59 protein-coding genes are annotated in these 56656 nt (G+C 43.7%); 33 read left to right on the plus strand and 26 right to left on the minus strand.

Annotated features, from left to right (window positions below):
- Positions 1-307 precede the first annotated feature (307 nt).
- Together asnB and VKA52_RS08225 are read right to left on the minus strand one after the other, a co-directional pair.
- A complete protein-coding gene (gene asnB, locus VKA52_RS08220) occupies positions 308-2149 on the minus strand; it encodes an asparagine synthase (glutamine-hydrolyzing) (RefSeq protein WP_326315053.1) in 1842 nt (613 codons plus the stop codon).
- 477 nt (positions 2150-2626) lie between these two features.
- Complete coding sequence (locus tag VKA52_RS08225; protein WP_160911948.1) at positions 2627-2986, minus strand: YisL family protein; 360 nt, start codon at positions 2984-2986, stop codon at positions 2627-2629.
- Positions 2987-3147: 161 nt separating this feature from the next.
- Here VKA52_RS08225 and VKA52_RS08230 point away from each other — a divergent pair, with 161 nt between their 5' ends.
- Positions 3148-4344: an ornithine--oxo-acid transaminase gene (locus VKA52_RS08230; protein WP_160911947.1), complete on the plus strand. Its 1197-nt coding sequence runs from the start codon at positions 3148-3150 to the stop codon at positions 4342-4344.
- Between the two features lie 40 nt (positions 4345-4384).
- Here VKA52_RS08230 and VKA52_RS08235 read toward each other — a convergent pair whose 3' ends face one another.
- From VKA52_RS08235 to VKA52_RS08245, 3 genes are read right to left on the minus strand one after another with little or no spacing between them, the layout of a single operon-like run.
- On the minus strand, positions 4385-4888 hold the full coding sequence (locus VKA52_RS08235) for a GDYXXLXY domain-containing protein (RefSeq protein ID WP_160911945.1): 504 nt from the start codon (positions 4886-4888) through the stop codon (positions 4385-4387).
- Positions 4885-6084, minus strand: a complete 1200-nt coding sequence (locus tag VKA52_RS08240) for a DUF2157 domain-containing protein (RefSeq protein WP_326315056.1) — start codon at positions 6082-6084, stop codon at positions 4885-4887. The genes VKA52_RS08235 and VKA52_RS08240 overlap by 4 nt, the downstream gene beginning before the upstream one ends.
- An 18-nt stretch (positions 6085-6102) precedes the next feature.
- Positions 6103-7293: a DUF418 domain-containing protein gene (locus VKA52_RS08245; RefSeq protein ID WP_326315058.1), complete on the minus strand. Its 1191-nt coding sequence runs from the start codon at positions 7291-7293 to the stop codon at positions 6103-6105.
- A gap of 86 nt (positions 7294-7379) precedes the next feature.
- Between VKA52_RS08245 and VKA52_RS08250 the strand changes: the two genes are divergently transcribed.
- From VKA52_RS08250 to VKA52_RS08275, 6 genes are all read left to right on the plus strand, one after another.
- Positions 7380-7601, plus strand: a complete 222-nt coding sequence (locus tag VKA52_RS08250) for a spore germination protein (protein WP_206947966.1) — start codon at positions 7380-7382, stop codon at positions 7599-7601.
- Positions 7602-7612: 11 nt separating this feature from the next.
- On the plus strand, positions 7613-7840 hold the full coding sequence (locus tag VKA52_RS08255; protein WP_160911938.1) for a spore germination protein GerPB: 228 nt from the start codon (positions 7613-7615) through the stop codon (positions 7838-7840).
- A 44-nt stretch (positions 7841-7884) separates the two neighbouring features.
- Positions 7885-8439: a spore germination protein GerPC gene (gerPC, locus tag VKA52_RS08260; RefSeq protein WP_160911936.1), complete on the plus strand. Its 555-nt coding sequence runs from the start codon at positions 7885-7887 to the stop codon at positions 8437-8439.
- Positions 8436-8639 carry a spore gernimation protein GerPD gene (locus VKA52_RS08265; RefSeq protein ID WP_160911934.1) on the plus strand — a complete coding sequence of 68 codons (204 nt, stop codon included), beginning with the start codon at positions 8436-8438 and terminating at the stop codon, positions 8637-8639. The genes gerPC and VKA52_RS08265 overlap by 4 nt, the downstream gene beginning before the upstream one ends.
- A complete protein-coding gene (locus VKA52_RS08270; RefSeq protein ID WP_160911932.1) occupies positions 8632-9003 on the plus strand; it encodes a spore germination protein GerPE in 372 nt (123 codons plus the stop codon). Before VKA52_RS08265 ends, VKA52_RS08270 begins: the two co-directional genes overlap by 8 nt.
- 63 nt (positions 9004-9066) lie before the next feature.
- On the plus strand, positions 9067-9285 hold the full coding sequence (locus VKA52_RS08275) for a spore germination protein (RefSeq protein WP_160911930.1): 219 nt from the start codon (positions 9067-9069) through the stop codon (positions 9283-9285).
- A gap of 177 nt (positions 9286-9462) precedes the next feature.
- Here VKA52_RS08275 and VKA52_RS08280 read toward each other — a convergent pair whose 3' ends face one another.
- From VKA52_RS08280 to VKA52_RS08300, 5 genes are all read right to left on the minus strand, one after another.
- Positions 9463-9750, minus strand: coding sequence for an HNH endonuclease (locus VKA52_RS08280; RefSeq protein ID WP_146814212.1), 288 nt, complete (start codon positions 9748-9750; stop codon positions 9463-9465).
- On the minus strand, positions 9734-13453 hold the full coding sequence (gene addA / locus VKA52_RS08285) for a helicase-exonuclease AddAB subunit AddA (protein ID WP_326315063.1): 3720 nt from the start codon (positions 13451-13453) through the stop codon (positions 9734-9736). The genes VKA52_RS08280 and addA overlap by 17 nt, the downstream gene beginning before the upstream one ends.
- A complete protein-coding gene (addB, locus tag VKA52_RS08290; RefSeq protein ID WP_326315179.1) occupies positions 13453-16953 on the minus strand; it encodes a helicase-exonuclease AddAB subunit AddB in 3501 nt (1166 codons plus the stop codon). The genes addA and addB overlap by 1 nt, the downstream gene beginning before the upstream one ends.
- Positions 16954-17571: 618 nt before the next feature.
- A complete protein-coding gene (lepB, locus tag VKA52_RS08295; protein WP_326315065.1) occupies positions 17572-18108 on the minus strand; it encodes a signal peptidase I in 537 nt (178 codons plus the stop codon).
- A 54-nt stretch (positions 18109-18162) separates the two neighbouring features.
- Positions 18163-18810 carry a TVP38/TMEM64 family protein gene (locus VKA52_RS08300; RefSeq protein WP_160911922.1) on the minus strand — a complete coding sequence of 216 codons (648 nt, stop codon included), beginning with the start codon at positions 18808-18810 and terminating at the stop codon, positions 18163-18165.
- Between the two features lie 211 nt (positions 18811-19021).
- Between VKA52_RS08300 and VKA52_RS08305 the strand changes: the two genes are divergently transcribed.
- Complete coding sequence (locus VKA52_RS08305) at positions 19022-19438, plus strand: hypothetical protein (RefSeq protein ID WP_160911920.1); 417 nt, start codon at positions 19022-19024, stop codon at positions 19436-19438.
- Here VKA52_RS08305 and VKA52_RS08310 read toward each other — a convergent pair.
- Positions 19359-19886: a competence protein ComK gene (locus tag VKA52_RS08310; RefSeq protein WP_160911918.1), complete on the minus strand. Its 528-nt coding sequence runs from the start codon at positions 19884-19886 to the stop codon at positions 19359-19361. The two genes, VKA52_RS08305 and VKA52_RS08310, sit on opposite strands and share 80 nt — an antisense overlap.
- A gap of 305 nt (positions 19887-20191) precedes the next feature.
- Between VKA52_RS08310 and VKA52_RS08315 the strand changes: the two genes are divergently transcribed.
- Positions 20192-20638, plus strand: a complete 447-nt coding sequence (locus VKA52_RS08315; protein WP_326315068.1) for a DUF3939 domain-containing protein — start codon at positions 20192-20194, stop codon at positions 20636-20638.
- Here VKA52_RS08315 and VKA52_RS08320 read toward each other — a convergent pair whose 3' ends face one another.
- The 4 genes from VKA52_RS08320 to VKA52_RS08335 form a co-directional block, all read right to left on the minus strand.
- Positions 20639-21385, minus strand: coding sequence for an SDR family NAD(P)-dependent oxidoreductase (locus VKA52_RS08320; RefSeq protein ID WP_326315071.1), 747 nt, complete (start codon positions 21383-21385; stop codon positions 20639-20641).
- Between the two features lie 594 nt (positions 21386-21979).
- Complete coding sequence (locus tag VKA52_RS08325; RefSeq protein ID WP_035510016.1) at positions 21980-22177, minus strand: cold-shock protein; 198 nt, start codon at positions 22175-22177, stop codon at positions 21980-21982.
- A 198-nt stretch (positions 22178-22375) separates the two neighbouring features.
- Complete coding sequence (locus tag VKA52_RS08330; RefSeq protein ID WP_160915264.1) at positions 22376-23227, minus strand: hypothetical protein; 852 nt, start codon at positions 23225-23227, stop codon at positions 22376-22378.
- A gap of 18 nt (positions 23228-23245) precedes the next feature.
- Positions 23246-24082, minus strand: a complete 837-nt coding sequence (locus VKA52_RS08335; RefSeq protein ID WP_326315075.1) for an alpha/beta fold hydrolase — start codon at positions 24080-24082, stop codon at positions 23246-23248.
- A gap of 91 nt (positions 24083-24173) precedes the next feature.
- On the opposite strand from VKA52_RS08335, the gene VKA52_RS08340 reads away from it, so the two are divergent.
- Positions 24174-24953, plus strand: a complete 780-nt coding sequence (locus tag VKA52_RS08340) for a cobalamin-binding protein (RefSeq protein WP_326315077.1) — start codon at positions 24174-24176, stop codon at positions 24951-24953.
- 16 nt (positions 24954-24969) lie between these two features.
- Here the strand turns inward: VKA52_RS08340 and VKA52_RS08345 are convergent, their stop codons facing one another.
- Both VKA52_RS08345 and nhaC read right to left on the minus strand, forming a co-directional pair.
- Positions 24970-25803 (minus strand): MBL fold metallo-hydrolase, encoded by an 834-nt coding sequence (locus VKA52_RS08345; protein ID WP_442788833.1) that lies wholly within the window; start codon positions 25801-25803, stop codon positions 24970-24972.
- 188 nt (positions 25804-25991) lie between these two features.
- A complete protein-coding gene (nhaC, locus tag VKA52_RS08350; RefSeq protein WP_160915258.1) occupies positions 25992-27398 on the minus strand; it encodes a Na+/H+ antiporter NhaC in 1407 nt (468 codons plus the stop codon).
- 425 nt (positions 27399-27823) lie between these two features.
- Between nhaC and VKA52_RS08355 the strand changes: the two genes are divergently transcribed.
- The 4 genes from VKA52_RS08355 (at position 27824) to VKA52_RS08370 (ending at position 29963) form a co-directional block, all read left to right on the plus strand.
- Positions 27824-28561 (plus strand): AzlC family ABC transporter permease, encoded by a 738-nt coding sequence (locus VKA52_RS08355; RefSeq protein ID WP_160915256.1) that lies wholly within the window; start codon positions 27824-27826, stop codon positions 28559-28561.
- Entirely contained in the window at positions 28558-28851 is a 294-nt protein-coding gene (locus tag VKA52_RS08360; protein WP_160915254.1) for an AzlD domain-containing protein, read from the plus strand. Before VKA52_RS08355 ends, VKA52_RS08360 begins: the two co-directional genes overlap by 4 nt.
- 61 nt (positions 28852-28912) lie before the next feature.
- A complete protein-coding gene (locus VKA52_RS08365) occupies positions 28913-29344 on the plus strand; it encodes a hypothetical protein (RefSeq protein WP_160915252.1) in 432 nt (143 codons plus the stop codon).
- A gap of 85 nt (positions 29345-29429) precedes the next feature.
- Positions 29430-29963, plus strand: coding sequence for a GNAT family N-acetyltransferase (locus VKA52_RS08370; protein ID WP_160915250.1), 534 nt, complete (start codon positions 29430-29432; stop codon positions 29961-29963).
- Between the two features lie 43 nt (positions 29964-30006).
- On the opposite strand, the gene VKA52_RS08375 is transcribed toward VKA52_RS08370, so the two are convergent.
- Entirely contained in the window at positions 30007-30885 is an 879-nt protein-coding gene (locus VKA52_RS08375) for a cation diffusion facilitator family transporter (RefSeq protein WP_326315083.1), read from the minus strand.
- A gap of 296 nt (positions 30886-31181) precedes the next feature.
- Between VKA52_RS08375 and wrbA the strand changes: the two genes are divergently transcribed.
- The 4 genes from wrbA (at position 31182) to VKA52_RS08395 (ending at position 35043) form a co-directional block, all read left to right on the plus strand.
- Complete coding sequence (gene wrbA / locus VKA52_RS08380) at positions 31182-31787, plus strand: NAD(P)H:quinone oxidoreductase (protein WP_160917194.1); 606 nt, start codon at positions 31182-31184, stop codon at positions 31785-31787.
- A gap of 442 nt (positions 31788-32229) precedes the next feature.
- Positions 32230-32472 (plus strand): IDEAL domain-containing protein, encoded by a 243-nt coding sequence (locus VKA52_RS08385; protein WP_160915244.1) that lies wholly within the window; start codon positions 32230-32232, stop codon positions 32470-32472.
- Between the two features lie 170 nt (positions 32473-32642).
- Entirely contained in the window at positions 32643-34124 is a 1482-nt protein-coding gene (locus VKA52_RS08390; protein WP_326315086.1) for a methyl-accepting chemotaxis protein, read from the plus strand.
- A gap of 76 nt (positions 34125-34200) precedes the next feature.
- Positions 34201-35043, plus strand: coding sequence for a M15 family metallopeptidase (locus VKA52_RS08395; protein WP_326315088.1), 843 nt, complete (start codon positions 34201-34203; stop codon positions 35041-35043).
- 38 nt (positions 35044-35081) lie between these two features.
- On the opposite strand, the gene VKA52_RS08400 is transcribed toward VKA52_RS08395, so the two are convergent.
- Positions 35082-35702: an NAD(P)-dependent oxidoreductase gene (locus tag VKA52_RS08400; protein ID WP_326315090.1), complete on the minus strand. Its 621-nt coding sequence runs from the start codon at positions 35700-35702 to the stop codon at positions 35082-35084.
- 102 nt (positions 35703-35804) lie between these two features.
- Here VKA52_RS08400 and VKA52_RS08405 point away from each other — a divergent pair, with 102 nt between their 5' ends.
- Positions 35805-37100 carry an MFS transporter gene (locus VKA52_RS08405; protein ID WP_326315092.1) on the plus strand — a complete coding sequence of 432 codons (1296 nt, stop codon included), beginning with the start codon at positions 35805-35807 and terminating at the stop codon, positions 37098-37100.
- Position 37101: 1 nt separating this feature from the next.
- On the opposite strand, the gene VKA52_RS08410 is transcribed toward VKA52_RS08405, so the two are convergent.
- Positions 37102-38016, minus strand: a complete 915-nt coding sequence (locus VKA52_RS08410; RefSeq protein ID WP_326315094.1) for a zinc dependent phospholipase C family protein — start codon at positions 38014-38016, stop codon at positions 37102-37104.
- Positions 38017-38488: 472 nt separating this feature from the next.
- On the opposite strand from VKA52_RS08410, the gene fumC reads away from it, so the two are divergent.
- From fumC to VKA52_RS08425, 3 genes are all read left to right on the plus strand, one after another.
- A complete protein-coding gene (fumC, locus tag VKA52_RS08415; RefSeq protein ID WP_326315096.1) occupies positions 38489-39880 on the plus strand; it encodes a class II fumarate hydratase in 1392 nt (463 codons plus the stop codon).
- Between the two features lie 124 nt (positions 39881-40004).
- Positions 40005-40211, plus strand: coding sequence for an alpha/beta-type small acid-soluble spore protein (locus tag VKA52_RS08420; RefSeq protein WP_089653219.1), 207 nt, complete (start codon positions 40005-40007; stop codon positions 40209-40211).
- A 53-nt stretch (positions 40212-40264) separates the two neighbouring features.
- Positions 40265-40432, plus strand: coding sequence for a hypothetical protein (locus VKA52_RS08425; protein WP_326315100.1), 168 nt, complete (start codon positions 40265-40267; stop codon positions 40430-40432).
- A gap of 176 nt (positions 40433-40608) precedes the next feature.
- On the opposite strand, the gene VKA52_RS08430 is transcribed toward VKA52_RS08425, so the two are convergent.
- Both VKA52_RS08430 and VKA52_RS08435 read right to left on the minus strand, forming a co-directional pair.
- Positions 40609-41706: an ABC transporter ATP-binding protein gene (locus VKA52_RS08430; RefSeq protein WP_326315102.1), complete on the minus strand. Its 1098-nt coding sequence runs from the start codon at positions 41704-41706 to the stop codon at positions 40609-40611.
- 128 nt (positions 41707-41834) lie between these two features.
- Complete coding sequence (locus VKA52_RS08435) at positions 41835-42728, minus strand: PucR family transcriptional regulator (protein ID WP_326315104.1); 894 nt, start codon at positions 42726-42728, stop codon at positions 41835-41837.
- 109 nt (positions 42729-42837) lie between these two features.
- On the opposite strand from VKA52_RS08435, the gene VKA52_RS08440 reads away from it, so the two are divergent.
- Positions 42838-43119, plus strand: a complete 282-nt coding sequence (locus VKA52_RS08440) for a metal-sensitive transcriptional regulator (RefSeq protein WP_174787809.1) — start codon at positions 42838-42840, stop codon at positions 43117-43119.
- Between the two features lie 68 nt (positions 43120-43187).
- Here VKA52_RS08440 and VKA52_RS08445 read toward each other — a convergent pair whose 3' ends face one another.
- Positions 43188-43355, minus strand: a complete 168-nt coding sequence (locus tag VKA52_RS08445; protein WP_202412517.1) for a hypothetical protein — start codon at positions 43353-43355, stop codon at positions 43188-43190.
- A 110-nt stretch (positions 43356-43465) separates the two neighbouring features.
- On the opposite strand from VKA52_RS08445, the gene VKA52_RS08450 reads away from it, so the two are divergent.
- The 4 genes from VKA52_RS08450 to VKA52_RS08465 all read left to right on the plus strand — a co-directional run bounded on the left by VKA52_RS08450 (position 43466) and on the right by VKA52_RS08465 (position 46572).
- Positions 43466-43876, plus strand: a complete 411-nt coding sequence (locus tag VKA52_RS08450; protein WP_326315109.1) for a ferritin-like domain-containing protein — start codon at positions 43466-43468, stop codon at positions 43874-43876.
- A gap of 115 nt (positions 43877-43991) precedes the next feature.
- Complete coding sequence (locus VKA52_RS08455) at positions 43992-45128, plus strand: DUF445 domain-containing protein (protein ID WP_326315111.1); 1137 nt, start codon at positions 43992-43994, stop codon at positions 45126-45128.
- An 84-nt stretch (positions 45129-45212) separates the two neighbouring features.
- A complete protein-coding gene (locus VKA52_RS08460; protein ID WP_089653229.1) occupies positions 45213-45572 on the plus strand; it encodes a YlbF family regulator in 360 nt (119 codons plus the stop codon).
- 229 nt (positions 45573-45801) lie between these two features.
- Positions 45802-46572 (plus strand): enoyl-CoA hydratase, encoded by a 771-nt coding sequence (locus VKA52_RS08465; protein WP_160915223.1) that lies wholly within the window; start codon positions 45802-45804, stop codon positions 46570-46572.
- Positions 46573-46631: 59 nt separating this feature from the next.
- Here the strand turns inward: VKA52_RS08465 and VKA52_RS08470 are convergent, their stop codons facing one another.
- Positions 46632-46817, minus strand: coding sequence for a YhzD family protein (locus VKA52_RS08470; protein ID WP_089653268.1), 186 nt, complete (start codon positions 46815-46817; stop codon positions 46632-46634).
- A gap of 686 nt (positions 46818-47503) precedes the next feature.
- Here VKA52_RS08470 and VKA52_RS08475 point away from each other — a divergent pair.
- The 6 genes from VKA52_RS08475 to VKA52_RS08500 all read left to right on the plus strand — a co-directional run bounded on the left by VKA52_RS08475 (position 47504) and on the right by VKA52_RS08500 (position 54919).
- Positions 47504-48403 (plus strand): ABC transporter ATP-binding protein, encoded by a 900-nt coding sequence (locus VKA52_RS08475; RefSeq protein WP_160915222.1) that lies wholly within the window; start codon positions 47504-47506, stop codon positions 48401-48403.
- The gene (locus VKA52_RS08480) at positions 48396-49649 is read left to right on the plus strand and encodes an ABC transporter permease (RefSeq protein ID WP_160915220.1); all 1254 of its coding nucleotides are present in this window, start codon (positions 48396-48398) and stop codon (positions 49647-49649) included. Before VKA52_RS08475 ends, VKA52_RS08480 begins: the two co-directional genes overlap by 8 nt.
- A gap of 171 nt (positions 49650-49820) precedes the next feature.
- Positions 49821-51059 (plus strand): metallophosphoesterase family protein, encoded by a 1239-nt coding sequence (locus tag VKA52_RS08485; protein ID WP_326315116.1) that lies wholly within the window; start codon positions 49821-49823, stop codon positions 51057-51059.
- Positions 51056-53938, plus strand: coding sequence for an ATP-binding protein (locus tag VKA52_RS08490; protein WP_326315118.1), 2883 nt, complete (start codon positions 51056-51058; stop codon positions 53936-53938). Before VKA52_RS08485 ends, VKA52_RS08490 begins: the two co-directional genes overlap by 4 nt.
- Positions 53939-54022: 84 nt before the next feature.
- Complete coding sequence (locus VKA52_RS08495) at positions 54023-54583, plus strand: GbsR/MarR family transcriptional regulator (protein WP_160915214.1); 561 nt, start codon at positions 54023-54025, stop codon at positions 54581-54583.
- 138 nt (positions 54584-54721) lie between these two features.
- A complete protein-coding gene (locus VKA52_RS08500) occupies positions 54722-54919 on the plus strand; it encodes a sporulation YhaL family protein (RefSeq protein WP_146814291.1) in 198 nt (65 codons plus the stop codon).
- A gap of 37 nt (positions 54920-54956) precedes the next feature.
- Here the strand turns inward: VKA52_RS08500 and VKA52_RS08505 are convergent, their stop codons facing one another.
- Both VKA52_RS08505 and VKA52_RS08510 read right to left on the minus strand, forming a co-directional pair.
- Positions 54957-55898, minus strand: coding sequence for a peptidylprolyl isomerase (locus VKA52_RS08505; RefSeq protein WP_326315121.1), 942 nt, complete (start codon positions 55896-55898; stop codon positions 54957-54959).
- A gap of 163 nt (positions 55899-56061) precedes the next feature.
- A complete protein-coding gene (locus VKA52_RS08510) occupies positions 56062-56244 on the minus strand; it encodes a hypothetical protein (protein WP_035510066.1) in 183 nt (60 codons plus the stop codon).
- Positions 56245-56656: the final 412 nt, after the last annotated feature.

Consider the following 56656-nt stretch of genomic DNA (forward strand, 5'->3'; position numbering starts at 1 on the left):
TACGCATTCTAAACGTCCATTGGATAGAGTACATATTATCCATTTCCTATAAACATATAAGCTAATTTTCTAAGTAGTGTTTTCGAGAATCTTCCTTGGCAAAGGGGCGGAGGGGAATGGCGAGACTCCTGCGGGAAAAAAGTGCTTGGTGAGACCCCACAGGACGCAGTCCGAGGAGGCTCACCAAGCACTTTTTTCCCGCAGCCCCCATCCACCTAACAAAAGTCTCGAAACTGAGTCTTCAACTAAAGGGAGCAATTGTGGGATTGGAGGAATTGAAAAAACCGCCCTGGATTGGGCGGTTTGGTTAGAAGGTGACTTTGTAGGTTCTGAGCCAGTGGTCAATCTGGCAAAGATGGGCAATTAACTGTGGACCTGTCATAAGCTGACCGAACCACGGGGTATCAATCGATTTCCCTTCTGTATCCTTAAGTTTCCTCACTTGGTTACGATCAAAAATATCAAAAAGTGGCGCATTCGGGTCCGCAAGCGTCTCTTCCATCCACATACAAACAGCCTTTGTATAATCAGGGTGGAAAGTTTTCGGATATGGATTTTTTTTCCGAAAGAGTACTTTATCCGGTAATATTCCGCGCAAAGCCTGACGCAGAAGACCTTTCTCCTGATCATTATGAAACTTCATGCTCCATGGCACATTCCACACATACTCCACAAGACGATGATCGCTGAATGGAACACGCACCTCAAGGCTCGCCCCCATACTCATACGGTCTTTACGCTCAAGTAAGGTCTGCATAAACCAGTTCATATTCAAATATGACATTTGTCTATGCTTCTTACTATCTTCATCCTCCCCTGCAAGCAGGGGTGTTTCTGCAATAGTTTCCTGGTACCGCTTCAACATGTACCATTCTATATCAATATCCCCTTTTAAATCTTGACGGACGAGCGTAACCCTCTCATTAAGAGAGCGAATCCAAGGAAATCCTTTTCTTTCTTTATCTTCTTTCCTGTAAAACCAAGGATATCCTCCAAAAATTTCATCCGCGCATTCTCCGGAAAGCGCAACGGTCACATGATTTTTAATTTCCTCACAAAACCAAAGTAAAGATGAATCCACATCGGCCATCCCGGGCAGATCCCGAAGTTCCACGGCCCGTTTCAAACGTGACACAAGATCCTCCGTTCTCGCTTCCATGACCGTGTGGTTCGTTTGATTTTGCGCACTGACAAGATTAATGAACGCTTCATCCCGGTCTGGTTGGAACGCATTCTTTTTGAAAAATTTCTCTTGATCTTTATAATCGATAGAAAATGTCTGGAGTGCACCTAACTGGTCTTGTTTATATTTTTCAGCAGCCACGGCCGTTATGGCACTTGAATCGACACCTCCAGATAAAAAGGTCCCCAGTTTCACATCTGATACGAGCTGTCTCTGCGAGGCCTCCATAAATAATTCGCGTACGCGGGCAACCGTCTCATCAAAAGAATCTCCGTGAGGAGCGCTTTCTACATTCCAATACCTGTCGATCTTCAATTTTCCATTTTCAAACACGGCTCGGTGACCAGGACGGATTTCATTAATTTCTTGAAAGATCCCCTCTCCCGGGGTCCTCGACGGTCCCAAAGACAATAATTCATGAAGACCGTTGCTGTCCACAGCGGATGTAACTTCCGGATGGGCTAACAAAGCTTTCATTTCAGAGGCGAACATCACTCCGTCCCCTCGGTCACTATAGAAAAGCGGCTTAACCCCCAGACGGTCACGAGCTAGAAAGAGGCGTTTCCGGTGTTTCTCCCAGACACTGAATGCAAAGATCCCATTCAAATAGTCAACACATGATCCTCCCCACTCCATGTAACTGACAAGAACTACTTCAGTATCTGAATGAGATTGGAACGTCCATCCTTTTGCCTTCAGTTGATCTCTGATATCCTCTGTATTGTAAAGTTCTCCGTTATAGCATAAAATGTATTCTTCATCCCTCGCCTTGCGGATCATCGGCTGTTTACCTCCGGCAGGGTCTACAACTATTAAACGTTGGTGACCGAACGCAGCCGGGCCCTCGATCCATTTTTGGTAATCATCCGGTCCGCGGTGCTGCAACGTGTTTGCCATTCGATCCAATATCGAAGCCTTTTCTTCTGTTTTATGGGCTGCATCGATCCATCCAACAATTCCACACATCTAGCCTCACCATCCTTTTCCAATACGAAATGCGCAAGTCACGCTTCAGCGCTGGATTTTCACATAAAAAAACCATCATGACTCACTATATGATGGCAACGTTTTTCTTATGAAACCCTCCTGCACTATTAAAGTAAAAGGTTTCTTGAAGACTCCGTTTTGAGACTTTTGTGTGGTTTTAGATCTCCGGGAAAAGGTTCGCTTTCCATGGGGCGGGCGGTGAGCGAGCCATTCCCCGCAGCCCCCATCCACCCAACAATAGTCTCGAAACGGAGTGCTCAACTAAAGGGAGCTTTTATGGAAGAGAGAAAAAGTTACATAAATGTGTTGACATATAAATTGAGAATGATTATCATTATAAATGATAATAGTTATCACCGTTACCCCCCAAATAACGGACGAACATCAGACACAGAAACACAGCCCCTTTTTTCGATATTAAAAAGCTGCATGCGATTAACGCATGCAGCTTTATTTTTATGCTGGCAATATTCCAGCTGGTAAGAAACCAAATCCAAGAATAATTGCAATGATTCCAGCAATGGCAAGTTGTGCCCACCAGATTCCTGTTGGTTTCTTCTTCTTGTATTTGACAGCAACCATTTCCATGGAAGCAATGGTCCAAAGACCAACGAGCAGTTTAATAATTACAAGAGGGCCGTATTCGGCATAACTTGCGAAAAGCGAACCACCGGAATAAAGAATAAGCAAGTAAAAAAGACGAAGAATCATGTGAGAAATCTTTGCCGCTTTTTCACTGCCTTTACGGGTGAACATGACTACTAGACCGACAAGCACGAATGCGATGACCCATGAAGTAATATGTAAGTGCGCCATATTTTATTATCCTCCTTTTCATATGAATCTACGGTTATGATACCACGACTCTTCGACATATTCCTATTATTTTGTTACAGACTTCATTTTCTAAATTATAAGAAAATAAGAAGCAAACCTGTTATAATGATGAAAGACTGAATTGAAAATGGAGGGATTGCATGTCTGTAATTAGTAGTCAAAACATTATTGATCAAACCCAGGAGTATGGTGCGAAAAACTACCATCCACTTCCAATCGTTATTTCTAAAGCGGAAGGTGTATGGGTGGAGGATCCTGAGGGCAATCGTTATATGGATATGTTAAGCGCTTACTCTGCCGTCAACCAAGGGCATCGTCACCCGAAAATCATTCAGGCGCTGACCGATCAGGCCAATCGTGTAACTCTTACTTCCCGTGCTTTTCATAATGATCAGCTCGGTCCTTGGTACGAGAAGATTTGCAAGCTGACGAATAAAGAGATGGCTCTTCCGATGAACACTGGGGCAGAGGCTGTGGAAACAGCCATTAAAGCAGCAAGGCGCTGGGCCTATGATGTTAAAAAAGTGGAAGAAGACCAAGCGGAAATCATCGCCTGTACAGGGAACTTCCATGGAAGGACGATGACGGCTGTTTCCCTTTCTTCTGAGAAGGAATACAAACGCGGGTTCGGACCAATGCTTCCAGGCATTAAACTGGTACCATACGGAGATATTGAAGCACTTAAGGAAGCCATTACAGAAAACACGGCCGGCTTTATGCTCGAGCCAATTCAAGGGGAAGCCGGCATCGTCATGCCACCGGAAGGCTTCCTAAAAGAAGCTTATGACGTTTGTAAAGAAAACAATGTATTGTTCATTGCTGATGAGATTCAGGCAGGTCTTGGGCGCAGCGGGAAAATGTTCGCTTGTGACTGGGAAAATGTCAGTCCAGACATGCTCATTCTTGGGAAAGCTTTAGGCGGTGGCGTCTTCCCAATCTCTTGTGTGGTTGCAAACAGGGAAGTCCTTGGTGTCTTCAATCCAGGTTCCCATGGTTCCACGTTCGGTGGTAACCCACTCGGGTGCGCTGTTTCAGTCGCCTCCCTCGAAGTGATTGAAGAAGAAAAACTGGCAGAACGTTCTCTTAAGCTTGGAAATTATATGATGCAGGAGCTAAGATCGATCGACAACCCGAAAATTAAAGAGGTACGTGGGAAAGGTCTCTTTATCGGTGTTGAAATGACAGAACCTGCCCGTAAATATTGCGAAGAATTAAAAGAAAAAGGATTACTATGTAAGGAAACTCATGAAAATGTCATTCGTTTTGCTCCTCCTCTAGTGATTGAGCAGGATGACCTGGACTGGGCCATCAGTCAAATTAAAGCAGTTTTAAGCTAAGCAAAAAAAATACGACAGCCCTTTGGGGCTGTCGTATTTTTTATTTAAGAGAAGCGATTTTCTTTTGTTTCCAGGGGGCAAGAATAACCTCCACCTCCCGCTCCTCCCTCTGCTCCCAAAACGCCCCTGTATTTTCTTCAATATAGTACCTTCCAAGACCGATATCCACTTGGTATTGTTGGAGCGAAGGATCAGACCATTGATACTTAGCGGTAAGCACCACTTGATTGTCCTCTGTTTCAGGCCACAGGGTAGAAGCTTCTACAAGCTCGTAGATTTTTTCATCATTTTCCTCGAGCAGCAAAAACACTTTTTCTCCTCGGTTCAATGATTCATCGACCGACCATTTCTCTTCTGGTACTCGTTCAATCGCATAGTCCAGTGTTACATAATCCCCATAAAAAGGATCACGCGGGTCCACGGGTGCCGTCTTTAGAGTAATAGTTTGGCCCCAGATGTCCATGACATAGTAAGAAGCGGACATGAGAAGAAGAAACAAGATTTGCAGAGTAACAAGTCCATAAAACCACGAGCGCTGCTTCATCTCTCTTCTCCTCCTTTATGAATGGTGCGTCGTTTTTTCTCAAGGAAGTAACTGAGTGCAAACAATAAAACCCCGCCGATCAGGAAAAACAACGAACGATCCATGAAATCCCAGGCGAGCTGAAAATAAGCTATAAAAGTAGTCAGGAGAAAAGCGACCGTCCCTTTATTGACCCACCTTGACACTTCCTGCTGATATCCTGAGATCAACCATAGCAGGGAATAAAGAAAGAGAATGAAGAGGGACAACATATCTCCAGATTCAAAGCGGAAAACCGGGACGAACAAAAGCAAGTCAATCCAGTAGTAGTTGGTCGAACTCATCGCAGACCTCACCACAGAAAAGAAGAATAGAATGGCCCAGGCTAAAAAGAAGTAAAGCGAGGACTCCGTTAGTTCACCGACATATTCGTTTCCGAGGAAAAATACCTGCAGGATCAGCATGGTGAAGACAGATACAATACTCAGGGTTTTGAATACATGCACCTTCCCTTTTTCGAGAAGGAAATCCTCCACAACATAAAGCAGTAAGAAAAACGCGATCAACCAATAGTAGGGCATGCCTTCACTAAATACCAGAATGACAGCTTTCAGCATGTAACTCGTTCCAAATGCGGCTAATTGAGTTACTTTCCTTGAACTCAATACGAACCACCCTAAACCAACAATGAACAGAAGGCCCAGCCATATGTGGAAGTGCTGAAAAACAAGACCACTGTAAAGCTGTCCCACCGTCATAATCACAAGTGTTGCGTAAAAAAATGAATCGTCTTTAAAAATCAAAAACAAACCAAAGGCGACGATAGCCCATAAGAAAAATGGAAAAGCACTGTAGGATGTATAGTGATACATTTGACCGGTAAGAAAAATACTGGATCCAAAGATCAGAAGAGCAATCAGGATGAGACTGATCCCGACCCGTTTGGATTTTTTCCTGTACACCCAATCTCCGCACAAATAAAAGACGGTTAGTGAAGTGAGAAGAATCACCATTCTCCCAAGATCCGTCAAATAAGACCAGTTTGATGCAACGAAAGTCAAAAACGCCAGCCCTATGAAAAGAGCCGCAAAAGTGAGCAGCACGGGTTTGTTCTGCTTTTTAGGATAGCGTTCCAACAATTGATCACGCTGGACTTCACTAATAATCGCATCTTCTACCCATTTTTTGCTTTCTTTAACGAGGTGATCACGATTCAAGACATCTGCCCCCTTCTCTTATGAAACTGCCTCTCTTTTTCTTTTCAATGGCTGCTTTTTCCCATACGTCAACGTCCGCCATAACCATTCTAACGGTCCATAACGGAACTTTTTCAACCACGCCTTGCTTATGAAGACTTGGCCGGTGAATATAACTATAACGAGAATCAAACTCCCAATCGGTGGGACGTCACCATATAACCCAAAGCCGACGGAATAAAAAAGAATGAAACTGATTATAGACTGCAGAATGTAATTGGATAAAGACATCCGGCCGACCCATGTTAAAGGATGAACGATACGGGCACCAATTGAGGTCTGGAACAATAGAGTAATAGATAAGACATAAAAGATAGCTGATGCTGAACCACCGATGCTATCCTGAGCCAGCTGAAACCATTCCGGACTTCCGAATAGATGCGGCCCTGCTTTGAAAATGAGGAACAATATACCCGTCAGCACCCATATATTTTTAATGGAATGCAAATGGTCGTTCGGTTTATGAAGCCATCGCTTCCGGCAAAAATACATCCCGAATAAAAACATCGGAATTAAACTTAAAGCGAGAAATGGGAGGTTCCCCCATTGATTTGCATATACCCAGTCGGCTAAGTTTTGCCGCCAGATATCAACGAGCGATCCGCTTCCATAGTTCCCCAGGGCTTCCTGAATGGCCGGACGGTTGACGATGCCCTGCATCTGATCCCTAATCATGTACAGCGCAAAAGTCAGTGGCAGCACAAGGAAGGTCAACATTCCGAACGCCCAGTACAGCAACGATTTTTCATGAACATTGAAAAAGGCCAACAAAACAAGTCCGAGGACTCCATAAGAAAGCAGAATATCCCCGTGCCAGATCAGGAAAGCATGAATGAGACCGAATCCTGTAAGTACAAGGAGACGCCTGAAAATCACCCGTTGGTATGGAAGTTGCTTTTCAACAAGACGGTCCTTCATCATCTGGATACCGAAGCCGAACATGAAGGAAAACAACGTATAAAAACTGGCTTGGAAGAAAATATCAATGAAATTTTGTACAGTATGACTGAGAGGCGATGGCCAATATTCCGCTGCCCCCCCATACAAAAAATATGGAGCGTTAAATGCAGGTACATTGACCATAAAGATTCCGAGAATCGCAAGCCCCCTGGCTGCATCTACCCAGTCGAGCCGTTCAGATTCGCGGAGAGGTGAACCTTTCCTTTTCATATGTATTCCCCCTATGATAGTTATTTTACTTTTCTTACGTCATTTAGACAATGAAGTTTCATAAACTGTAGAAAGGAGTTTTTGTTATGCCCGCAAAAGTCGGAGCCGTTAAAGTGATTTCCCTATCGTCTTCAAGTATTTTTAACATCGGTGACGTCTACAATATGGCTCCGGAAGCGACAGCAAAAACTTTTGCCGGTGGGGGTTCTTTCAATACGGGTGATGGCATCCGAATCCACATTAACCGATCGGATACGTTCATTAACGACTCCGAGCTTATTGATCAACCCATTGTGAATAATGCATAGGAGGTGCGTCTATGAATCTTACTGTCCACCAGTCCATCTACATTCACGTCCTAAGGATCGGCTCCGTAGCAAACTCTTCTGTTCTTCAAATCGGAAGCTCCGGGGTCATCCAGTCAAAAGCTGATCTGTTTAACACAGGCGGCTATACAGGACCTGGACCCAAAGCACAGCCGAAAGACGGAGAGGTCATCATCCCTGAAGCAGGAGGCGGCACGCTCGTTCCACTTTCCATAACATAGATGTCCCCCTCTCTTCATAAAGTTAGGTTAGGGGGTGAGCGCACTTGAACCAATACAATTCCTGGCAGTCATGGATCCAGCAAATGATGAACCAGATGGAACAACAACAGAAAATGATTGAGCAATTACAAAAAAAAATCGAGCAGATCCAGTCCATCGAACACCCACCAAGGACGGTTATCGAAAAAATCGAATATAAATTTGATCAGCTGAAAATCGAGACGCTCGAAGGAACCCTGCAAATCGGACTGACTCCAAATGGATCCGACCTCTCTGAGATCGGTGACTTATATAGCAACCAAGGGAATCAACTGCCACAAACAGATGATCAGGCGCTGCACTTTTTACAAGAATATATGGTGTCAGACATCCCCGTTTGGATGAATCAGTATTGTCGTGACCATGACATCCAAGTGAGTGAGGAGCATAAAGAACGGATGATTGCAGATGTTCGTAAACAGCTGCCACAGCGCATGGAGTATTACCGTAACCAAGAGCCAGAAGCTCCACCTGAAACCCTCTTCCATCAAATCCAAACCGAAATCCAACACTCCATCGCGCAGTACTTCGAGACTCTACAAGGAGATGATGATCGTTGAATCATATTGTACACAACTATGGCCTGCACGTAGGAAATATTCGCGTGACGGGCGTTTCTGGTTCATCCGTTTTTTTGATTGGAGATAATAAAACCATCCGTCTCCAATCTTTTTTTGACACCCCTCCCGAATCTCTAATCATCGGTCCTTTTGAGAATGTTGAAGAAAATTCAAATGTCGAGTTGGAACCAAATGATTAAGAGGATGGTTTACAGTCAGGACGTCGACATTACCTCAGTGCTCATCGGCTCCATCGTTGATATCGGAGATGTTTACCGTGCCGCCCCCTCTTCAAAAGTGCTGGCTGTACAAAAAGAGGGTTTAGAATTCAAAGCTGACATTTATGATTTCGAAGATTTCCCTATCTTTTCCCAAGAGAGCTCCCCTCCGTTATCCCCTGTTCAGATCGACTCTTTTTTTTATCAAAACCGCCCGATTGTAGTTGACCACGTACGTGTAATCGGGGTCTCTACCGCTGGAGTATTTCAAATTGGAGGCATTGATCATATTGATGCCATCAATTACACGAAACACTTCCGCATCCTCGAGAATGAAGAACAATAAAGGCCCGTTTTGCATACCTTGTAACTATAATGCTTGAATCGCACCAAAAAGGAGGCGATTGCGATGCCGGCTATTGTCGGACCCATCAGTATCAACAGCGTCGGTGGTGGAGTTGTTAACTTCGGAGATTCTTTTTATTTGTCCCCTAAATCTACAGGCAAAACAAATGCCGGATCGGGAGCTCTAAATACGGGAAACTGGATCATTACAAACAATGGACTCAGCTCGACGAACCCATTTGACCCAGACGTTGCCGATCAAAATATTACAGCAAATGCTTAGATACGGATGCGCCCTTGATTGTCAGGGCGCGTTTTGTTTTTCTTGTCAAGTTCAGTCACTTCCCCTCAGCGTTAGAGCACTTTCCTACGAGATGTCATTCCTCTTCATGTGTTTAGAAAGCTAGACTGGACCTCTCCTTTTATCAAAAAAAAGACACCGGACGCGTGTCCGATGTCTTCACTTTCTCTTTCTTCGATTCGATTTTCTTGTCGTTATTTTCTTCTCCGGGTCCTGCTTTTTCACCCAGCGTAAGTATTTCTGCATATCCGGGTGGTCTTTCAAGCGCTCTACACTATGATAAAAAGCGGCCAGTTCTTCGTTTGTGAATAGCGCATGAATCTGACGGTGACAGGCACTGCAAAGCATGGCCGTCGGTCCTTCCACGCCTCCGTATTGTTTCGGAATCAAGTGATGCTCTGTCGTCTTGACCGGTGAACGGGAACATAGATCACAGGTCTCTCCCATGTGTATCGACCTCCACCATGAAGGATCCTTCAAAGAAATATAAACAGCTCTTACGGACGGGCTGTTTCCATATCTTTTCGAGAGCCTTTTGATACAAGCTCAATTGTGTTCGATATCTGTCCGCCAATTTCGGTGCAGCATCTTCTGTTCCGTCCGGAATCGCATCAGATTTATAATCCAGAATCATCCAGCCATCTTCATACGGAATCATAGCGTCAATAACACCCTGGATGAAAACTTGCTCATCTGTCGATTCTTCCCAGTGCGCATAAACTTCATGAGCAGGCAAAGTCAGACTGAATGGAACTTCACGTTCAATCTGATCCGTTTGCAATACATATGCTCCTATATCGGTCTTGAAAAAATCCGCAATGGCTTGGAAATCAATCACATCCGCCTCTTCGCGCCGGAGCACTTCTTTGAGAACGAGGTGCTCCACGTACTCTTCCACTTCGTCCCTCTTCCATTGCTTTGTAAAAGGCAAGTGTTGCATGACGGTATGCATAGCAGTTCCGCGTTCTGCTGCCGTCAGCTGTTTGTCCTCCTGCATGAAACGTGGACGCTTGACGATCGGGGCACGGTAAGGGACAAGCAGCTGATCGCTTGAGTATTCGTCCTTCGTCTCACGTTGACGTTTAATTTCCGTCACGGTCTGCTTGGCACGGGTATTTGCGGCTTTTTCATGTGGATACACAAAATCGAGACGCTTCACATAGGCTTCATCCACTGTTTCAGGAACGGCGACTGGTTTCCATTTCTCCACTGCCTGTTGCAGCTGTTCATCACGTTTTTCTTTCACTTCGTCAAGGACACTAAATTCGCTTCCATGAGCAATGCGGACCCGCCACTGAGATTCGTCATAGTGAATTTCTTCAGCGGTTATCACTTCCACATCTCCCCGGAGATCGGACGTGTGCTCGTGACGAATTAACGCAGGGCCCACCCAATCGAGGTAAGACTTTGCCTCCAGGCGATCGTGTGGTGGGAGCACCCAGTCACGGGCATCTACAAAACTCTGCCATTTCTCCTGTTTCTTTTCAAAAGAAGCGACATTTCCGACCATGACAAGCTTCTCTTTCGCTCTTGTCAACGCTACGTATAAGACTCTCATTTCCTCCGCTAAAAGTTCGCGACGTTTAGCTTCTTTCAACGCGTGATAAGCAAGCGTCGGGTACATGAGCCTTTTCTCAGGATTGATATAGCGGGAGCCGAACCCGTAATCTTTATGAAGTAAGTAGCGATTCTTTAAGTCCATCATATTGAATTGTTTGTCCATGGCTCCAAGAATGACAACCGGGAACTCAAGCCCCTTACTTTTGTGAATCGTCATGATTCGGACAACATCTTCCTGCTCACCGAGGGCACGAGCCGCTCCGAGATCATCTCCGCGTTCTTCCATCCGCTCGATAAACCGAAGAAAGCGGAACAATCCACGGAAGGAGGTAGCTTCATAGGAGCGCGCACGGTCGTACAAAGCTCTTAAGTTCGCCTGACGCTGACGCCCTCCCGGCATCCCGCCGACGAAATCATAGTAACCCGTTTCTCGGAAAATGTCCCAAATGAGTTCAGACAAAGCCCCTTGGCGCGCCTGTTCCCGAAAGCTTTTCAACAATTCCAGAAACTCGTCCACTTTCCGCCCCAGATCATCCTTGGCTGCATAATTCTGCATCGCTTCATAATAGGTCGCGCGCTTCTTCACGAGACGAATTCGGGCAAGCTCATCTTCATCAAGACCAACAACCGGCGACTTGAGTACAGAGGCGAGCGGGATATCCTGCATCGGGTTATCAATGACCTTGAGCAGGCTGAGCATCACTTTAATTTCAATCGCTTCAAAGTACCCGGTAGAGAGCTCTGCATAAATCGGGATGCCTTGCTGCTTCAGTTCGTCCACGATGGTCGAAGCCCACGTCATCGAACGCATCAGGATGACGATATCCCTGTATTGTAATGGACGCTTTGCTCCGGTTTCTTTATCCACGACTTGAAGCGGTTCTCCGCCTTCATACCCAAGCCATTTGCGAATCATTTTTCCATAAGCGCGCGCTTCTAGCTGGGCTTTTTCCAAATCTTTATAAGCCTCATCCTCATCGCTGTCGCTTTCCTGGGATTCCCGGTCGATAAGGAAAAGCTCCGCATCCGCATCATCCGCAGTTAATTCATCATATATTTTGTTGCTGTAAATGAGCTCCGCTTCCTTTTCATATTCCATTTCACCGACTTCTTCATCAAGCACTTGACGGAAGATATAATTCGTCGCGTCCAGTACTTGTTTACGACTCCGGAAGTTGCGCGCCAAGTCTATCCGCTCTCCAGCATTTTCTTCATTTCCGTAAAGTTTGTACTTGTTTAGAAATAAGGAAGGTTCGGCATGCCGGAACCTGTAGATGCTCTGTTTCACATCTCCAACCATAAATAAGTGGCCGGCATCATTCCCTTCTGTCAACAGACGAAGCAACGTTTCCTGTACAAGGTTCGTATCTTGATATTCATCAATCAACACCTCTGAAAACTGCTTTTGGAAACTTTCCGCAACTTGGGAGGGGACAAGATCCACTGGAGTCGCTGTTTCATCGAGTAAAATATGCAGGCAGTAGTGTTCCAGGTCGGAAAAATCCACGATTGCTTTTTCTTTTTTCAACTGCTCATAGCGTCCTTTAAAATCTTTCACGACAACGGCAAGCTGTTCCATGACGGGGTGCAGGTCCTGCATATCCTTCAAATAGCTTTCCAGCGAACGGGAGAACCATTCATCACGGACCTCATTCCAACGTTTTTTATAACGGTCCCGGATCTTTTTCGCCTGTTCTTTTTTATCCGCATCACAGTCCATTTTCTTACGGGATAACGTGGCAAACTTCTGCCCACCCATAAAGCTTTGCATCTCTGACCAGGAATGAGTAAGTGCTCCTTTTGCCTGCTGAATCAATTCAAGATCCGACTCTGCGGTTTCTGCATACGCATAGGGTCCATCCGGTTCTCTAGTAAGGTCCAACACTTGCCTGGCTTCTGTTTCCATGGCTTTCAACTGGCTTTTCACTTCCTGCTTCAGAAGGTTGAGCCATGGCAGGTCCATCTCACTTTCGACCTGTCCTACATTGTACATTTCTACCATTTGATCGATCCAGGCGTCCGGCCATGGATTTTGCGTAGCGAACGTGTACAAATCAAGCACTAATTTCTCTACATCCAAGTCACTTCGGTCGCTTGAAAAGCGTTCAACCACATCAAAAAAGCGCTGCTGTTCTTCTCCTTCTTTTCCGTACCAGTCCTCAAACAGCTCCTCAAGCACCTCCTGCTGAATCAAATCCGATTCAACCGTATCGGCAATCCGGAAGCCAGGGTCAAGATCAAGCAAGTAGGCATAGCGACGCACCACTTCCATACAGAACGAGTGGAGCGTGGAGATGGAAGCGTTTTGCAGCAAGGATAACTGTTTTTTCAAATGATGGGATCCTGGGTTTTCTTCTAACGCTTTCGCCAGTGCGTGTCCTACACGGTTCCTCATCTCCTGTGCCGCGGCATTGGTGAACGTCACTACAAGCAGGGAATCGATATCGACAGGGTCATCTTTATGAAGGAGTTTTTGAATAATCCGCTCTACCAGTACCGCTGTCTTCCCTGATCCTGCAGCAGCAGCCACGAGGATATTCGATCCATGAGAATAAATCGCCCTCTCCTGTTCTTTTGTCCAACTGACCATTACGCATCCTCCTTCCCTTTCGTCAGTCTTTCCAGAACATCTTCATCCTTTAAGTCCTGAAGTTTCCGATAATTGTGTTCTTCCAGTGTGGGATCGAACTGACACACAGAGCGGTACGAGCAAAATTCGCAGGCGACCTGCTGGTTTTTCTGAAATGGATCAAGATCAACCGCTCCATCCGTAATTCTCGTTCCTGCTTCTGTCATCAACCCCCGGATATACTGTTTCAATTGTTCGAAACGTTCCTCATCCGCTGTTTTTGAGCTCTTATAAAATCCGCCCTTCGCCTTCAAAGCGGCAGGGACGATTTGACTGTATCCTTTTTCAAGACCTGTATCCATCATCTGAACCACACGTTCATTTTCTAAAAGCAGGCCCTGCATTTTAAATTTCTTGAAAATCTCTTCTTCAATCTGCTCATCTTTAAGAAGCTGTTTCCCTGTAATCATCGGGTTATGCACATGGAAATAGAGTACGCCCCCAGGGGTTGCATTCTTTCCAAGCCATTGCTCAGCGTTCGTCAGTACAACATCTAAATAAGCAAGCATCTGCAGCGACAAACCATAAAACACATCCACGAGACTCAAGCCTTTGCTGCTTGATTTGTAATCAATGATTCTTAAAAACAGTTCTTCTTCCGAAAGAGCTTTATCTACACGGTCGATACGCCCGCGAAGCATGAGTTCATATCCATTCGGCAAGTCGAAAGATAATGGCGGAAGTTTCGCATCTCCTCCAGTCCCGAAGCCAAGTTCCAGACCTACAGGAGAAAATTGACTACTCCTGGCCTGCTCACTGAGAACGAACGCCGCTCGTGCAATGACCTGCTGCAGCTTCTTCTGAATATATTGATAGCGATTCGAGCTCTTTAAGATTTGATTTTGCAAAATCGGCGCCAGGGAATTGGTCGCTTTTTCTGCGTAGAGGTCTGTATCCTGACGACCTAATTGAGAAAAGTCACGCCCTTCCGCCTGGACCCATTCCGTAATCTGCTTGAGGGCTTCGTGGAAGAGTTGACCGATATCCGGCGCATCCAACTTGTATGTCCTTCGTTCTTCAAGTCCAAGACTGTGCTGGGCAAAATACTGATACGAACAACGATGGTATGTTTCCAGTCTTGAAACACTCGTTTTCACTTGTTTATCAAACAGCTTCCCTGTCGTTTCTTTGGAAAGAGGCACCGGTTTGTTCTTATAAAAAAGACTTTGTAATACACGATTCGTCAACCCATGGGAAGGCTCGTGCTCAATATACCAATTCAGCAGGTCCCACCAGACCGGCTGCATCATATATCCTTTCAGATAACGGGCAAACTGCGAGGTGAGTGCTGACCTCGTCTTTTGAGGATTCGTAATGAACCGCTCCGCCTCGTACAAATCATCAGGATCCTGCAAAAGTACATGTTCCTTCGTATTCGGAAACAATTCCTCCATACGTTGAATGAGGGTCGCCGGAACCTTAGACTTCCCTTCCTCATTACTAAGGGGATAGCTGATCCACAATTGGTCTGCGGGCATCGTCAAAGCCAAGTACACATAAAAGCGATCATCCAGCAGCTGGCGGTTGCTCCCATCAGCAAGCTGGATACCATTCTCCGCAAGCAATGAACGCTCCTGTTCAGAAATCATGCCATCACTTGGTGGCTTCATCGGCCACATTCCATCGGTAACACCAAGAAGGAACGACGCTTTAATGCCCGTCATTCTTGAACGATCGACACTTCCGACGATGACATGGTCCATGCTTGGCGGAACGTGGGCAAACGTTAAGGATTCCAAACCACTGTCGATGGTACTGCGGAAGACTTGGAGCGACATTTTTTCATCACCGGCCATTTCCACCATCTCATCGAGCAGCTGCAGGAAATCATCCCATACCTGTGCCTGTTCACGGCCGCGTTCGATCTCCCCTTTGTCATCATAAAATGCACGCCAGGACTCGAGTTGATCCGGTACGCGCAAACCTTCCAGCCATAAGTAGATCACCCGGGCACGGTCTTCAATCGTCTTGGCTGCTCTTAGATTCTCGTCAAATGGCTGCAACGCTTGGCGCACTTGGTTACGGTACGCATTGATCCGCGTTTGTTTAGCTTTCTCTTCATCCGTCTGTGCGGACTGTTCAAATCCACGAAAGCGCTGGTAAATCCATGGCTCATCTGAAAACCATTGACTGCGCGCCCGTATCCCGTACTCAAGCACGTAATTCTCAAGCTCATCTATTGCATCTTCATTCAATGGATGCATGCGGTCTGTCTCTGGGATAAACCCGGTTTTTAACAAGCGGAAAACAGAATCATAACGGAAGTTCCCCTCTACAACATCCAAGCCAGAGCGAATGAGCTCAATCATCGGATGGTTAAGCATCGTCCTTTTTTCATCAATGAACACCGGGATGTCATAATCATCAAAGAGGGTTTCAATTAAACTATGGTAAACGTCCGGCTCACGCATCAAAATGGCCATATCCTTATAGCGATAGCCTTGATCACGAACGAGATGAAGAATTTCCTGTGCCACCCCTTCGACTTCTGCCCGGGGATGAACCGCTTCTGCAATCTGAATCGGCACTTCTCCTTCAAACGGGGACGCCGGTCGTACATCGTAATACTTTTCTAAATGCATGAATGCCGGCTGATCTTTCATTCGGCCTGACGTATGGTCGAGCACTTCCACATCTTCCAAACGGGCCCCAGCTTCCTCGGCAACCTTTTTCAGATCAAGATACGTTTGTTTCGTTTCATGGAAAAGATCCAGCTCAGGGTTCTCTTCTCCTGACGGTTCCTCTGTGGTCAAAGTAACATGAACCGTCTTCACCTTTCTCAAAAGAGTTTCAATGACCTGATACTCCTGAGGTGTAAAGCTGTGGAAACCGTCGATGTACACTTCTGCTCCTTCTAAAAAAGAAGCTTCAGGAATTTTGCTGGCAAGAAGCTGGAGCTGATCTTCACTATCTATGTATTGATCTTTCAGCGCATCAACAAGACGATCATAAATATAGGTCATATCGTCCAGCTTCTCCTTCAACCCCTGTTCCTGACTCGTCGTGTGAACAAACTGATCAAGGGCGTCCATCTGGGCTTGAAGATCTTCCGGCGTAATGCGGTAACGCTTGAATTCCGTAATCATTCCCTCCAGCTGTTCAATGAACCCCTGCTTCTCCACCGCTTTTTGAAAAACACGCCAGTCGGACGTCCGTTCTTCTACGATTTTACGCAGCATCATTTGAACCCCTGTAGATGTGATGAACTTCTTCGTCCCCCCTCCCGTTTCCTGAAGGACTCTCCAGGCGAGTCGTGAAAAACTGAAGACTTGGGCACGAATGGACCCTTCCACTCCTTCTCTTTTCAGGAGGCCATATTCCTGCTGAAAGGTCATCTGATCCGGAACGATGTAAATAATCGCCGGACCTCGTGGGTCATCTTTTAATTTTGCTTCTATTTCATTTAAGCAACGCGTACTTTTTCCTGCTCCTGAACGACCGAGCAAAAACCGCAGCCCCATACCGACCGCTCCTTTCTTTCTCATTCTGTATATATTTTATCATTTTTCCACCGTTTATGATGCTCTCCCGCTCTTCCACAATCGCTCCCTTTAGTGGAAAACTCAGTTTCGAGACTTTTGTTGGGTGGATGGGGGCGGAGGGGAATAGATCGCTTTCCGCGGGAGCGCCATTCCCCTCCGCCCCTTTGCTATATAACTATCCCGAAACCACTTTCCAATCTTCAGCTTTTCAGTTTAATGGGAGTATAAGCATGAAACTCCCATGCCGGGGTGATTGAACCCTAAAGGCTTGATACAGAGCGTTTTATGCTTACAACAATCGGGATAGAGGAAGACCTTCCAACTTGGCAAAGGGGTTCGTTATCCCTTTTATCGAATGGGGTGGTTGGGAAGCTGCGAGACTCCCGTGGGAGAAAGGAGATTGGCGAGATCCCGCAGGGCTTAGCCCGAGGAAGCTCGCCACTCCCCCACAGGAAAGCGAGTAGCTTCCCAGCCACCCCTGGCGTTCAACCCGGGCAACGAACCCCGGAAAGTCTCGAAACTGAATCTTCAACAATCCTGCCATATAGTTGAATAACGGTAGACATAAAAAAACCGCCCGTTAAGGACGGTTGCGTTTTAGAACTGTACGCCGAGTTGGTTCATGGGCCAATAGCGTACATCCACTTTTCCGACGACGGTATCAGCAGGTACAAACCCGAAATACCTACTATCCAGACTGTCCCGTCTGTTGTCCCCCATGACGAACAAATGACCTTCTGGGACCGTCTGATGCCCCGTCACCTCTTCCAACGTGAAATCTTCCGTAAAAGGCAGACCGTCATTCGGACGGAGTGAATCGAGGTAACTTTCGTCGACACGTTTACCATTGATGTATAACTGATCATCTCGAACGGCAATCTCATCCCCGCCGACTCCTATGACGCGCTTCACATAATCCTCTTCTTCATTTGCATGGAAAACGATCACCTGCTGTCTTCCGATATCCTGCCAATCATAAACCGCTTTGTTGACCATTAGTAAATTCCCGTCATAGAGCGTAGGCTCCATCGATTCGCCGTCTACAATGTAGCTTGCGAATAAATAAGAGCGGAACACAAAAGCCAGCAACAGGGCGAGTAATACTGTTCTGATCGCTCTTTTATATTTTTTCATTGTTTGCGCCTCCACGTGGTATGCTACAAACATTTTACCCTCGCGGAGACAAACTTAATCCCCGCTGTACGCTTTCTGTTCCGCCTTTATTTGTATTCTTTTCTCGATATACTTCCCAAGCACCCAGAAAAGCAGAATGCAAACACCGACAACAATCGATTTCACTGGATTCTGCGCAAACGATGCGATGCTTGAACCTACATAGGCGATTGTAAAAATCATGACGGCTTTGCCCAAAAGGACGGCTAGGATAAATTGCTGACGACTGACATTGGATAATCCAGAAACCACATTAATGATCGATGAGGGGGAAAAGGGAAAACACATGAGCAAGAACAATGGACCAAACCCATGCTCCTCCACCCACTTCGTCACTTTCTTCACTTGCTTTTGCTTCGTAATCTTCCTGAATAAACGCTTGTCCCCTAATCGGCGAATAATAAAAAATACACACAACGATCCAAAAACAGCCCCGAGCCATGAATAAAGAAATCCTTTGAACAACCCATACACGACAGCATTGGCTAAAACAAAGGCGACAAGTGGCAAAATCGGCAAAAACGCTTCAATAAGAGGGAATAGGATGCCCGGGATTGGTCCAAACCGTTCCAATCCTTCAAGCTGTCTTATGATGTAATCAAATAGTTGATCATTCTCCGCTAAATGGCGCCATTGGTTAATTTTTTCAAACACTGAATCCATGATGCTGCTCCTTATGTACACTAGTGACCAGTGTATGCTTTTCTCCATTTTATCTGAAATCCCGCTCCATGCCTACCAGTATGTGCGTCCTTATCTAGCTTTTCCCCTTCCTGCCATTTTCAACCTTTTTGTAAAACAATCTTGCATACATTGGACCTTTCCGTGGTATAATACAAACAAGAACACTTGTTCGTATTCGGAGGAGAATGACATGAGGTATCTAAAACAAAAAGAATTGGATCTCGCTTCCCGTTATTTGTTTTTATCTATGGCCATCACTGTTATCAGGCAGGATCGGAAACACATGGAACATGGGAAATTCAAAATCAAGGAGCCGTACATGGAGATGCTCGGAAAAATGGAGTTGGAAGCGCGAAAGGAACGGAGAGAACTAAGAAGACAAATGGATCATATGAAATTGCAGGTCGTTGAATCCGGGAGGAACGATTCATTTACCTCTTTCCTTTTTTTAGCTCATGGATATGAGGAGAAGCGCAACTATTTCAATCCAGCCATTCGAAAAAAAGTGGAAAATATTCTGTTTGAGCTTATGAGAAGGTCTCAGCAATCCGTTCAGCACGATGATCAGCAACCACAGGTGTCGAATGGAAACGGTCTTCAAGAATGACGCGCAAATGAGCGGTGCGTTGAACTTGATTGGCGAACATGCCATCAGAAACGGGAAGGTTGACAGACATCCCGTTCGTGAATTGAACAGTCGTTGTTTTATTAGGTTCTCCACGGTAGGAGCGAATATATTTGTGGGCGATCCAGGAACAGTCTTTTCGTTTCGGGGAGATAATCGGGAAGAAATAAATACCCATCGCTTCTGATATGACAATCGGGGGTTTGTGCGTGTAACCGGTCAGCTGCTTTGTGCCAGCAATCCGACCATCGAGGCTGCTTGCAAAGTAACGGCAGGAACGATCGATAAGACCACTTGGACATTTTGAAATGACAAAGCGCTCATCCGTCTCCATAACTTCCGTAAAAGCTTGTCCACCCTCTGGGTTTTTGGCGATAAGAGCAATCGTCTGAGGGTTAATCTCGTATTCTTTTCCATGAACATATGTCATCCACTACAACACCTCTTCCATTTCAAGTGGCGGCAGCTCTACACTCAGGTCGAACCTACCGCTCATCTTCTTTAATTTACCAAATTGCCCGACAAAAGTCTAAACATTTTAAAAAATGTTTCATTTCAACGATTCTGCTATACTACAATTACACCTTTTCTTCTTTCTGCCCTTTGTTTCCTCTCTGCTCTTCACCACGACCAAAGTCAGGATTGAGTAATGTGAAGAAATCGAGTTCAGGCTGAACCGGTTGATCTTTCATTTGAAACACCTCTCAAGCAAAATTCATTTTAGGAGGAATATACATGTGGAGTCGAAAAAACAAGAAGTCGAAACTGGAGAAGAAGGATTTATCCATACACGATGTCCGAAAAGCCGTCCATGCCTACGCGGATGCCAAGCCCAGCGATGTCCCTCTTAGTGTAATCATCAAAGAGGACCTCACACTGGATTATGAACTTTTATCCCCCTACTTAAAAGCTGTGCCCATTCAAAACTTCTACATGTCCCGGGAAACCTATGAATTGTTTGAAGAACAGGATCAGGATCTCGCATTGGATATCGATCTCGTTCAACATGCCGTCGACCAATATATGAAACAGACACAGGAACTGCCAATCATAGATGATGACCCATACAAACGGATAAGTTATTATAAGCTTGAAAATCATCATTTGTTACAACGAAGACCAGAACGTGACTTTTATCTTACAAAAGAAGAATTTATGATTACCTACAAAAAGCCTGAATGATCACCGATCTGCCGTCCCTAATGTCATCCCACCATCTACAACGATTTCTGTTCCCGTGCAATAGGAACTGTCGTCAGAAGCAAGGAAAGCAATAGCTTTAGCTATTTCCAGGGGCTGCCCGATTCTACCGAGCGGGATAGAATGATAAAATTCCGGTACCCCTTTCCCCTCTGTCGCCATCTCGGTTTCAACTCCCCCTGGATGAACCATATTGATACGAATTCCATACGGTCCGAGTTCTATAGCTGCAGCTTTCGACATGGCCACCACAGATGCTTTCGTTGCCGCGTAGGCGGATGACTGGCTAATCGGAGCAAAAGAAGAAATGGATAAGTTGTTCACGATAGAACCCTCGCCCTGTTCGATCATATAAGGGACAGCTGCCTGCATTCCGTAAAAGACCCCCAGCTGATTTACTTGGATCAATTGCTCGTATTCCTCTGATGTCATCTCTATAAAAGGCTTGCGGATTAAAAGACCAGCATTGTTAACAAGTACATCCAACCGCCCGTACCTACGGACGATCTCAGCTGTTGCAGCCGTCCACTCCTCATTCTTAGTTACATCCAACTGTACCGCCAATGCTTCCGAAGACCCTAACGCTGCCACCACCTCTTCAGCAAGGTGGATATTTCGCGCTCCAAACGCCACCGATGCTCCAAGAGACAATAAATATTCCGCAATGGCCTTTCCCTGTCCACGATTTGCACCAGTCACCAACACCACTTGACCCTTTAATTTTTTCACCACTTTACGCTCCCTTCCATCCATCGTTCCGTTATTTTAAACACAATCAGCAAAACTCATACTTTCAAATCCAAAACTCTGCCCACTATTAAAGTAAATGGCAGGTTTCTTGAAGACTCAGTTTCGAGACTTATGCTGAGTGGATGGGGCTGCGGGGAATAGCTCGCTTTCCGCGGGAGTCTCGCCATTCCCCTCCGCCCCTTAACCAAGTATGGTTCTCGAAACCACTTCTTAAAAATCAGCTTGTATGGATATGAGAAGTGAATGATTTAAACTCTATCTCATTGACGTTTAGCATACGCAAATGCTTGATAGAACGCACTATATGCCCGCATAGGGGAGAAGATTTGGAACCTTATTTATGAATACAGGTGTTCGAATCATCCACTTCCCTCAACCATTCAAGCTGACCCTTTCAGAAGTGGTTTCGAGACACTTATAAGGTCAAGGGGCGGAGCGAATCGTTTCCCGGAGCCCCTAGAATTACACAAAAGTCTCGAAACTGAGTCTTCCACTAAAGGGAGCTTTAGTGAAGGAAGTTTCATTTTGGGCATAAAAAAACTCCCCTACGAAAGGGGAGTTTTTCATACGTTCTTATTTTTGAACGTTAGCTGCTTGTGGTCCACGCTGACCTTCTTCAATTTCGAAAGTTACAACTTGTCCTTCTTCAAGAGACTTGAAACCTTCTTCTTGAATAGCGGAGAAGTGTACGAAGACGTCGTCTTGACCTTCTACTTCGATAAATCCAAAACCTTTTTCTGCGTTAAACCATTTTACTGTACCTTCAACCATGTACGTTACCTCCTGCGTGGAAAAATTCCACATTGTATTACTATTCTTGCTCTTCAAGTTCCATCAAGACGACATCTTACGAAACATCTTCTCTTGCATGAATCTGATCGAACAACGAATAATTAACCTTAGTATAACAGATGACCAAAAGGAATGAAAGCCCTGTAAGGAAAAAGTTTTCCCAACTAATGGGAATGTTTATTCCTGCGTCTGGGTGAGATAAGCTTGATTCATTAATGAGAATAGAGACTTCTCTACAATGGCATCGACCTCAGTATTCTGAATGCGGGCGAGGTCATAGAGTGGGCGTCCTTGCTCCAATAAATGTTCAACGATCAAATAGCCAGTGTAATTGGCTTCTTTTTCAAAACCCGAGGCCCCCGTTCCTTTGGTGAATGAATAAAGGGCTTCATAATCGGTTCTGTGCAGGTGGGGTTGGATGTTCATCATGACACGGTTCGGTTCGCGACTGCATTTTTCCTGTTCCCAGCATAATGGGAAGTCGATCATTCCACTCTCTTCTAAAACTTCTTCGGTTGTATGGGCTGCCATCCCTTCCTGGAAGATCAACTGCCCTAATGTTCGTGTATGGCTTGGAGCAAGTCCGGATTGGCTGCAGTGGACAACGCGTGTTAATTCTTGAATCAACCGGGTCCGGCTGGATGTTAGTTCGACAGGAAAGCATAGCGTATAATGCTGGTCTTTTTCCATAATGAATGGATCTGTTTCAAATGTACCAACAAAAAACATGACGGTCATTCTAACAGGTGATGTACAATGAAGAATTTGTTTAATGGATTCTACATAACCATTCACTTCTAAAGGGCCAATATCAAAATATTGAATTTTGTCATAAACTTGTTCGTATCTGTTCCATGCATATTCAATCATTTCTTTGGCTAGCTGTCCCTGTTGATAGCCGGGCGGGGTATAAGGAAAAGCGTATTGATCGGTCCATAATTCGTAACGTCTGTGCATCGGTGTTTGGGAGGCTTGGTCATAAAACGTAAGGAAACGATCCAACATTTGTTTGCATCTGACATCATCCATGATGATCCCTCCGAATATTTAAGTATTAGTTAAAAATTCCAGGCGTTTTTTCCAAACGGTGTGAGCATCTTTACCTATCCAAATTAAATGACTATCGGAGTCAACTTCAAAAATTTCACATTCAGGTACGGAAGACTTAAGTAATAAAGCGTTCGTGTACGGCACACTTCGATCTTTTTGTGAGTACATGCCGAGAACTGGCACTTGAATGCCGCTTATATCCGGGGTTTCGTGTCCAAGATCAGTGATGAACCCTCTGCCGGATTGCGAAGTAGCCAGCATATCCACTATGAAACGGCGGTCGTTAGGAGTAAGGTTTTCCAGGTAATCTTCAACGTTCTCTGTGGTTAAATCAGCAAGCAACTGTTTTAATACCAAATCCGGGAATAATTTAAGCATGGTTCGGAGGCTGCTCCAAACGAATTTCTCTGCTGGTCCAAAAAGGAGCGAAGCCTTTTTCTTAACATCATTTTCCCATGAAGTGAGGAGAGCTGCTTCGAGCAATAGACGGTCCACCCGGTCAGGATGATGCACGGCTAGAGCGATCCCCGTAGGACCCGCCGCCGATATAGAGATGACATTCACTTTTTCGAGTTTGAGATGGTCGAGTACTTCAACGATTGTATTGGCAAAATCCTCAGGTGATCGGCCTGTGGAGAGCTCTGTGTAATCGTAGCCGGGACGAGAAATCGTTAGTAGAGAAAACCCTTCGTAGATCAGACTGCTGTGAGATAAGTCGGTATCCCTTGTGGAGTGACCGCCTTTCAATAACAGAACAGGAGGGCCGGACCCTTTATATGTAAACTCTACTATTCCTTTGGATGTATCGAGGAGCGTTGTCGTCAATGGGTTCATCCCTTTCTTTCTTTGTTTTTCCATACATTCAATATAAGCTATAATGAAAGAAAATGAAACATCAGACGATTCTGAAAAAAGGGGTTAAAAAATGAGAATTGTGTCGATTTGTCCCAGCAATACTGAAATTGTCGCTAATCTTGGGCAGACGCACCTGTTGGTTGGTGTCGATAATTATTCTGATTATCCCAAGGAAGTAGAACACCTTCCGAAGCTTGGTCCTGACTTATCCATAGATATAGAAAAGGTCGCTGCGTTGAACCCGGATCTTGTGTTAGCATCCTTGTCCGTTCCTGGAATGGAAAAGAACATTGAGGGATTGGAAGAATACGAACTGCCCTATATCATATTGAATCCGAACACGTTATATGAGATTTCTGAAGATATTCGTCGTGTAGGAAAGGCAATCGGAGTAGAGGAGAAAGGCCGCCAGCATGCGGAAGCGTTTATGAGTGAAATCGATGAATATAGACAACAGGCCCGGCAGATGGAGCAGAAGCCTACTTTGTATTGGGAGTGGTGGCCAAAACCGGTATTCACACCAGGGGAATTGAACTGGCTGAATGAAATCAGTGAACTATCCGGTGGGATTAACCTCTTCCATGATCAACAAGTCGCCAGCTTTCAAACCGATTGGGAAGAAGTGAAAAAACGCGATCCTGATCATATATGTATGGTTTGGGTAGGGGTGAAGGAAGAGAAAATGAACCCGGATCTTATTAGGAAGAGACCCGGGTGGTCCGAACTCAAGGCTGTGAAGCATGATCGTATTCATGTACTGGAAGAGTCACTCTTTTGCCGACCAAGTCCGCGTTTACTGGAAGGTCTTAGAAAGATTTATACTGTTGTTAAACATGAAAACAGCAAGTGATTGAATCACTTGCTGTTTAGTGAGTTTTCCCTTTATGTTTCGGAACAGCCAATTCTTTAAAGTTTGTGGCTAGATCGTTCAATTGTTTCGCTAGAAGTTCTCCTTCCATTGGCAGACCGTGGCCGGTGATAGCTACCGATGGCTGGAGGGATGCGAGTTTTTTAACTGATTTTTCCGCGTCCTCCCAGTTATGAGTGAAATATGCGGGCGGACCATGTACGTGCTGATGTTGAGTAAACACAGCCATACTGGATTCCTGTTTGACTGTAATGAATGCATCCCCGGCAATGAGTGTCTTGTCCTTATCTCGAAACAGAGCGATATGCCCTGGTGTATGTCCAGGGGTGTGGATGAAGCGCCACTCTTCAAGAAAAGGAATGGTCCCGTCGTTTGGTAGTGGATGGATGTATTTACTCAAATCTGCCTGGTGAGTAGGGAAGAAAGGTGATAAAAGCGAAAATAACCCACCTCCAACGGTTGCATCACCTACAGGGTAGTCTCGTTTATCAGTTACATAATCCATCTCCATTGGATGAATGTAGATAGGAACCTTCCATTCTTCTGCCAGCTGCTTTGCTGAACCAACATGATCGAAATGGCCATGGGTCAAAATAATGGCTTTCGGTTTTGTTTGTCCATATCTCTTCTCAGCGGCTTCCATTATCCGTTTACAATAATGTCCGATTCCACAATCAACGAGCACCCAATCGTCGGCTCCCTCTTTACCGATGAAAATAACATTGACAATTAACGTGCGGTAAAAGGCGAGATCATCCAACACTTGTTCAGCTTCTGCATGCCCCATATGATATTCTTCGTTCGACTGATCTTCATGTTCCATTTGGTCCATGTCCATCACCTCGCTCCCTCATCGTTTTTATTTAGTGTAAGTCAGAGAAGGGGAATTATTCACCATCCTTTTGTTTAGTCATGATACGCAGGAAGCGTGTCAGCCACTAGGCAGTCTGGACCGTTTTTAGGGAGCCAGTAAATAAAAAAGACCGTCCCCTTTACTTAAAGGGGACGGTCTTTCATCTGTTAGTTTGCTTTATCGAATGGCTGAACTTTCGTCTGCTTTGGGGTCAGTGTTTTACCTGTCATTCCAAATAAAATCGTGAGCAATGGGCTGAGCAAGCAGAAGAAGGCAAATGGTAAATAATCGAGAACGGGTACACCAAGGACGCCGGATAAAAAGACACCACATACACTCCAAGGTACAAGCGGGTTAATGACGGTCCCGGCATCTTCCAGTGTTCGTGACAAGTTCTTCCTTGCAAGACCAGCTTTTTCATAAATATCCTGGTAAGCTTCTCCCGTTAGCAGGATGGACAAATATTGTTCACCAATGGCAATGTTGATTCCAATCGCTGTAAACGCTGTAGCCAGCGTAGCGGATCGTGCCGATTTCAATGATTCCTGTACCCGCGTCAAAATAGAAGGGATGATCCCTGTAACAAAGAAGAGACCTCCAAGAGCAAGAGCGAGAATGACCAGAGCTACAGTGAAGAGCATGCCGTTCATACCGCCGCGTGTTAACAGCTCGTTAACAATTTCATTTCCGGAATTCCCTTGGAAACCATCAAACCATGTTCCAAAGAGAGCCCCCCATTCCATGACACCGCGTAAGCCTGCAATCATTGTGGCAATGATGCTGCTGATGGCAAGGGATAGGAAAGCCGGACGTTTGGTTATTGTCATAAGCACAAGTGAAGCTAATGGAATCCAGGAGGTCCAGTGCATCAATCCTGTATCACTAAGTCCGGCTTGAAAGGTGTTCAGTTGCTTAACATCCGGGCTTCCGTCCGGGGATAGAATCATGAACAGGATAAAGGTAATTATAAAGGCTGGAATCGTTGTCCATGCCATGTTTTTTATGTGGTCAAATAAATCAACTTTAACAACCGTGGATGCCAGATTGGTCGTATCGGAAAGCGGGGACATTTTGTCACCAAAGAATGCCCCGGATACAATGGCTCCGGCTGTCATAGCTAAGGATACGTCCATCGATTGAGCGACCCCGATGAGCGCGACGCCAACCGTCGCTGCTGTTGTGAATGAGCTTCCTAAGGCAACACCAACAATGGCTGTTACAGCAAACACGATCGCAAGGAACCATGGGCCTCCAGCCAGCAGGAAGCCTGCATTCATTAAGACAGGAATCGTTCCACTTGCCATCCAGCTTGAAATTAGGACACCAATGACAAAAAATAGCAGGACAGCTCCCATTCCTGTCTGTGCTCCTTGAGTCATCCCGTACTGCAGATCCTTAAAGCTCATTTTTCTATAAGACCCATAGGCGATCATAATGAGAATCCCAATTAAAATCGGAATGTGTGGGACGGTTTGAACGTCAATGATAAAATAACTGATGATTCCAATGGTTACGAGTAATAGTAATGTGGATTCGATTAAGCCTGGTAGCTTTTTTGGCTGCAGGTGAAGCATAGGAATTCCCCCTCAATTTTTCTTATTCTTTACTCCTTGGGCCACATTTAAAAAAATAAAAGCCCCGCCCCTGAAAAACAGGGACGAAGCTCGCACTCCGCGGTACCACCCTTGTTGGTAAAGAAAACCCTTTACCCACTCTGTTGGTGTATCATTTGGTATGGAATTCTGTAATTCGATGGAAGGATGCCCAAGTTCTCACCACCCACTTGGTCTCTGATCGGCTGCGAATCGAACCATCTACTTCGGAATTCATGATACGAACTATTCTTTTTTGCTTAAACGCTTTTAAGCAGTGAAGTGATGTGAATTCATAATAGAATATTTATTATTGTATGTCAACGATTATTTTAAAAGGGGAAGCTTCAAATTGTACCGTTAGTTGTGTATAATAGTGGAAATTTGATTGGAAAGGGGGAGGAAGGATGGAAACTCAAGTCATAAGCACCTCGGCTTCTTCTACTCGTTTACATATGATAAAAAGAGGAATTCTTGCAGGTTTTCCAATTATGCTGGGCTATTTACCCATCGCTCTCACATATGGTGTGTTAGCGAGCCGTACAGGCATGACGAATGTAGAGCTTACATTGATGAGCGTACTCGTTTTTGCCGGTGCTGCTCAATTTCTGGCAGTGGGTATGGTAGCAACGGGAACAGGGATGATTGAAATTATTATCGCTACATTTGTTCTCAATTTCAGGCATTTTGTCATGAGTCTATCTTTCGTCAACCGTTTGAAGGGGATAGCATTAAGAGCAAAACTTCCTCTCTCTTTAGGTTTAACAGATGAAACTTTCACGATGTCCGCCTTGTATAAAAACGAAGCAAAAGAAAAGCATGGCAGCTTGTTTTATGCTTCTCTAATTTTGACGGCTTATTTATCATGGGTGGGAGGATCTTACCTTGGTGGAGTTTTAGGTGATGTCATGCCCGCAAGGTTAAGTGACAGTATGGGTGTTGCCTTGTACGCTATGTTCATTGGACTTTTGATCCCGTCTGTGAAAAAGGATGTTAAAATCGCCTGCATCGCTGTACTCGCGATGTTGATCAATTTTATTTGTCAGTTCTGGGGGATGAGTCAAGGCTGGGCTATTGTGATGGGGACAGTCCTTGCAGGTTTCAGCGGAATTTGGATTCTTGAGGATGAGGAGGTGACAGAATGATCATTTGGATGATCATCGGTATGGCCGTTGTTACAGCTGTACCAAGGTTTTTACCTGCGTTGATTGTAGGGTTTGTCACTTTCCCGAAATGGGTGGACCGGTGGCTTAATGCTATTCCTTACGCTGCCCTGGGAGCATTGATTTTTCCGGGAATCATTTCAGTAAAACCTGATGCACCTCAAATCGGAATCATAGCAGGTTTGGTAGGAATCTTTCTTGCATGGTTGAATGTCCATATTATCTTCGTTGTCCTTGGGGCGATTGCGTCTGTATTCTTGATGACATTATAATCACACCTGCCCAGAAGGTGCATATCGTATAGGGATACTTCCGAGAAAGGAATTGATCGTTATGCACCGACAATTTGGTTTTCCTTTCGGGCAGATTTTCGGATCTCCGACGCCCGGCCAGGGAGGACAGTTCGGCCCTGGCCAACCGCCTGGACCTCCTCCGGGTGGACCGCCTTTTGGAGGCGGGCAGGGTCAGCCGCCATATGGAGGAGGACCTGGAGGACCAGGAGGGTCTGGCATCCAGCTTCCACCACCACCGGAACAGCCGCCTAGTCCACAAGGGGCATCTTTGTTTGCTGTTGACCCAGGGTCGTTATATGGCTGCCTCTATCGATACACTTGGATCACTCTTGTAAATGGTCGTTCGTTCTGGTTTTACCCGACATTCATCGGCCGTACATCTGTTGCCGGGTACCGTTGGCAGCGACGTCGTCGTCAATGGGTTTATACAGGCTTTGATACACGACAAATTTCTAGTTTCCAATGTAGATAAACCGCAAATAAAAGGTGATGTCACTCTTGGCATCATCTTTTTGTTACAATAAGAAGTAATTAGAGGAAGAAGGGACGATCTCCATATGCCTGAAGTAAGAGCTGCCCGCTTTGAGGATGCTGAAACGATTGCAGAAATTCATGTGAAGAGTTGGAAATCAACATATAAAGACCTGATTGATGAAAGGGATTTAAGCAATACCACGGTTGAACACCGGATTGCACTTTGGGAAACAGTTCTCAGAACTCCTGTGAATGGTCAGATTGCCTATGTTATTGAAAATGATGACGGGGAAGTTGTCGGTTTTGTTTCAGGTGGGAAAGAGCGGACGAAGAATTATGGGTTTGACGGGGAGATTTATGCCATCTACTTACTGGATGAGTATCAGGGAAAAGGGTATGGGAAAGAAATGCTCCGGGTATTCTCGAACGGGATGCTTGAAGCAGGGTACCAATCCCTTCTTGTATGGGTGCTGACCAATAATCCTTCCAGCCAATTTTACATAAAATATGGAGCGGATCCTGTAGAGGCTGAGAGGGTCACAATCGGACAAGGGACCTATGAAGAGACGGCTTATGGTTGGAATGAATTAAAGAGCTTAACTGAGCGACTAGCTTAAAACTGGAGTAAATATAAAAAGCCTGCCATTATTGGCAGGCTTTTTACGTCTCTTCTTCTTCATAGGGTTCGATATGGATATGGGCATAACCGATATTTTTTTCTTTTTCTAATCGTTCTTCCACTTCATCGGTAATGGTATGCCCTTCTTGCACCGTAATATCAGGGTTGACGTGAATGGTGGCTTCGACAAGTGTCTTATTTCCCTGCATCCGTGCTTTGACATCCTTAACTGCCCATACATCAGGATGATCGGATATACTTTCGCGGATGTGTTCAATGCCTTCTTCGTCATAACCGTCTGTAAGGCTGTGAGTGGCATCGACAAAAATATCCCAGGCGGTTTTACAAATGATCAGACCAACAATCAAACCTGCAAGAGGGTCCAACCAGGAGACACCGAATTGAGAGCCGAAGATCCCTATGCTTGCGCCGACACTTACTAAAGCATCTGATCGATTATCTTGTGCAGCCGCGTATAAAGCATTGCTGTCCACTTTTTTCGATAGATTCAGGTTGTACCGGTAAACACCATACATGACAACGGCAGCTGCTAAAGCCGTCCATGCTGTGAGCAAGGACGGTTCACTGGCTTTTTGCTGAATAATATCTTGAATTGTACCGATGATGACTTCTATGCCTACAGTCATCATAATAAAAGCGGCGATAAGAGAAGCGATCGTTTCAGCGCGAAAATGACCATAATGGTGATCCTCGTCTGGTGGCTTTCTTGAAATCTTGAGCCCTACTAAGACAGCCACAGAAGCAATGACATCAGTTGTATTGTTTAAACCATCTGCTCGGAGTGCTTCAGAGTTTCCAACGGAGGCGATAATCAATTTTGTTGTAGCGAGAACAAGGTAGGCTATAATGCTTACCCAGGCACCACGTTCCCCTTTTTTTAATTTTGCATAGTCATTCATGGACTTTTACCTCCAGATCGATCAATTAGGCTTGATATAGCTTACCAAATAGAAGTTCAGTGGGTCTAGAGAAAAAAAGCTTTCCATGTTCATGTTAATTGCCTTGACGCAAAACAACATCATTTGAACTATTATGAAGTGGTTGTAAAGGTTTTATAAAATATCTCGAATTTAAGAGTCTTGAGTTTGAGTTTAAATTTGTGCGGGTATATATTATTTGTGAATCCTGATCATTTCTTAGGAAACAATAAACAGGCATTCTTGGATTCCAAAAGTACGCAAAAGGAGAGATTTTAGTGGCAAACGTAAAATTAGCGATCATTTATTACAGTTCAACAGGTACGAACTACAAAATGGCGCAATGGGCGGAAGATGCAGCTAAACAAGAAGGGGCAGATGTGAAACTTGTTCGTGTTCCAGAGTTAGCTCCTATGGAAGCCATTGAACAAAATCCTGCATGGAAAGAGCATTACTTAGCTACCAAAGACGTCGTTCCAGAAGCGAAAATTGACGATCTTGATTGGGCTGACGCTGTAATTTTCAGTGTACCTACCCGTTTTGGTAACGTTCCAGGCCAAGTGAAGCAATTTATGGATCAGGCGGGCGGCCTTTGGTTCCAAGGAAAACTTGTGAACAAGGTTGTCAGCGCGATGACTTCTGCTCAAAACGTGCACGGTGGCCAAGAGGCAACGCTGTTGAATTTTTATACTACGATGTTCCACTGGGGAGCTATCATTGCAGCACCAGGTTACACAGATGATGCAGTGTTTGCTTCAGGAGGAAACCCATATGGTACAAGCGTGAGCGTAGATGGAGAAGGAAATATGAAAGAAGAAGTTGAAGGCGGCGTACGTCACCAAGTGAAACGTACCATAGATGTTGCAAGTAAATTTATCAATTAAATCATAGAAGAGAGTATGAAATCTTTAGGGTTTCATACTCTTTTTTGATTAAATGGTTTGATAAACATTTCCTTTAGTAAGGCAGTGTGGTAAAAGATCTTAATCAGAGATAACCAGATCTTTATATAGGAAGTTTAGGGAATGAGCGCTCTTTAGTGAGGATTGTGGAAGAAGGATGATCATCGCTATTCTTTCTTCTAAATGTGACAGGCAAAGGTGAGCGAATCCTATTTTTTTCGAGAAAATAGGGGTGTTTACAGTACTCTCTTAGGAATTTAGTAACTATTTTGCAATAGGAAATCTCGATGAATCCCTCTAGCAATAGGGTTGAGAGGTTTAAAATTTTTAAATATGGGAATCATAATACTAAATATTCAGAAAACTTGTTGCGAAATTCTATTATATCCTGCATAATGAAAAAAAGCATGAAGGGGGTAGTCTCATGAGAAAGCAAAAGATTGATTATGTTATCCGTCGCCACCCCGAGTACAAAGGGAAAGAGATTACGGCAAAGAGAGAGTTGTCCTTTGGAATACAGTTAGCCTCACGTCTGCTTTTAGATCAACTAAGTTATCAGTTTAATAAAGAACGTCTGGATAAGGAAATCAACCAGGCTATTGATAACGATGACCGCGTTGCATTTGAACGTTTAAGTTCTCAATATCAACCCTTTACATGGGAATAAGATAGAACCGTTGCTGATGCAGCGGTTTTTTTTTGTGAAGTTATTTGTCCTTATGTCATAGAAGTGCAAGTATAATGGTACATTTTTCAAATATAGAAAAATATTGTACGCACCTTTGTCGAATAATGGTACATTAGATATAAGGATAAATGACTAGGGGGAGAATAAAAATGAAAGCGCTTAATAAAAACAGTGATATTATGAATAAACAGAATGGAGTGCTTGTGAAAATTATGTTACTTTCAGTCATTCTTGGTTTGATGGCTGAGCTTGTGGTTGGTGCTCCTCTGAAGATTATGCTCTCATTCGGATTAGGTGGCGGGGTGACGGTTCTTCTTATGGTCGTCTTTCATTATCAGAAAGTATTCCAATGGGCTGTCCCGTACCTTGCAATCTTCGGGCAAGCCTTCGTTGCAGCTTTGATCATGTCTGCATCGGAGTATGTCACGAATATCTTGTTCAGCTTTTATTTATTGGGAGTGGCCGCTATTTCATTATCAATAACTGTGTTAACGACAGGAGGCGTCCTTGGCCTTGGACTGCTAGCTTATTTTGTTCTCACAAAAGGTGAAGTAATTGGTCTTGATACGCGAGCAATGCTAATGTCCTTGGTGTTCTTTTTGCTCGTCTATACTGTGTTGGCCATTCAGGTCCGGATATCACGACAACTTCTATCTGATGTCGATGAATCACTGGAGAAAAATGGGCGATTATCACAGTTAAGTGAGCAAAGAGCTATAAAGGTGGAGAAGACAGCAGCTGACATTCAGAAGCATATCCATGCCATCGATCTTACAAGTCAAAATCAAAAAGAAATGATGGCAACGATGAACCAATCATTTTATGAAGTGGCAATGGCTTCTCAATCCCAGATAACTTCTATACAAAACATTGTAGAAGCTTCTGAAGAGACAAATACCACTATTGATGATATGGATGCCAGCTTTACTTTATTGAAAGAAAAAGGAGTCATGTCTACCAGGATTGCCGGCAATGGTGAAGATCAGATGAAAGATTTAATCAGAGGCATGCATTCCTTTCATACCTCTTTTTCAAAAATGAAAAGCAACATGAAAGAATTTCTAGACCAAACGGAAGAGAACGCGGGATTTGTGGAAGAAATTAAAGGTATTGCCGATCAAACCAATTTATTAGCATTAAACGCAAGTATAGAAGCAGCGAGAGCAGGGGAGGCAGGAAAGGGATTCGCTGTTGTTGCCGAGGAAATCAGGAAGCTGGCGGATATCACAAAGAAAACAACGGAACATATGGGCGAAAACCTCTCAAGCATGAAAGAAAAGACGGCCTTAACAGAAGCTGATATGCAAAAAGGGGATCATGAACTTGAGAAAAGTGTGCTTTCGTTAGAGAGTACTGAAAATACATTCATGAAGCTTTTATCCTTTTTAGGGGAAATTCAAGCTGAAATGACCCGTTTTGAAACACAATCAAGTTCGGTGAAAAAATCCTCCGTAACGATTGATGATGCAGTGAATGAATTTGCTTCACTGGTGGAACAAACATCTGCGACCATACAACAACTGCAGGCAGCAGTTGAGGCCTTTTCTCATGATCAAATAGAACTCGTCAAAGAAATCTCTGAAACCAACCACAGAGTTAATGAACTGAGTTCTAAGAAAACAGCTTCATGAGAAGGGCTGAGATATACAACCTCTTCTTGTGAATGTTATAGTAAGGGTAACATCACAGACTAGGAAGGTAATACAATTGAAAAACGTATGGATTCTAACATTCTTAAGTATCAGCTTGACTGCTTGTTCCATCACCTCCTCAGGGGGCGAACAAGAGTCGAAGGAAGATATTCCTGCTTCTTCGCAAAAAGAATCGGAACAAGACCCTGCTGATAAGGAAGGTCAATCCTCTTCTTCTAAAGAAACAGAGCAGGCACCTGCTGAAGAAGAAAAGGATACGGCTTCTGACAAAACAGAAAAAGATAAAGTATTAGAGGACGGCACAGTCGAAGTAGGAGAACCTGAGAGCTTACAGGTCGTCGTCAACAAAACCAGGAAACTGCCAGGGGATTATGTTCCCGAAGATTTGACAGTCCCGGATGTTCCTTTTTATTTCACAGAAGACCACCCGAAAAAACAAATGAGAGAAGAAGCTGCTCGTCATTTAGAAGAGCTTTTCACAGCTGCTGAACAGGATGGGATTGATTTAGTAGCCGCTTCAGGCTATCGTTCCTACGACCGTCAAAAAAGGATTTACGAAAGAAATGTAGAAGTTTATGGTAAAGAGGAGACAGATACATTTTCAGCACAGCCTGGCACGAGTGAACACCAGACAGGTCTTGCCATGGATGTGACCTCTGCTCAGGTAGCATTTAAACTGGAGCAGTCCTTTGGTGAAACCAATGAGGGAGAATGGCTTGCCGACCATGCGCATGAATACGGGTTTATCATCCGGTATAGAGAAGGTACCAAAGATATCACTGGTTACATGTACGAACCCTGGCATTTAAGGTATGTAGGCAAAGAGTTTTCTACAGATGTTCATGAACAGGCTGTAACCTTAGAGGAATTTTTTGGACTTTATCCTTCCGATCAATAAAAGAAAAGCCATTTCTCATAAAGAGAGAAATGGCTTTTTTAATAGCAGATGCCCACGCGGTGATCTACGAATTCCTTTTTGTGTAGTTCCTGATAGGTGAAGAAAGCGGTGTCTGCTACGGTAATTTTCTTTCCGTCTTCCGGGAGCATATCACGCTCAAATCGGATATTGCCGTACCTTTCTCCCTCAGGCAAGTAGGTTGGACAGATGACAGTCCAATCCAGGTCACTTTCCAATAAAGCTTCATACACTTTCACATGTTCTTCAGCTGCAAATGTCTTCTTTCGTTTGGATTCACTGGTCTGGTAGCGGTACTTTCCTTCTTCGAACCTACTGTTAAGAATGCCAGCCGTTCCAATCGAGACGATTCGTTTGATCCCTTGTTCTTTCATTGCTTTTATTATTAAAGGTACACTCACTGAAAGGGTATCCGTCTTATCTGTATTCAAGGCACTTACGACTGCATCACAATTGGCAATCGTCTTTTGGACGTCCTTTTCATTTTTTGCATCGCCTATAACCAACTCCGCCCCAGGTATAACTTCCATCGCGCGTTTTTCATCACGAACGAGTGCTTTCACTTCCACCCCATCATCCAGAGCTAATCGTATAATTTCAGAGCCGACTCTTCCCGTTCCACCGAATAAAGCTAATTTCATTAAATCACCTCAAAGATTTGTAAAGTTTAATCATGTCTACGTAATAATGTTAAAATCCTTTGCTATGCTTGTCTAAAAAGATTTTAGATAGGGGATATGACCATGAAAAAGAAACCCGTTTGGAGCTGGATGCTCTATGACTTTGCCAATTCAGCTTTTGCAACGACCATCATGGCTGCTGTTTTACCTATATTCTATTATGATGTAGCGGCTAAAGGTGTTCAAGAATCTTTAGCTGCAAGTTACTGGGGATATTCCCAATCCATTGCCGTCTTAATCGTGGCGATTCTCGCTCCCATTCTTGGGGCGATCAGTGATTATTCGGCAGCAAAGAAAAAGTTTTTAATGTTTTTTGCCTATATGGGCATGATTGCGAGCGTTTTGCTGGCCTTTGTCGGTGAAGGGGATTACATCTTCGCATCTCTATTATTAATCGTGGGTACGATTGGTTTTTCAGGAGCCAATGTATTCTATGATGCTTTTTTACCTGAAGTAGCCAATGAAAAAGATATCGACCAGGTTTCTGCAGCTGGATTCACTTTAGGGTATGTAGGTGGTGGGATCTTGCTCGCCATAAACTTGCTGATGATTATGAAATATGAATGGTTCGGACTGGCGAGTACCTTAACGGGGACGAAGCTTGCCTTTATATCGGTAGGAATTTGGTGGTTTATTTTTTCCATTCCACTTATGAAAAACGTTGTAGAGGAAAAGAAGGTTCAGAGAAAAAGGGAGCATTCTTATATAGCGATCGGCTTCCAACGACTTGGCCGGACATGGAAAGAACTAAGGCAATTTAAACAGCTCCTCATTTTCTTATTGGCATTTTGGCTTTATAACGATGGGATATCCACGATTATAAAAATGGCCACGATATATGGAAGAGATATTGGAATTGATAGTACTTCACTTATTACAGCTTTACTCATCACACAATTCGTTGGAATTCCGTGTACCTTCTTCTTTGGGTGGCTGGCAGGTAAAATAACGCCTAAGCGTGCGCTCATGATCTCATTATTTTTCTATTTAATTATCGTAGCACTTGGGTACTTTATGACATCCGCTCTTCATTTTTACATTCTCGCTGTATGTGTAGGTTTCGTACAGGGTGGAGCCCAGGCTTTAAGCCGCTCTATTTTTGGACGAATGGTTCCGGGAGATCGTCACGCGGAGTTTTTCGGTTTTTACGGAATTTCTTCCAAATTTGCTGCCATTTTCGGGCCGTTTGCCTTCGCGATTGTCGGACAACTGACAGGCTCCAGCCGTTTCGGGATTCTGTCCCTCGTGTTTTTCTTTATCGTCGGCTTGATTCTGTTATATGTACTTGATGTAGAAAAAGGGGTAGAGCAGGCGCAGGCCTACACCCGCTCCGAGGAAGAACCCCTCATCCGTTTTTAGATTACACGATCGGATGACTGTATTGGTTCACCAGCATTTTTTCAAGAGGCTCACCTGTGTCATACGAAATGTTACCAATGATTTTTTGAATGTGAGCCAAAACTTCTGAAGAACCTGTCTTCCAATACTCGAAGATATATTCAAATAGGAGGATCCCTTCATTCTTAGCCTGGGCATATAAATCGAGGAATGACTCGGTACGCTTTTCATTCGTTGCCGGATGACGCCACTCCGTTCGATTTTCATTCAAAAAATCTTTATCTTCATTGATTGGCTGGTGGGAGAAAGAAGATACGAGCGATCCGAACCAATGATTCTTCCATTTCCATGGGTCATACAACACCCTTTGCGCTGCTTGTATATGAAAAAAAGATTCCTGAATCACCTTCTTCTTATGTTTCGCCGTGACTTCAGGATAATGTTTGGTAAGCAGGCCGTGCATAAGGGAGGAAATAGGAAGGACTTGCTTTCCTACTTTAATTTTCGTATGAACAGGGTTTTTCCATGTTTTCAAGCTTCTCTCGCGGTTGAGCATGACGGTATCTAAGGCTACTTCAAGTTCCTGGTGTTTATTTTTTTCATAACCTGCGTGGTAATGAACGTAAGGGTGAGTATGGCGGTCAAGGACATGGTGGCTGACAAAGCCAAGGATAAAGGCCTGCACTGAGTTTTTCTCTGACTTCCCTCGTTCAATCATATCCATTAAAAAAGGGCCGCATCTTTCCGTATGCATCACCATCCCGATTTCTGTTACCTCTTTGTCAGGTAGAAAAGGCAGGAAGTTATGATAAAAGAACGGATCAGGCCCCTGAGCTCCCATATGTAAAGAAGCTGGGGAAGTTTCTAAAAGGTCTTTTCGATCAAGCTCCTCGCACAGCTGATCCACAAACAGGATATGCGTCCATATATTAGGCATGATCATTCTCCATTCTTAATAAGAATTTATTCCACTAACTGGCAGGTTTGTGGAAGACTCAGTTTTGAGGCGTTTGTTGAGTGGATGGGGCTACGGGGAATAACTCGCTTATGATGAGAGTGTCTGGACGATGGAGCAAGACGAACCTTTCCCCTGAGCCCCTAGAATCACACGAACATCTCGAAACTGCGTCTTCAACTAAAGGGAGCATGAATGAAAGTGTGGATTCAAAAAAAAGAGCCTTTCTGCAAAGGCTCTTTTCACCACTTATTACCCACTTGAGAGATCAAGCAAGGAAGGAAGATATGTACCTTTGCTTGATGAATTCATTATACATAAATATCTGAAAAATGTAAATAATCAGACATAAAACTTCGAGAAAATTGTCAAAAAGAGCGGGCTTCTGGTGATTGTTCAAAAGATTCTTGATACAATGAAAGGGTATGATGATTTGAGCAAAGGGAGGATATTCATGGATTATCGCATTGAGAAAGATACCATAGGAGAAATCAAAGTACCGAGCGAAAAGTTTTGGGGAGCTCAAACACAGAGAAGTAAACAAAATTTCCCGATCGGCGATGAGAAAATGCCGAAAGAAGTTGTTGAGGGTTTTGCTATACTTAAAAAAAGTGCGGCAAAAGCGAATGCAGCACTCGGGTTGCTTGAAGAGGAAAAGGCAGACGCTATTGCTTATGCAGCCGATCTCATTATTGCCGGAGAACTTGATGAGCATTTCCCTCTCGTCGTATGGCAGACGGGGAGTGGTACACAGTCCAACATGAATGTGAATGAAGTCATCGCTTATGTGGGTTCACAATGGCTTGAGGATCAAGGTAGTGAAACTCGCCTCCACCCGAACGATGATGTCAATAAATCTCAAAGTTCGAATGATACTTATCCGACAGCGATGCATGTTGCATCTGTCAGAAAGATCGAGGATGTCGTTCTTCCAGCCTTGATCCAATTCAAACATACATTACAAGAAAAAATGGAAGCGTTTAACGATATCGTTAAAATTGGTCGTACTCACTTACAAGACGCTACTCCATTAACCTTGGGGCAGGAAATCAGTGGGTGGCACCGCATGCTTGAAAAAACAGAAAAAATGCTAATAGAAAGTACGGAGTATGTAAAAGAGCTTGCCATTGGCGGAACAGCCGTAGGCACGGGGTTGAATGCCCATGAAGATTTTGCTGATCAGGTTGTCGCTCAAATTAACGAGGCGACAGGAAAAGGGTTTATTTCCGCACCGAACAAGTTCCATGCTCTCACTTCGCATGACGAACTTGTTCACACGCATGGGGCTTTGAAAGCCCTGGCTGCCGATCTTATGAAAATAGCCAATGATGTAAGGTGGCTTGCAAGCGGGCCTCGTTGTGGGATTGGCGAAATAACGATTCCAGCGAATGAACCGGGAAGTTCTATCATGCCTGGCAAAGTAAACCCTACACAAAGTGAAGCGGTAACGATGGTTGCGGCACAGGTCATGGGGAACGATGCAACAATCGGCTTTGCCGCTAGCCAAGGGAACTTTGAGCTGAACGTATTTAAGCCAGTTATCGCTTATAATTTCTTACAGTCTGCACAACTTCTTGCGGACAGTATCGTTTCTTTCGATGAACGATGTGTGAGTGGACTGGAGCCGAATCATGAGCAGATTGAAAAGTACTTACGCGATTCCTTAATGCTTGTAACAGCTCTTAACCCTCATATTGGATATGAGAATGCAGCGAAAATCGCGAAAACAGCTTTTGAAAAAGATCAGACATTGAAAGAAACAGCGGTTGAGATGGGGATTCTTACGGAAGATCAGTTTGAAGAATATGTGGATCCTAAAGCGATGACGAAACCAAATACGAAATAATTTTATGTTGTTAGCCATGTTTATTAGCCAATATAATTTCTCCAGTAATTACCACCTGTTTTTTTGACATAAAAACATCCAGACCGACCCATACTACGATTACACAAGACAGGAGGTGAGACACATGGCTAACAACAACAGTTCAAACGAGTTGGTTGTACCTGGTGTACAACAAGCTCTAGACCAAATGAAATATGAAATCGCACAAGAATTTGGCGTACAACTTGGTGCTGACTCTACATCCCGTGCTAACGGTTCTGTAGGTGGTGAGATCACTAAGCGTCTTGTCCAAATGGCTGAGCAACAGTTCGGCGGACAACAATACAAATAAATACTTGTGACGAAGGAGGAAGGGTGCGCCCTTCCTCTTTATTTTTTGGATGTTTGAAGCATTCATACGTTGCACAAGGATCGAATTCCCAAGACCGTTTTGAAAGAAGTGGCGAGCGATGCAGGAATGTGGTGTATGCAATGGATGGGCAGCCTCTGAAAGACCCTGCCCAAAATGTGAAGGCACAATGCGGGATCAAGGGCGTGTTACGGATTTTTTAGATGACTACAGTCCTTATCTTGATCAAAAATATACGGATCTCGTGGATGGGGATCTAAATTCATCCATCACGGAGGAATGCGTCCATTTATTTGTTTGTGAAGATTGTGGTTTGAATGATATTCAAGCCACATAAAAAAACGCAGCCCTGAGGCTGCGTTTCTCTTTTTATCTTGTATTAGTGGATGCGTAATTCAGAGTCTTTATCAAAGAAGTGTACTTTGTTCATATCAATGGCTAACGTGATTTGATCTCCACCATTAATGTCAGAACGGGAGTCTACACGAGCGATGAAGTCCTGATCATTCAGTTTGGAATAAAGGTAAGACTCAGAGCCCATCAATTCTGCTACTTCGATATCTGCAGTAATTTTCTTGTCCTGGTTCGCATCAATAAACACTGGCTCATCGTGCATGTCTTCGGGTCTTACACCAAGAATAACTTCTTTTCCGATGTAGTTTTGTTCACGAAGAGGTTTCATTTTACCTTCAGGAACAGCGATTTTGACATCACCCAGTTCGATGTGTCCATCGGCAAGTGTGCCATTTAGGAAGTTCATGGCTGGAGAACCGATGAAGCCGCCTACAAATACATTTTCAGGTTTGTCATACACATCTTTCGGCGCACCCACTTGTTGAATGACGCCATCTTTCATAACGACAAGTCGTGTGGCCATCGTCATCGCCTCTGTTTGGTCGTGTGTGACGTAGATCGTCGTTGTCTGAAGGCGTTGGTGCAGCTTCTGGATTTCCGCACGCATCTGAACACGAAGTTTCGCATCAAGGTTGGAAAGAGGCTCGTCCATCAAGAATACTTTCGCATCACGTACGATCGCTCGACCAAGAGCAACACGCTGTCTCTGCCCACCTGACAGCGCTTTCGGTTTACGATCAAGTAAAGCCTCAAGGCCGAGGATTTGCGCTGCATTATTTACGCGCTTCTCAATTTCATTTTTATCCATCTTACGGAGTTTCAAACCAAATGCCATGTTATCATATACGTTCATGTGTGGGTACAAGGCATAGTTCTGGAAAACCATTGCGATGTCACGGTCTTTCGGAGCTACATCGTTCATGCGTTTTTCATCAATCATGAAATCTCCGTTCGTAATTTCTTCAAGACCTGCAATCATACGAAGCGTTGTAGATTTACCACAACCGGATGGACCAACGAATACGATAAACTCCTTATCCTTGATGTGTAAGTTAAAATCATCTACCGCTTTAACACTTTTATCATAAACTTTATCAATATTGTTCAGTTTAATTTCCGCCATTTTTATATCCCCCTAGTGAATTTGAAATCGCTTTCTTGTGTGATTACAGTGTATCGAAGTTTCTGAAAACGGTAAATGGACAAAGTGCACAAACCTTAGAGGGGGGTGTTTGTGCACTTTGTCGATACTCAGTATTCCATGTGTAATAATGCGAGATAGGTAATGACCGCGCCTTCGAATTGTTTAATATCAAGCCCTGTTTTTTCAATAAACTTATCCACTCGATACTGCAAGCTGTTCCTATGCATATACAGCTTTTTAGCAGCTAACGATGTATTTGAACCTGATTCCAGGAAGATTCGGATGGTCTGTAATAATTCCTTGTCCTTTTCGATGTCCTTAAAAATGGCTCTCAGAATATGTTCCCATTCTTCTTGTGGAAGTGCGTCTATATACAAATAGGGGATAATATCCTTATAGGTAATGATCGAACCTAATTTATGTTCTTTGGCTATCCCCGCGCCATGCTGTGTCCATTTCAAGATTTTTGAGGCATCCTCCGGTTTTGAAGTGAATTCACTAATGAAAAAATGGATATCTGTATAAAAATCACTGCTTAAAACATCTGCCATGCCTTCAAATTCCATGACTTCCTGATTGTTAGATGTAATTTCCTCTATGATGATTCCATCACGGTCCGACGTCCATAGGAGTGGCATTTCTTGAGGAAATAGTGATTGAAGGGCTTCCTTTACAATATCTTTCTCTGTTTCAACATCTTCAATGGAAAAAAGGACAAAACGATAGGATGCCGGCCACACCATTTCTGGAATTTCTTCATTTTTATAAAGCAATGAGGACCAATGCTTCTCCCTTTCCGTCATGGTGGATTCTTCCGAGCTTAGAGGCTTAAGGAATATAGAGAGTAATTCTGAAGAATGTTGATCCAGTTCATCTTTTTTAATTCCTACGATTTCCGCATGTTCGGTTTGAAACCATTTGTATTCTATATGGTTGTCAAAACCGAGTTTATTTATCGTGATTGAAGGGTATAAACGTTTAAGTTGGTCTATAACTGACATGAATCTCTTCCTTTTTGGTTGGATATTTACTATTATAGTAATACAATGGACAAAATCCGCAAAGCGTTCAAGTATAAAACGTCGTACCTGAAGAGAGGAGGAGAAGGTATTGGATCAAGTGAAGGATAAAAGTATTTACGGTCCTGAAACGAAAAACCGTTTAAAAAGGATTGAAGGTCAAGTTCGTGGTGTCCTCAAGATGATGGATGAAGATAAAGATTGTAAAGATGTTATTACCCAGTTGTCAGCCGCACGTTCAGCTATGGACCGTGCGATTGGATATATCGTTGCAAAAAATTTAGAAGGCTGTATCCGCGATGCTCATGAGGAAGGCGAATCAGCAGAAGAATTAATTAACGAAGCTGTACAGATGATTGTTAAAAGTCGATAAAGTGATAAAGAAGAAAGCTGTCTCCGGTTGCGTCTGATGAAAGACAAACAGGAGACAGCTTATTCTTTTCATCTTTTCTCTTTCTGCTCGGGAATCTCGTGAGCTTCTCCGATTTGTTCATGCCCATAAACAGGTTTAATCGTGCCTCCTGCCATCCCTTCATTGATCATCCGATCGACGTCCAGTTCAAACTTGTCTTTTCCTTCGGGTGCTTCATGTTTTTTATGTTTCGCCATTCTGTCACCTCCTCTTTTCATTTTGCCCGGATTCTGAGATTCAATGAATGCACACGAAGCATAAGCTTGTCTTTTCCCTTCATATCCTTTTAGTAAGGGGAGGGGATCTAATGCAGGGCTATGATGAGTCCTTTATCCATAGGCTGCAAAGGTCTATAGAAGAAGAATGGAAGGATCATGATTTTTACAGCCGGCTAAAAGGAGATACAAGTAACCGTTTGTTTGGAGACTATATTATGCATGCCGCAGATGATGAATTAAAACATTATCGAATGTTCCAATACCTTTACTTACAGTTGACAGGAAAATATCATGAATTTGAACCCGAGACGATCAGATATCGCTCTTTTGAGAAAGGAGTAATCAGGGCTCAGCAAGATGAATTCAAAGCAGCCCAGATGTACAAGGAAATGCTATTTATAGTTCCTTCACCCGTCGCTTATCATGCGGTATTTACAGCCATGATTGATGAGATGGAGCATGCGACTCGGTTCGGTACCATTTATGGGAGACTAAAATAATTCCAGTTCGAAGGCCATGTCTGCACAGGGCCTTTTTTGTTTGATGTTTTACCATTGGCACTTGGCTTTTATATAGATTATACTTGGTACACCATGTGTAGAAAGAGGTTGGAACATGAATTCTGTATTATTAATCTTTATGATGATCGGAATTGGAGCCCTAATCGGAGGGCTTACCAATTCATTAGCCATAAAAATGTTATTCCGTCCATACCGAGCTATTCATATCGGTAACTACCGTCTTCCTTTTACACCAGGTCTGATTCCTAAACGACAACAGGAATTAGCGCAACAATTAGGAAAAATGGTTGTGAATCATCTATTAACACCAGAAGGCATCCGTCGAAAACTCACCCATTCAAGTTTTAAGGCGCAGATGACCACATGGGCAAAAGATGAAGTTCAAACGATGCTCAAAAAAGAAGACACGTTAAAAGAAATCCTCGAAAAATTTCAGATTGATGTTACATCTACATCCATTCAAGGTCATGTGTCCCAGTGGGTGAAGCACCGTTATGAACTGGTCATGAACGAATATCGCGGAAACACAATCGAGGAGTTGTTAACACCTGAGTTGCGGGAAAAAGCAGACCGCGGAGTGGATCAAGCGGCTGCTCATATTCAGGCTAGTATTGAAACCTATTTCCGCAGTGAAGAAGGGAAAGAGAAAGTTGCAGCATTGATTGATAACTACTTGGATAATCAAGGATTTCTCGGTAACATGATTTCATCCTTTATGGGTCCTGATGGCCTAACCGAACGTATTTATCCACTGATCTTAAAGTATGTTTCCGATCAGGAAATGGAGGATTGGTTGGAAACGATGCTCCACACTGAGAAAGATAAGCTTTTAACCAAACGAGTGGAGTGGTTTGAAGAACAGATTGGTCGTGAAGCGTTGGGAACAAAGCTTGGAGAACTCGTGGCTCATGCCTTGCCAGTGGAACAATGGATGGGAAGAACAGTGAAGGATTGGACAAGTCCATATGAAGAGAAAATTCTCCATACATTCGTACCTGCAGCCGTAGATCATATCAGTGAACTATTGTCATCCAAGGTAGAGAGCATGATGACACAGCTTCGTTTATCTGAAATTGTCCAGGAGGAAGTCGAAGCTTTCCAAGTGGATCGTCTTGAAGAAATGGTCCTTGGTATTTCCAGGAGAGAATTTAAAATGATTACCTATCTGGGTGCTTTGCTTGGAGGAATGATTGGCCTTCTACAAGCCATTATTGTGCTATTTTTCGGATAATAGTGTATTCCTATACAGACGTATAGGAGTTTGTTATAGTGGGGGAGGAGTGTCAGAACGAAAACTTAGGAGGTTCTTATTTTTATGGCAAATCTATATGATTACGCGTATGATCTAGAAAAAGCAATCCGTAACAGCGAGGAATTCAACGGATTGAAAGAAGCATATGAAGCAGTAATGAACGACGAAGCTGCTAAAAAAATGTTCGACGATTTCCGTCAAACACAAATTACGCTTCAACAAAAGCAGATGCAGGGAGAAGAAATTTCTGAGGAAGAAGTAGAACAAGCTCGTAAAGTTGTTGAGCTTGTACAACAACACCCTCAAATCTCCAAGCTGATGGAAGAAGAGCAACGCTTAAATACAGTCATTAACGACATCAGCCGTATCATTACGAAGCCTCTTGAAGAGCTTTACGGCAATCCTGAAGAACCACAACAATAAGATAAATGAAAAAAGGAGCTGGGAAACCAGCTCCTTTTTTTTGTCTTCCATTTCTAACTGTGGTTGATGGAGGCTGGTCATCGTTAGTAAACCCCATAATTCTTCTATCTTTCATTTATGTAAGAGCTTCTTATAGGAACGACTTTTTTGTCGTCTCTTGCAGGAAAGTAGATGCTGCATGACGAAATTTTAAATCGAGAAGAATTTTTCCATATATAGGAGGAAAATCATGAAGCATTTCATTGTAGAGGAAAAGGGAAATGTCGTTCATTTAAAAATTGCCCGCGGAGAAAAATATAATGCACTGAATGCAGAGCTATTGGCGGAATTCGCTGAAGCTGCTCGCGAAGTGAGGCGGTCCGAGGCACAAATTGTACTTTTATATGGAGATGGTGAAGGATTCTGTGCCGGTGGAGATTTAAGCATGATGAAAGAGGTGTCTGACCGAGATACCTATGATGAAGTCATGGACAATATAGAAACAATCGTGAAGACCTTCTATTCCATGCAGAAAATAGTTATATCCGCCCTGCATGGCCCTGTAGTAGGTCTAGGGTTGAGTATTGCATTATCTGCTGATTATGTTATAGCTGAGCCGGATGCCAATTTATCTATGAACTTTATAGGTATTGGACTCGCTCCTGATGGTGGAGGTCATTTTTGGCTGCAGGAACGTTTAGGAACACATCAGGCTAAACATTTCGCTTGGGAAGGTCAGCAAATGAGAGCCAAAGAGGCCTATGATCATAAACTGGTGGATATCGTCGTCAATGGACCTGTACAAGAAGAGGCTGCGCGTCTAGCGCAAGAGTGGAGCAGCCGTCCGTTGAAATCCATGATTGCTACAAAAGAAATATATCACCAACATGGGATGGAACGTTTGTCCCACTACTTAGAGAAAGAGCGTGAGAACCAATGGCGCTTACTGCAAACCGCTGATCATAGCGAAGGGGTTGAAGCATTCTTGAATAAACGAAAGCCGGAGTTTCAAGGCAGATAGTAAAAAGTCGCGCTTAACAGCGCGACTTTTTATGGTTTTACATTTACAGGTTAGTGGTTTTATCTGTGGAACAAAACCAAATGCCCCTCAGGTGCTGCGCAGCGATGGGTATGATTGCTGTATCCTTTCTCTTCGAGCTTCTCTGACCCTAACTTTTTTGCCTGGTCATCATTTTCAGCTTGAAAGGTTTCATCGAGGACATTGGTACCGTCTTTCTCGAATACAGTTAAGTAGTATGTCTTCATAGTTGTTCCTCCTTGAATGAATAGGTATTCATTACATACTTTTGTCATACATCGTCGATATTCCTGCTTGAATAACGAATTTTCACCAAAAAAATCTCTATCAAAGTCTTCAAGAATAGCTCCCTTTAGTTGAAGATTCAGTTTCGAGACTTTTGTTGGGTGGATCGGGCTGCGGGGAATAACTCGCTTTCCGCGGGAGCGCGGTGAGCCTCCTCGGACTGCGTCCTGTGGGGTCTCACCAAGCACTTTTATCTCGCAGGAGTCTCGCCATTCCCCTCCGCCCACTTGCCGGAAGAAACTCTCGAAACTACCTTTCAGCAATAGGAGCTTTTATGGTTGAGAATCCTATATCAACGCGGTAAGCAGGATTTATAACAGTTTTAGGCAGGTAATATAAGAGGGATTTCTAGAACCTCATATGGCAAAGGGGCGTAGGGAAACGGTGAGACTCCTGTGGGAAGTGCGTGGTAGATGAGACCCTGCAGAGCGTTAGCTCGAGGAGGCTCATCACTCGCCCACGGAAAGCGAACCTTTTCCCGGAGCCCCTAAATCCACACAAACATCTCGAAATCAAGTCTTCCACAATCCTGCCATATTCCTTAATAAAAGTTTTTTAAGAATGGATAAGAATGAATGAAACCATTGAGTTAAAAATTACGTACATAAGGAGAAAAGGGGGAGAAATGATGACGCTACGATTGGAGAAAGTGACGAAAAGGTTCGGGTCTTTTACAGCCGTTGATGACTTGTCATTGGAAATTCCGGAAAAACAGATCTTTGGTTTTCTAGGTGCGAACGGAGCGGGTAAAACCACTACCTTTCGCATGGTTCTCGGTTTACTAGATCAAACCAGAGGTGAAATATCCTGGAATGGTGGAGATATTGGCTATGATCAGAGCCATTTAATCGGCTATTTACCGGAGGAAAGAGGACTTTATCCCAAGTTGAAAGTCCAGGAACAACTGGTTTATTTAGCGAAATTAAGAGGGATGAAAAAGTCAGAGGCCGTTCAACAGATTAGTCATTGGCTGGATCGGTTTAAGGTACCAGAATACAAAAATAAGAAAGTTGAAGAATTATCAAAAGGAAATCAGCAGAAAATCCAGTTCATCTCCGCTGTGTTACATAAACCAAAATTGTTGATATTGGATGAGCCTTTTTCTGGTCTTGACCCCGTTAATGTGGAGATGTTGAAAAAAGCAGTCATTGATTTGAAAGAAGATGGAACATCGATTGTGTTTTCCTCGCACCGGATGGAGCATGTAGAGGAATTGTGTGAAAGTCTTTGTATTCTCCATCACGGCACACCGGTGGTTCATGGAAAGTTGAAAGAGATTAAAAAATCATTCGGGAAAAAGAATGTGAAAGTCATCGCGGATTTTGACCTTGCTTATTTGGAAAGGGTCCCCGGAGTAATAAAATATAAGCCATTGGGAGATGGCTGTGAAATCCAGATTGAGAGTGAGGAAATTGCTCAGCGTATTTTTGAAGAACTGCAAGGAAAAGGATTTGTACGCAAATTTGATCTGGAAGAGCCGACTTTGAATGATATCTTTATCGAAAAGGTGGGTGCTTCTTATGAATAAATTCTTTATTATGGTTGCTCAGACCTATAAAAACCGTGTGAAATCCAAGTCCTTTCTAATTACGACAATTATTACTGTAGCACTCATTTTTGCTTTATCTAATCTTCAATCCATCATCGAGACATTCAGTGACGTGGATGAAGAAAAGAAAGTGGCCGTTCTGACGGATAATGAAGAATGGTTCCAATCATTAAATCAGGTGGTCTCGATGAATGACAATCTCAGTCTTGAAGAATATGAGGGAAGCCTTGAGGAAGCCCAAGCAGCGGTAGAAGAAGGAGACTTTCAATCTGTCGTTGAAGTGAAACAAGGAGAAGAGGGGCTGCCTGAAGCGACTTATTATGCGAATAAAATCGCGAACACAGGTGAAAGCGATCCAGTCCGCCAGGCGCTTCAACAACTGAAAGTTCAGTATGTGACGGAGCGGGCTGATGTCGATCCTGCCATTATTCAACAAATGAATGCTCCTGTAAGCTTTGAGCTCGTAGCGTTGGAAGAGAGTGCAAAAACGGCAGAAGAACTCAACCAGACACGCGGACTTGTGTACGTCATGCTCTTTTTCCTTTACTTCTCTGTGATCATGTATGGGCAGATGATCTCTACGGAGGTAGCCACAGAAAAATCCAGTCGCGTTATGGAAATTTTAGTTTCCAGTGTATCGCCGGTTTCTCAGATGTTTGCGAAAATTTTCGGCATTGCTTTGTTAGGATTGACGCAATTCGCGATCCTTATATTGGCAGGGTACTTGGGCATCCAACAGAGCAAAACACTTGGAGATGGTTCAATGCTTAGTTTCTTCGGCTTTGACGACATCAATCCTGGTACAATCATTTATGCTGTGGTTTTCTTCATTCTTGGCTATTTGCTTTATGCTACCTTAGCGGCGACTTTGGGGTCTCTCGTCAGTCGCCTGGAGGATGCGCAGCAATTATTGGCCCCTATGATTATGCTGGTTGTAGCTGGTTTCCTCATTGCGATGTTTGGCCTTGGCATCCCTGATTCCACTTTCATCACGGTCAGTTCTTATTTTCCGTTCTTTACACCACTGATCATGTTTTTACGTGTAGGGATGTTGGAGATACCGATTTGGGAAGTTGCCTTATCAATCTCTATCCTCGTGGGATCCATTCTTGTGCTTGCGTTGATTGGCGCACGGGTCTACCGTGGCGGTGTACTGATGTATGGGAAGTCCACTTCCTTAAAAGATTTAAAAACGGCTTTACAGCTCTCTAAAAAAGAGAAGTAATGAAAAACCCCTTTGTTAAGGGGTTTTTTGTTTTGGCTGTACATATGCTAAAACTTATGAGATGTATGGGACACAGAAGAATCCTGTCCTCTTGTTTCTTATGGTATGAGAACGTGCATTCGGTTTTTGGCTCTGTTAAAATGAAAGTAATTATAGAAAAGGAGGCTGATCATGATGGAGTCATCGATTCGATTCATTCACAGCGCAGATTTACATATCGACAGCCTTTTTAAAACAAAGGGATACTTCCCGGGTGAATTGTTAGAAAGGCTGAGACAAAGTACGTTCGAAGCGTTCGACCGTTTAATTCATGCTTGTATAGAAAATAAGGTGGATTTTCTATTGATTGCTGGTGACTTATACAACGAGGAAATTCGGAGTATAAAAGCTCAGGTTCATCTTAGACGTGGGTTTGAACGTCTTCAAGAGATGGATATTGATGTTTATATCAGTTATGGTAACCACGATTATATAGAGGGGAAAACATTACCCATTACAATGCCCGACAATGTACATATTTTTCAAAGTCAGAATGTTACCCATCACCCTTTTGAGAAGAATGGGGAGGTACTGGCCCATATTTATGGATTCAGCTATGAGACAAGAGAAGTTCGAGATCGCAAAGTCCCGTTCTTTACCAAGGGAGAGGGGGCGGACTATCACATTGGAATGCTTCACGGCAGCCTGGATACGAATACAGACCATGATGTGTACGCACCTTTTTCATTGCAGGAGTTGAGGAGCCAGGAACTGGACTATTGGGCCTTGGGGCACATCCACAAACGGTCAGTTCTATCGACGGATCCACCCGCCCTGTACCCTGGGAATATTCAGGGGAGATCACGGAAGGAATCGGGAGAGAAAGGTTGTTACCTTGTCGAGCACATTTCTGGAGAATGGAATTATCATTTTGTTCCTCTGCAAAGCATTACCTATGTCTCCACCACGGTGGGTGATCTTGAGAATACACCATCTGAAGAATTGGAGAGAGTGTTGGAGAAGGCGAAAGAAGAAGTCGCTGGCGGTTCTCCTGTCATGTTGACAATCACGTTGGTGGGATATGCAGGCTCTATAGAGGATCTCCAAGAATGGGTAGAAGTCGTTAATGAGAATGAAGACTTTGATTCAGATGATTGGGTCTGGATTGAGGAAATCAAGACCGAAGCTCGCGCAACATGGGATGAAGAGGAGTTAATGGGGGGGTCTCATTTTACTGGTGAACTATTGCGGACTATTTCTGAATTAAATGAAGAAGAAATAGAAGAGTGGCTTTCTCCTTTGTTCAACCATCGAAAAGTATCCAAGTATATACATCCGATTAAAGGTGAAGAAACGGCAGATGTGATCGAACAAACGAAAACACTTCTGTTGGAACGGATGATCACCCATGAGAGGAGGGGGGCAATTTGAAGATCATCCATTTATTCATATTCGGATTTGGCAAGTGGAAGGATTATTCTTTGGATTTAACTGATCCATCTCCTCACCTTATCATAGGCGAAAATGAAGCAGGAAAGTCGACGCTCTATGAATTTATCTTGTTTATGTTATTTGGGCTGCCTCCAAAGCAAAGGCTGTCTTTCGTACCTAAAACCGGTGGAAGCATGGGCGGGCGCCTTGTTCTCTCAACTGAAGAATATGGAAAAGTGACGATTGAGAGAAAACACGAACATGAGAACGGAAAAGCGATCTGCCGTTTGGAGACGGGGGAGGAAAAGGATGAATCATGGCTTCGGAACTTGCTGGATGGAATGGAACGCAGAGTATTTGAATCCACCTATAGTTTTAATGCGGAGGACTTGATGGAATTAAAAAATATATCAGGTCATGAGCTAGGAGAAGCCCTTTTGAATATCGGGTTAACTGGATCTGATCAAATTTATCAGACAGAAAAATGGCTTCAAAAACAAATGGATGAACGTTTCAAGCCGAACGGAAAGAAGCCGCTGATTAATGAACAGCTTCGAGTGGTTGAAGAGTTGCAGCAGAAGAAAAAAATATTGGATGCGGAAGAAGAAAACTATTTACGGCTTCAACAAACAAAAGATACATTGAATGAACGCATACGTACACTTGGAGAGAACTGGCAGGAAACCATCAATCAAATCTACATAACAGAACAAGTCCTGAAAGTGAGATCTATAATTGTTGATTACCATTTAATAAAGGATGAAGTAGAGAAACAAAACAGAATTTCATTTCCTGAAGCCGGGGTGGAGCGTTATCAACAAGTGAAGGAAGTTCTGTTGCCTCTTCAATCGGAACAAAAGCTATTGGAAACAAATATAGAGGAACTTGAAGCCTCTATTCAACACTTGGAAAACGGAGGAGATCCATCTCGAGAAGAAGAAGGCGAAAAGCTCCTGGAAACAGGATATCCAAAATATGAACAAGCTGTCTCTGAGCTTGAGCGCCTTTTACAACAGATCAGTCGAATGGATGAACAGGTAGAGGAAGATAAAAGTCATATTGATGTGCCTTTGGATATAGATGATCTAGAGGAATATCCGCTGCCTTTTTATATCGAAGAAACATGGCGAGCTTTGAAGAAGGAAAAAGATGAAGTGGAACGTGAGGGAGCGTATATCCAGGAACAAGCCACTGACATCAATCGGGAGTTTGAAAAGATAGAGGAACGTAAGCATTCGATAGAAAACGAGAGGGTTGGTGAGGAAACAGCCAAAGAATATGAAGAAAAGTTGCAGAGGAGCTATCAGACGGCAGCAGCGTCTGACCAACACATAACAGAGTTAAGGAATAGACGCTTGTTAGGGGTCGTAATGGCCGTGTTTTCACTGGCGATTGGCGGGTTCCTTGAAGGAATGGTGCTATTCATCGTGTGTTTGGCCATAGCCGCTCTTCTTGCCTTGTACAGTTACAGCTGTCACAAAAAGATAGTGAAAACATCCAAGCAAAATATGAAGACATCCATTCCGGTGGAAGAAATGGAACAAGCGAGGGCACAGCTGCAGAAATATGAGGCTCAAAAAAATGAGTATCATCATCTCCGCGAGCAGTGGAAGCAGTTGAACCAGGAAGAGATTCGGCTGCAGGAGAAGACTCACCATCTGCAACAGCGAAAAAGAAGATTGGAAAGCACTCTCGACGAACAGCGGAATCTCTATCCTTTCCTAGCTTATTTAGACGTGGAGCACTGGGAAAAGCTCTATCATCTTTTGTCTCAGTTGAAAGAAAAGAAACGCACGCAGAAACGGCTGCTTCAGGACAAAGAGAAGCAGTCTTCCGCAATGAACCAGATCCAAAAAAATCTGGAAGCGTTTTGTAGAAAAGAAAAGTGGGAATTCTACGAAGAGAATATAGAACAGCAGTGGAATCGTTTAAAAGAATGGGTCCAGGAGAAGCGTTATAACAGGCAGAAAATCATCCAGGCAGAAGAGCAGTTGAGAACTTTGTATAAACGGGCGAAAGATAATAATGTGAAGCTGTCTACTTATGTAGCGAAGCAACAGGAACTTTTCAAAGAAGTCGGGGTAGAGAAGGAAGAAGACTTTTACACAAAGGCGAAGCAGAGGGAAAAACAAGAGGATCTGGAAAAGCAGCTCCAGGATTTAGAACGTCAGCTGCAGCGCATGTTGTCAGAAAGAGAGCAGCAGGATTATCTTGTGTGGACGGAGGTGCCAGAAAAAGCTGCACTTTCGGCTCGTCTCGAACGACTTCAAAGCGAAAAACAAACGATTGAAGCTGAACAGAAAAAGACTCAGCAGGCTATGGCAGATAACCAGAGTGCCATCCAGCAACTTGAGCACTCTGATGAACGCTCAAGCATTACCCACAAACTTCATAAAGAAAAAGCGGAACTTCAAAAACAGTCGGAAGAATGGGCAGCTTATCAACTGGCCTGGAAGGCATTGGAGAAGACGAAACATGCATACAAAGAAAAATACATGCCACTTATTCTACGGAAAGCTACGAACTATTTTCATAAACTGACGGACGGAAATTATGTGGATGTGAAAATTTCCCCTGATGATGATCGCATTAAGGTTATTAGCAAGCGGGGGTTCACTTATTTTCCAATGGAACTTTCACGAGGCACAAAGGATCAATTGTATGTTTCTTTCCGCTTAGCTCTCGGGGAAACAATGGCGGATGATTTGTCACTGCCATTTCTTGTGGATGATGCCTTTGTTCATTTTGACCAAAAGAGATTAAACATGATGATCCAACTTTTCGAGCAATTATCTAAAAAGCACCAAGTCGTTCTTTTTACATGGCGAGAAGATTTGGAAGAAGTGTTTCAATCTCCTCAAGTCCTGCGATTGAGTTAAAATCGATATTAAGGTCGCAATGTAAGGACATTAATGATAAAATGTTTTAAGATTACTGAGGAATAAGCAAATGGAGGGTTTCCATTGCCAGAAACGAACAATAGAGATTGGAACAAATACGAAGAAACGATTGAACAATTTATCCAAGTTATAGCAAAGAATATGAGCCTTTATGGGGTAACCCCGTCCATTGGTCGCTTGTATGGAGTGCTGTACTTTTCACAGGACCCCATGACATTGGATGACATGCGGGAAGCTTTGGAGATGAGTAAGACGAGTATGTCAACAGGCGTCCGTGCTTTATCAGATATGAAGATGGTCGAACCTTCCTTTAAAAAAGGGGTTCGTAAAGACCTTTACAAGTCAGAAGAAGATTGGTATAAATCATTCACTTCCTTGTTTGGCAGCCGCTGGAGGCATCATACAGAGACGAATATTGAAGAAGCGGATGAAGCCATCCAGGAGCTTCAAGAACTGCAAGAGAACACCACAGACGAAGATCTACAAGCAAAAATAACAGAGGATATCGATCGGTTGGAATATGCTCAAAATTATTATCGATGGCTTATGAGATTCATTCATGTGGTAGAATCCGGGGAAATCTTTCAATATGTTCCGAAAATTGATCAAAAAGATAAAAAGTAAAAAATCCGATGGGTCCAGCTTTTCAGCTGGACCCATCGGATTTTTTCTTCTCTTCATAAAGAAGGGAAGGGAGCCTGTATCATATTTGCTTTCAATCGCTCATAGACTAGAGACAAAAGGAGCAGGGAGGATGAATTTATGTTATTCGGTCTTCCGATTTGGGTGTTTCTGTGCATTGTCTTTATATTCATAAGTGGGTATATGGCCATCCGCGCCATGAGAGCGGAGCACAACCTTGAACAAGAGTATATCGAACGCGAAGGTCAAGTGTATTTGAAGCGGATTGAAAAGGAGAAAGAGCGGCGCGGGAAAAGAGATGCCATGATGTCAGAATAAAAGCCAGGTGAGTGGTTCACCTGGCTTTTGGTCTTTGTTATTCTTCTGTATTTTCTTCTTCAGAAGAATTTTCTTCAGAGTTATTTCCCTCTGGATTTGTTCCTTCTTCTACTGGAGCTTCCTCTTTATCAAAGAGACCTTCAAACTCTTCCAGCTTCACATCAATTTCAGAGTTCTGCATAAGCTCATCCATCTTCTTCTGAAGCTCAGCCTGATCGACTTTCTGACTCGTCAATGTACGCTTGATTTCTTCTTTCATTTCTTCATAAGGCTTGATATCTTCTTTGTCACGCTTGTCCGTCACCTTGATGATATGGTAGCCAAATTGAGACTGCACAGGTTCACTGATTTCACCAGGCTCTAATTCGTAGGCTTTATCTTCAAATTCAGCAACCATTTCTCCAGGTCCGAACCAGCCAAGCTTACCACCTTGCTGAGCAGAACCATCAGAAGAATATTCAGCAGCTAACTCTCCGAAGTCTTCCCCATTATCGATTTTTTCTTTAACTTCTTTCGCTGTTTCTTCATCAGAGACTAGGATATGACTCGCTTGGACCTCTGTTTTCATGCGATCATAATAATTTTTCATTTCTTCTTCTGAAATTTCAATTCCTTCAGAAGCGGCTTTTTCCTGCAATAAACTCATACGGATGGTTTCTTTGAAAGCTTCTTCATCGGCAAAGCCATTTTGCTGAAGAATGTTTTCAAAATTATCGCCGTATTGTTCTTTAATTGTGTCTAGTTCCTTGTTTACTTCTTCATCGGAAACCTCGTAATTATTTGCAAGAACTTCTTTCATGACAAGAGTCTGAAGCACTTGCTCACCATACTGAGACTTCAATTCCTGATAAAACTCTTCTTTCGTTACTTCTCCACCATTGGTTTCAACAACAGCTTCTGATTCATCTGCATTTGATGAACAAGCTGACAAGGTGAATACGCTTGCTGCTAATGCAGCGGTGATGGCTATTTTTTTCATAATCCTGACACTCCAAACTTATTGTGAAATTTCGTGACGTAGAGATTTGCTCACAGCCTATGAGTTAATATAACACATTATATAGGCCGTGTTCTATACTGTGTTGTGAAAATATAGAAATTCAAACAAGACATAGAAAAAACAGGCCATCTCCGGCCTGTTTTTAAAGTGTATTAAGCACTTCCACATATGAAGAAATCAATAATATTGTAATCAGTACGTTGATCGTGCGGAATACCCGCGTTTGTTTTTCGTTCGACATTTTCGTCTTAGTGCATAAGGAATGTGTGAGTGAGTTAAACACGAATAAAATGACGAGCGCGTACAAGCTGAATCCAAATGCCATGTTGGTACCTCCTTTATTCCCTATGAAACTACTCTATCAAAGTTTGGGTGGATTGAACAGAAAAAAGCAGGTCCGATTTCCCGGTTGGAACAAAAAAGTCTGATTCAGAAATGAAAAGACAAATTTCGACTTCAACTAAAGCTCCCGTTTGTGGAAGACTCAGTTTCGAGATGTTCGTGTCATTCTAGGGGCTCCGGGAAAAGGTTCGCTTTCCATGGGGCGGGCGGTGAGCCTCCTCAGGCTACGCCTTCCGGGGTCTCACCTGTCCCACACGTCCCATAGGAGTCTCACCGTTTCCCTCCGCCCCTTTACCTTATAAGTGTCTCGAAACAACTCGAGATTTGAAACCTTATTTAAATGTATAGGTTAAATGCGCTCTGGATCAGCCTTTTCGTACTTTAGAGGTGTTCTA

This window comes from Halobacillus sp. HZG1 (genome assembly GCF_035818575.1).
GTDB classification, from domain to species: Bacteria; Bacillota; Bacilli; order Bacillales; family Halobacillaceae; genus Halobacillus; species Halobacillus litoralis.

What these genes read in the sequence shown, in the direction of transcription:
- VKA52_RS08420 (WP_089653219.1), top strand. Translation starts at nt 40,005, where the DNA reads ATGGCTAACAACAACAGTTCAAACGAGTTGGTTGTACCTGGTGTACAA.
- VKA52_RS08475 (WP_160915222.1), top strand. Translation starts at nt 47,504, where the DNA reads ATGACGCTACGATTGGAGAAAGTGACGAAAAGGTTCGGGTCTTTTACA.
- VKA52_RS08275 (WP_160911930.1), top strand. Translation starts at nt 9,067, where the DNA reads ATGCCGGCTATTGTCGGACCCATCAGTATCAACAGCGTCGGTGGTGGA.
- VKA52_RS08315 (WP_326315068.1), top strand. Translation starts at nt 20,192, where the DNA reads ATGTGGAGTCGAAAAAACAAGAAGTCGAAACTGGAGAAGAAGGATTTA.
- VKA52_RS08485 (WP_326315116.1), top strand. Translation starts at nt 49,821, where the DNA reads ATGATGGAGTCATCGATTCGATTCATTCACAGCGCAGATTTACATATC.
- fumC (WP_326315096.1), top strand. Translation starts at nt 38,489, where the DNA reads ATGGATTATCGCATTGAGAAAGATACCATAGGAGAAATCAAAGTACCG.
- VKA52_RS08400 (WP_326315090.1), bottom strand. Translation starts at nt 35,702, where the DNA reads ATGAAATTAGCTTTATTCGGTGGAACGGGAAGAGTCGGCTCTGAAATT.
- VKA52_RS08230 (WP_160911947.1), top strand. Translation starts at nt 3,148, where the DNA reads ATGTCTGTAATTAGTAGTCAAAACATTATTGATCAAACCCAGGAGTAT.
- VKA52_RS08435 (WP_326315104.1), bottom strand. Translation starts at nt 42,728, where the DNA reads ATGTCAGTTATAGACCAACTTAAACGTTTATACCCTTCAATCACGATA.
- VKA52_RS08510 (WP_035510066.1), bottom strand. Translation starts at nt 56,244, where the DNA reads ATGGCATTTGGATTCAGCTTGTACGCGCTCGTCATTTTATTCGTGTTT.
- VKA52_RS08345 (WP_442788833.1), bottom strand. Translation starts at nt 25,803, where the DNA reads ATGGACCAAATGGAACATGAAGATCAGTCGAACGAAGAATATCATATG.
- VKA52_RS08360 (WP_160915254.1), top strand. Translation starts at nt 28,558, where the DNA reads ATGATCATTTGGATGATCATCGGTATGGCCGTTGTTACAGCTGTACCA.
- VKA52_RS08330 (WP_160915264.1), bottom strand. Translation starts at nt 23,227, where the DNA reads ATGGATGATGTCAGATGCAAACAAATGTTGGATCGTTTCCTTACGTTT.
- VKA52_RS08375 (WP_326315083.1), bottom strand. Translation starts at nt 30,885, where the DNA reads ATGAATGACTATGCAAAATTAAAAAAAGGGGAACGTGGTGCCTGGGTA.
- VKA52_RS08455 (WP_326315111.1), top strand. Translation starts at nt 43,992, where the DNA reads ATGAATTCTGTATTATTAATCTTTATGATGATCGGAATTGGAGCCCTA.
- VKA52_RS08255 (WP_160911938.1), top strand. Translation starts at nt 7,613, where the DNA reads ATGAATCTTACTGTCCACCAGTCCATCTACATTCACGTCCTAAGGATC.
- VKA52_RS08385 (WP_160915244.1), top strand. Translation starts at nt 32,230, where the DNA reads ATGAGAAAGCAAAAGATTGATTATGTTATCCGTCGCCACCCCGAGTAC.
- VKA52_RS08300 (WP_160911922.1), bottom strand. Translation starts at nt 18,810, where the DNA reads ATGGATTCAGTGTTTGAAAAAATTAACCAATGGCGCCATTTAGCGGAG.
- VKA52_RS08325 (WP_035510016.1), bottom strand. Translation starts at nt 22,177, where the DNA reads ATGGTTGAAGGTACAGTAAAATGGTTTAACGCAGAAAAAGGTTTTGGA.
- VKA52_RS08225 (WP_160911948.1), bottom strand. Translation starts at nt 2,986, where the DNA reads ATGGCGCACTTACATATTACTTCATGGGTCATCGCATTCGTGCTTGTC.
- VKA52_RS08500 (WP_146814291.1), top strand. Translation starts at nt 54,722, where the DNA reads ATGTTATTCGGTCTTCCGATTTGGGTGTTTCTGTGCATTGTCTTTATA.
- VKA52_RS08235 (WP_160911945.1), bottom strand. Translation starts at nt 4,888, where the DNA reads ATGAAGCAGCGCTCGTGGTTTTATGGACTTGTTACTCTGCAAATCTTG.
- VKA52_RS08335 (WP_326315075.1), bottom strand. Translation starts at nt 24,082, where the DNA reads ATGAACCCATTGACGACAACGCTCCTCGATACATCCAAAGGAATAGTA.
- VKA52_RS08270 (WP_160911932.1), top strand. Translation starts at nt 8,632, where the DNA reads ATGATTAAGAGGATGGTTTACAGTCAGGACGTCGACATTACCTCAGTG.
- asnB (WP_326315053.1), bottom strand. Translation starts at nt 2,149, where the DNA reads ATGTGTGGAATTGTTGGATGGATCGATGCAGCCCATAAAACAGAAGAA.
- VKA52_RS08480 (WP_160915220.1), top strand. Translation starts at nt 48,396, where the DNA reads ATGAATAAATTCTTTATTATGGTTGCTCAGACCTATAAAAACCGTGTG.
- VKA52_RS08430 (WP_326315102.1), bottom strand. Translation starts at nt 41,706, where the DNA reads ATGGCGGAAATTAAACTGAACAATATTGATAAAGTTTATGATAAAAGT.
- addB (WP_326315179.1), bottom strand. Translation starts at nt 16,953, where the DNA reads ATGGGGCTGCGGTTTTTGCTCGGTCGTTCAGGAGCAGGAAAAAGTACG.
- addA (WP_326315063.1), bottom strand. Translation starts at nt 13,453, where the DNA reads ATGGTCAGTTGGACAAAAGAACAGGAGAGGGCGATTTATTCTCATGGA.
- nhaC (WP_160915258.1), bottom strand. Translation starts at nt 27,398, where the DNA reads ATGCTTCACCTGCAGCCAAAAAAGCTACCAGGCTTAATCGAATCCACA.
- VKA52_RS08450 (WP_326315109.1), top strand. Translation starts at nt 43,466, where the DNA reads ATGCAGGGCTATGATGAGTCCTTTATCCATAGGCTGCAAAGGTCTATA.
- VKA52_RS08370 (WP_160915250.1), top strand. Translation starts at nt 29,430, where the DNA reads ATGCCTGAAGTAAGAGCTGCCCGCTTTGAGGATGCTGAAACGATTGCA.
- VKA52_RS08470 (WP_089653268.1), bottom strand. Translation starts at nt 46,817, where the DNA reads ATGAAGACATACTACTTAACTGTATTCGAGAAAGACGGTACCAATGTC.
- VKA52_RS08245 (WP_326315058.1), bottom strand. Translation starts at nt 7,293, where the DNA reads ATGAAAAGGAAAGGTTCACCTCTCCGCGAATCTGAACGGCTCGACTGG.
- VKA52_RS08310 (WP_160911918.1), bottom strand. Translation starts at nt 19,886, where the DNA reads ATGACATATGTTCATGGAAAAGAATACGAGATTAACCCTCAGACGATT.
- VKA52_RS08405 (WP_326315092.1), top strand. Translation starts at nt 35,805, where the DNA reads ATGAAAAAGAAACCCGTTTGGAGCTGGATGCTCTATGACTTTGCCAAT.
- VKA52_RS08445 (WP_202412517.1), bottom strand. Translation starts at nt 43,355, where the DNA reads ATGGCGAAACATAAAAAACATGAAGCACCCGAAGGAAAAGACAAGTTT.
- VKA52_RS08280 (WP_146814212.1), bottom strand. Translation starts at nt 9,750, where the DNA reads ATGGGAGAGACCTGTGATCTATGTTCCCGTTCACCGGTCAAGACGACA.
- VKA52_RS08390 (WP_326315086.1), top strand. Translation starts at nt 32,643, where the DNA reads ATGAAAGCGCTTAATAAAAACAGTGATATTATGAATAAACAGAATGGA.
- VKA52_RS08505 (WP_326315121.1), bottom strand. Translation starts at nt 55,898, where the DNA reads ATGAAAAAAATAGCCATCACCGCTGCATTAGCAGCAAGCGTATTCACC.
- VKA52_RS08250 (WP_206947966.1), top strand. Translation starts at nt 7,380, where the DNA reads ATGCCCGCAAAAGTCGGAGCCGTTAAAGTGATTTCCCTATCGTCTTCA.
- lepB (WP_326315065.1), bottom strand. Translation starts at nt 18,108, where the DNA reads ATGAAAAAATATAAAAGAGCGATCAGAACAGTATTACTCGCCCTGTTG.
- VKA52_RS08410 (WP_326315094.1), bottom strand. Translation starts at nt 38,016, where the DNA reads ATGCCTAATATATGGACGCATATCCTGTTTGTGGATCAGCTGTGCGAG.
- VKA52_RS08340 (WP_326315077.1), top strand. Translation starts at nt 24,174, where the DNA reads ATGAGAATTGTGTCGATTTGTCCCAGCAATACTGAAATTGTCGCTAAT.
- VKA52_RS08305 (WP_160911920.1), top strand. Translation starts at nt 19,022, where the DNA reads ATGAGGTATCTAAAACAAAAAGAATTGGATCTCGCTTCCCGTTATTTG.
- VKA52_RS08465 (WP_160915223.1), top strand. Translation starts at nt 45,802, where the DNA reads ATGAAGCATTTCATTGTAGAGGAAAAGGGAAATGTCGTTCATTTAAAA.
- VKA52_RS08460 (WP_089653229.1), top strand. Translation starts at nt 45,213, where the DNA reads ATGGCAAATCTATATGATTACGCGTATGATCTAGAAAAAGCAATCCGT.
- VKA52_RS08355 (WP_160915256.1), top strand. Translation starts at nt 27,824, where the DNA reads ATGGAAACTCAAGTCATAAGCACCTCGGCTTCTTCTACTCGTTTACAT.
- VKA52_RS08365 (WP_160915252.1), top strand. Translation starts at nt 28,913, where the DNA reads ATGCACCGACAATTTGGTTTTCCTTTCGGGCAGATTTTCGGATCTCCG.